The sequence below is a fragment of the Thermomonas brevis genome (assembly GCF_014395425.1).
GTDB classification, from domain to species: domain Bacteria; phylum Pseudomonadota; class Gammaproteobacteria; order Xanthomonadales; family Xanthomonadaceae; genus Thermomonas; species Thermomonas brevis.
This window is the reverse complement of record NZ_CP060711.1, coordinates 3,283,458-3,341,128: the sequence shown is the minus strand read 5'-3', so window position 1 is coordinate 3,341,128 and position 57,671 is coordinate 3,283,458. Positions and strand designations below refer to the sequence as shown.

At 68.7% G+C, this 57,671-nt stretch carries 44 protein-coding genes, 1 other RNA gene, 1 pseudogene and 1 riboswitch (1 of these 47 only partly in view); of the genes and pseudogenes, 23 read left to right on the top strand and 23 right to left on the bottom strand.

From position 1 onward, the window contains the following. On the top strand, positions 1-600 hold the 3' portion of the coding sequence (locus H9L17_RS15400) for an OprO/OprP family phosphate-selective porin (RefSeq protein WP_187570286.1). It extends 498 nt beyond the left edge of the window; 600 of the gene's 1,098 nt are visible here — the last part of the coding sequence; the start codon falls outside the window, past its left edge; the stop codon is at positions 598-600. A 14-nt stretch (positions 601-614) separates the two neighbouring features. Beyond that, positions 615-2,693 carry a methyl-accepting chemotaxis protein gene (locus H9L17_RS16180; RefSeq protein ID WP_187570285.1) on the top strand — a complete coding sequence of 693 codons (2,079 nt, stop codon included), beginning with the start codon at positions 615-617 and terminating at the stop codon, positions 2,691-2,693. Between the two features lie 216 nt (positions 2,694-2,909). Here the strand turns inward: H9L17_RS16180 and H9L17_RS15390 are convergent, their stop codons facing one another. Continuing rightward, positions 2,910-3,224 carry an energy transducer TonB gene (locus H9L17_RS15390; RefSeq protein WP_187570284.1) on the bottom strand — a complete coding sequence of 105 codons (315 nt, stop codon included), beginning with the start codon at positions 3,222-3,224 and terminating at the stop codon, positions 2,910-2,912. 230 nt (positions 3,225-3,454) lie between these two features. Between H9L17_RS15390 and H9L17_RS15385 the strand changes: the two genes are divergently transcribed. The 6 genes from H9L17_RS15385 to H9L17_RS15360 all read left to right on the top strand — a co-directional run bounded on the left by H9L17_RS15385 (position 3,455) and on the right by H9L17_RS15360 (position 12,098). Continuing rightward, positions 3,455-6,154 (top strand): methyl-accepting chemotaxis protein, encoded by a 2,700-nt coding sequence (locus H9L17_RS15385; protein ID WP_246455111.1) that lies wholly within the window; start codon positions 3,455-3,457, stop codon positions 6,152-6,154. A gap of 74 nt (positions 6,155-6,228) precedes the next feature. Beyond that, on the top strand, positions 6,229-8,334 hold the full coding sequence (locus tag H9L17_RS15380; RefSeq protein ID WP_187570283.1) for a putative bifunctional diguanylate cyclase/phosphodiesterase: 2,106 nt from the start codon (positions 6,229-6,231) through the stop codon (positions 8,332-8,334). Then, positions 8,327-9,178 carry a CheR family methyltransferase gene (locus H9L17_RS15375; RefSeq protein ID WP_187570282.1) on the top strand — a complete coding sequence of 284 codons (852 nt, stop codon included), beginning with the start codon at positions 8,327-8,329 and terminating at the stop codon, positions 9,176-9,178. The genes H9L17_RS15380 and H9L17_RS15375 overlap by 8 nt, the downstream gene beginning before the upstream one ends. Then, on the top strand, positions 9,175-9,777 hold the full coding sequence (gene cheD / locus H9L17_RS15370) for a chemoreceptor glutamine deamidase CheD (RefSeq protein ID WP_187570281.1): 603 nt from the start codon (positions 9,175-9,177) through the stop codon (positions 9,775-9,777). Before H9L17_RS15375 ends, cheD begins: the two co-directional genes overlap by 4 nt. Then, positions 9,777-10,847, top strand: a complete 1,071-nt coding sequence (locus tag H9L17_RS15365) for a protein-glutamate methylesterase/protein-glutamine glutaminase (RefSeq protein WP_187570280.1) — start codon at positions 9,777-9,779, stop codon at positions 10,845-10,847. Before cheD ends, H9L17_RS15365 begins: the two co-directional genes overlap by 1 nt. Before the next feature lie 78 nt (positions 10,848-10,925). Continuing rightward, entirely contained in the window at positions 10,926-12,098 is a 1,173-nt protein-coding gene (locus tag H9L17_RS15360) for a methyl-accepting chemotaxis protein (protein ID WP_187570279.1), read from the top strand. Between the two features lie 166 nt (positions 12,099-12,264). Here H9L17_RS15360 and crcB read toward each other — a convergent pair whose 3' ends face one another. The 5 genes from crcB to ald form a co-directional block, all read right to left on the bottom strand. Continuing rightward, a complete protein-coding gene (gene crcB / locus H9L17_RS15355; protein WP_187570278.1) occupies positions 12,265-12,675 on the bottom strand; it encodes a fluoride efflux transporter CrcB in 411 nt (136 codons plus the stop codon). A 48-nt stretch (positions 12,676-12,723) separates the two neighbouring features. After that, positions 12,724-12,785, bottom strand: a riboswitch (Fluoride riboswitch). Positions 12,786-12,792: 7 nt separating this feature from the next. Further along, positions 12,793-14,070 carry a replication-associated recombination protein A gene (locus tag H9L17_RS15350; protein WP_246455240.1) on the bottom strand — a complete coding sequence of 426 codons (1,278 nt, stop codon included), beginning with the start codon at positions 14,068-14,070 and terminating at the stop codon, positions 12,793-12,795. A gap of 169 nt (positions 14,071-14,239) precedes the next feature. After that, a complete protein-coding gene (gene lolA / locus H9L17_RS15345; RefSeq protein WP_187570276.1) occupies positions 14,240-14,857 on the bottom strand; it encodes an outer membrane lipoprotein periplasmic chaperone LolA in 618 nt (205 codons plus the stop codon). 165 nt (positions 14,858-15,022) lie between these two features. Continuing rightward, the gene (locus H9L17_RS15340; protein WP_187570275.1) at positions 15,023-17,398 is read right to left on the bottom strand and encodes a DNA translocase FtsK; all 2,376 of its coding nucleotides are present in this window, start codon (positions 17,396-17,398) and stop codon (positions 15,023-15,025) included. Positions 17,399-17,443: 45 nt separating this feature from the next. Further along, the gene (ald, locus tag H9L17_RS15335) at positions 17,444-18,514 is read right to left on the bottom strand and encodes an alanine dehydrogenase (RefSeq protein WP_187570274.1); all 1,071 of its coding nucleotides are present in this window, start codon (positions 18,512-18,514) and stop codon (positions 17,444-17,446) included. 142 nt (positions 18,515-18,656) lie between these two features. Between ald and trxB the strand changes: the two genes are divergently transcribed. The 6 genes from trxB to H9L17_RS15305 all read left to right on the top strand — a co-directional run bounded on the left by trxB (position 18,657) and on the right by H9L17_RS15305 (position 25,747). Beyond that, on the top strand, positions 18,657-19,610 hold the full coding sequence (trxB, locus tag H9L17_RS15330; RefSeq protein WP_187570273.1) for a thioredoxin-disulfide reductase: 954 nt from the start codon (positions 18,657-18,659) through the stop codon (positions 19,608-19,610). Between the two features lie 21 nt (positions 19,611-19,631). Next, on the top strand, positions 19,632-20,228 hold the full coding sequence (locus H9L17_RS15325) for a PIN domain-containing protein (protein WP_187570272.1): 597 nt from the start codon (positions 19,632-19,634) through the stop codon (positions 20,226-20,228). Between the two features lie 4 nt (positions 20,229-20,232). Next, positions 20,233-21,399, top strand: a complete 1,167-nt coding sequence (locus tag H9L17_RS15320) for a GNAT family N-acetyltransferase (RefSeq protein WP_187570271.1) — start codon at positions 20,233-20,235, stop codon at positions 21,397-21,399. Further along, a complete protein-coding gene (gene aat / locus H9L17_RS15315) occupies positions 21,396-22,145 on the top strand; it encodes a leucyl/phenylalanyl-tRNA--protein transferase (RefSeq protein WP_187570270.1) in 750 nt (249 codons plus the stop codon). Before H9L17_RS15320 ends, aat begins: the two co-directional genes overlap by 4 nt. Positions 22,146-22,244: 99 nt before the next feature. Then, positions 22,245-22,463 (top strand): translation initiation factor IF-1, encoded by a 219-nt coding sequence (infA, locus tag H9L17_RS15310; protein WP_028839405.1) that lies wholly within the window; start codon positions 22,245-22,247, stop codon positions 22,461-22,463. 242 nt (positions 22,464-22,705) lie between these two features. Then, positions 22,706-25,747, top strand: coding sequence for a bifunctional diguanylate cyclase/phosphodiesterase (locus tag H9L17_RS15305; protein ID WP_187570269.1), 3,042 nt, complete (start codon positions 22,706-22,708; stop codon positions 25,745-25,747). A 51-nt stretch (positions 25,748-25,798) separates the two neighbouring features. On the opposite strand, the gene H9L17_RS15300 is transcribed toward H9L17_RS15305, so the two are convergent. Beyond that, entirely contained in the window at positions 25,799-26,770 is a 972-nt protein-coding gene (locus H9L17_RS15300; RefSeq protein ID WP_187570268.1) for a helix-turn-helix domain-containing protein, read from the bottom strand. Between the two features lie 80 nt (positions 26,771-26,850). Here H9L17_RS15300 and H9L17_RS15295 point away from each other — a divergent pair. Together H9L17_RS15295 and H9L17_RS16335 are read left to right on the top strand one after the other, a co-directional pair. Next, positions 26,851-28,506, top strand: a pseudogene (locus H9L17_RS15295) (hypothetical protein); the annotation flags it as partial. Positions 28,507-28,797: 291 nt separating this feature from the next. Continuing rightward, positions 28,798-29,349, top strand: coding sequence for a YadA C-terminal domain-containing protein (locus tag H9L17_RS16335; RefSeq protein WP_425507431.1), 552 nt, complete (start codon positions 28,798-28,800; stop codon positions 29,347-29,349). Between the two features lie 261 nt (positions 29,350-29,610). Here H9L17_RS16335 and H9L17_RS15290 read toward each other — a convergent pair whose 3' ends face one another. Continuing rightward, positions 29,611-31,509 (bottom strand): sensor histidine kinase, encoded by a 1,899-nt coding sequence (locus H9L17_RS15290; protein ID WP_187570266.1) that lies wholly within the window; start codon positions 31,507-31,509, stop codon positions 29,611-29,613. 131 nt (positions 31,510-31,640) lie between these two features. Next, positions 31,641-32,393, bottom strand: coding sequence for a response regulator transcription factor (locus H9L17_RS15285; RefSeq protein ID WP_187570265.1), 753 nt, complete (start codon positions 32,391-32,393; stop codon positions 31,641-31,643). 188 nt (positions 32,394-32,581) lie between these two features. Between H9L17_RS15285 and H9L17_RS15280 the strand changes: the two genes are divergently transcribed. From H9L17_RS15280 to H9L17_RS15270, 3 genes are read left to right on the top strand one after another with little or no spacing between them, the layout of a single operon-like run. Next, positions 32,582-37,735 (top strand): GLUG motif-containing protein, encoded by a 5,154-nt coding sequence (locus H9L17_RS15280; RefSeq protein WP_187570264.1) that lies wholly within the window; start codon positions 32,582-32,584, stop codon positions 37,733-37,735. Beyond that, positions 37,732-41,943, top strand: a complete 4,212-nt coding sequence (locus H9L17_RS15275; protein ID WP_187570263.1) for a beta strand repeat-containing protein — start codon at positions 37,732-37,734, stop codon at positions 41,941-41,943. The genes H9L17_RS15280 and H9L17_RS15275 overlap by 4 nt, the downstream gene beginning before the upstream one ends. A 6-nt stretch (positions 41,944-41,949) precedes the next feature. After that, complete coding sequence (locus H9L17_RS15270; RefSeq protein WP_187570262.1) at positions 41,950-43,596, top strand: ShlB/FhaC/HecB family hemolysin secretion/activation protein; 1,647 nt, start codon at positions 41,950-41,952, stop codon at positions 43,594-43,596. 167 nt (positions 43,597-43,763) lie between these two features. Here H9L17_RS15270 and H9L17_RS15265 read toward each other — a convergent pair whose 3' ends face one another. The 11 genes from H9L17_RS15265 to H9L17_RS15215 form a co-directional block, all read right to left on the bottom strand. Continuing rightward, entirely contained in the window at positions 43,764-44,120 is a 357-nt protein-coding gene (locus tag H9L17_RS15265; RefSeq protein ID WP_187570261.1) for a hypothetical protein, read from the bottom strand. An 11-nt stretch (positions 44,121-44,131) separates the two neighbouring features. Then, on the bottom strand, positions 44,132-44,428 hold the full coding sequence (locus H9L17_RS15260; protein WP_187570260.1) for a BrnT family toxin: 297 nt from the start codon (positions 44,426-44,428) through the stop codon (positions 44,132-44,134). Between the two features lie 326 nt (positions 44,429-44,754). Beyond that, positions 44,755-45,108: a transfer-messenger RNA gene (ssrA, locus tag H9L17_RS15255) on the bottom strand. 147 nt (positions 45,109-45,255) lie between these two features. Next, the gene (locus H9L17_RS15250; protein WP_187570259.1) at positions 45,256-45,930 is read right to left on the bottom strand and encodes a YiaD family glycine zipper/OmpA-like lipoprotein; all 675 of its coding nucleotides are present in this window, start codon (positions 45,928-45,930) and stop codon (positions 45,256-45,258) included. A 93-nt stretch (positions 45,931-46,023) separates the two neighbouring features. Continuing rightward, positions 46,024-47,529: a WS/DGAT/MGAT family O-acyltransferase gene (locus H9L17_RS15245; protein ID WP_187570258.1), complete on the bottom strand. Its 1,506-nt coding sequence runs from the start codon at positions 47,527-47,529 to the stop codon at positions 46,024-46,026. A 67-nt stretch (positions 47,530-47,596) separates the two neighbouring features. After that, on the bottom strand, positions 47,597-48,724 hold the full coding sequence (alr, locus tag H9L17_RS15240; protein ID WP_187570257.1) for an alanine racemase: 1,128 nt from the start codon (positions 48,722-48,724) through the stop codon (positions 47,597-47,599). 55 nt (positions 48,725-48,779) lie between these two features. Further along, the gene (locus H9L17_RS15235) at positions 48,780-50,192 is read right to left on the bottom strand and encodes a replicative DNA helicase (protein WP_187570256.1); all 1,413 of its coding nucleotides are present in this window, start codon (positions 50,190-50,192) and stop codon (positions 48,780-48,782) included. A gap of 361 nt (positions 50,193-50,553) precedes the next feature. Further along, the gene (gene rplI, locus H9L17_RS15230; protein ID WP_187570255.1) at positions 50,554-51,009 is read right to left on the bottom strand and encodes a 50S ribosomal protein L9; all 456 of its coding nucleotides are present in this window, start codon (positions 51,007-51,009) and stop codon (positions 50,554-50,556) included. 70 nt (positions 51,010-51,079) lie between these two features. Further along, the gene (gene rpsR, locus H9L17_RS15225) at positions 51,080-51,310 is read right to left on the bottom strand and encodes a 30S ribosomal protein S18 (protein WP_114961112.1); all 231 of its coding nucleotides are present in this window, start codon (positions 51,308-51,310) and stop codon (positions 51,080-51,082) included. Positions 51,311-51,321: 11 nt separating this feature from the next. Next, on the bottom strand, positions 51,322-51,735 hold the full coding sequence (rpsF, locus tag H9L17_RS15220; RefSeq protein WP_187570254.1) for a 30S ribosomal protein S6: 414 nt from the start codon (positions 51,733-51,735) through the stop codon (positions 51,322-51,324). Positions 51,736-51,897: 162 nt separating this feature from the next. Then, positions 51,898-52,233 (bottom strand): HesB/IscA family protein, encoded by a 336-nt coding sequence (locus H9L17_RS15215; RefSeq protein ID WP_187570253.1) that lies wholly within the window; start codon positions 52,231-52,233, stop codon positions 51,898-51,900. Between the two features lie 63 nt (positions 52,234-52,296). Between H9L17_RS15215 and asnS the strand changes: the two genes are divergently transcribed. Genes asnS through H9L17_RS15200 form a run of 3 tightly spaced genes read left to right on the top strand, consistent with a single transcriptional unit; the run spans position 52,297 to position 54,319 of the window. Then, positions 52,297-53,697, top strand: a complete 1,401-nt coding sequence (gene asnS, locus H9L17_RS15210) for an asparagine--tRNA ligase (protein WP_187570252.1) — start codon at positions 52,297-52,299, stop codon at positions 53,695-53,697. Continuing rightward, entirely contained in the window at positions 53,697-54,014 is a 318-nt protein-coding gene (locus tag H9L17_RS15205) for a hypothetical protein (protein WP_187570251.1), read from the top strand. The genes asnS and H9L17_RS15205 overlap by 1 nt, the downstream gene beginning before the upstream one ends. Beyond that, the gene (locus H9L17_RS15200) at positions 54,011-54,319 is read left to right on the top strand and encodes a hypothetical protein (RefSeq protein WP_187570250.1); all 309 of its coding nucleotides are present in this window, start codon (positions 54,011-54,013) and stop codon (positions 54,317-54,319) included. Before H9L17_RS15205 ends, H9L17_RS15200 begins: the two co-directional genes overlap by 4 nt. A 162-nt stretch (positions 54,320-54,481) precedes the next feature. On the opposite strand, the gene H9L17_RS15195 is transcribed toward H9L17_RS15200, so the two are convergent. The 3 genes from H9L17_RS15195 to H9L17_RS15185 form a co-directional block, all read right to left on the bottom strand. Beyond that, positions 54,482-54,805: a YnfA family protein gene (locus H9L17_RS15195; RefSeq protein ID WP_223158120.1), complete on the bottom strand. Its 324-nt coding sequence runs from the start codon at positions 54,803-54,805 to the stop codon at positions 54,482-54,484. Positions 54,806-54,886: 81 nt separating this feature from the next. Then, positions 54,887-56,629, bottom strand: a complete 1,743-nt coding sequence (locus H9L17_RS15190; protein WP_187570248.1) for a hypothetical protein — start codon at positions 56,627-56,629, stop codon at positions 54,887-54,889. A gap of 15 nt (positions 56,630-56,644) precedes the next feature. Next, positions 56,645-57,241 (bottom strand): NfuA family Fe-S biogenesis protein, encoded by a 597-nt coding sequence (locus H9L17_RS15185; RefSeq protein WP_187570247.1) that lies wholly within the window; start codon positions 57,239-57,241, stop codon positions 56,645-56,647. A gap of 77 nt (positions 57,242-57,318) precedes the next feature. Here H9L17_RS15185 and H9L17_RS15180 point away from each other — a divergent pair, with 77 nt between their 5' ends. Further along, positions 57,319-57,660 (top strand): 4a-hydroxytetrahydrobiopterin dehydratase, encoded by a 342-nt coding sequence (locus tag H9L17_RS15180; RefSeq protein ID WP_187570246.1) that lies wholly within the window; start codon positions 57,319-57,321, stop codon positions 57,658-57,660. Positions 57,661-57,671 lie beyond the last annotated feature (11 nt).

The following is a 57,671-nucleotide window of genomic DNA, read 5'->3' as shown; positions in this document are numbered from 1 at the left end:
TCGCCGGGCGCCAGCCTGCGCGGCACCTGGCTGCTGCGCTCCGGCAAGGAGGACAGCGCGCACGTCGGCCTGAGCCTGGCCAGCGAATCGCCGCGCAGCGACAGCGCCAGCTACAGCCTCAACGCCGGCACCACGCTCAGCGACCTGCGGCTGGCCTCCACCGGCGCCATCGCCGGCGTGGACCGGATCGACCGCGCCGCCGTCGAGGGGCTGTGGGTGCGCGGCGCGTGGTCGCTGCAGGCCGAAACCGCCAAGGTCTTCCTGCGCCGCGATGCCGGCGACCTCGGCGGCGACGCCAGCACCGTGCAGCTGACCTGGTCGCCCACCGGCGACGGCCGCAGCTACAAGCGCGGCGTGGCGACCGCACCCGCGCCGAAGGGCCACGTCGGCTGGGAGCTGGCGCTGCGCTGGGGCGTGATCGACCTCGACGACGGCCCGGCGATGCGCGGCGGCCGCGCCGAAAGCTGGGGCCTGGCCGCCACCTGCTACCCGCATCCGAACGTGCGGGTGATCGCCAACCTCCTGCAGTACGACAGCGACCGCCGCGGCGTCGCCAACGATCCGCTGACCGCCGGCCTGCGCGTGCAGCTCACCTACTGAGCGGGGAAATCGCCATGTTCCAGAATCTGACCATCGGCAAGCGCCTGACCATCGGCTTCTCCGCGCTGGCGCTGCTGATCCTGATCACCGGCGCGTTCTCCGCGCTGCGGATGGGCGTCATGCAGCAGGGCGTGCGCCAGCTGACCCTCGAATCCGTCCCGCAGATCCGCCGGCTCGGCCAGCTCGCGACGGCGCTGGCCGAATACCGGGTCAGCGAGCGCGGCTACGTCGCCAGCCAGGACACGCCCGAGAAGGCCGCCGAATACCTGGCCGAGATGGAAACCGGCAGCAAGGACATCGACGCGCTGATCAAGGGCTACACGCTCTTTCCCGGCGACAAGCGCGACGCCGAGCTGAAGGCCGCCGTGCAGAACCACGCCGACGCCTACTTCGCCAACAGCCGCAAGCTGCCGGCCGCGCTGGCCGCGGGCGACGCGGCGCCGGCCAAGCAGGCCGGCGACCTGCGCCAGGCCACCGCCGACGCCGTGGCCGCGCTGCTGGACTACAAGGTGCAGTGGCTGAACCGCAACGTCGCGGATCAGGAAAAAAGCTACCGCTTCAACCTGGAAGCCATCGCCATCCTCGTCCTGATCGCGCTCGCGCTGTCGGTGGCCGGCGCCATCGGCATCAGCCGCTCCATCGTGCGTCCGCTGCACGAGGTGGTGAGCTTGGCGAACGCGGTCGCGCGCGGCAACCTCGACGGCCGCATCGCCTGCGACGACCGCAGCGAGGTCGGCGACCTCGCCCGCGCCATGCGCGGCATGGTGGCGACCCTGAACGACTTCGCCGCCGGCCAGGCCGAGATCGAGCGCGAGCACGACGCCGGCAACATCGACTTCCGCCTCGACGCGGCGCGCTTCAGCGGCGCCTATGCACGCATGGCCGAGGGCATCAATACGCTGGTGGCCTCGCACATCGGGGTGAAGATGAACGCGATCCGCATCATCGCCCAGTACGCGCGCGGCGACCTGTCCGAGGACATCGAGCGCTACCCCGGCCAGAAGGCGCGCATCTCCGAGGCCGTGGACGCGGTGAAGGCCGGCCTGCTGGCGGTCACCGCCGAGATCAAGACGCTGGTCGACGCGGCGGTGGCCGGCGACTTCGGCAAGCGCGGCGACGCCAGGCGCTTCGAGTTCGTCTACGCCGAGCTGATCGGCGGCCTCAACGCGCTGATGGACACCGCCGACCACGGCTTGTCCGAAGTCGGCGAAGTGCTGTCCTCGGTGGCCGACGGCGACCTGACCCGGCGCATCGACACCCGCCTGCCCGGCCGCTTCGGCGACCTCGCCAACGACACCAACAGCACGGTCGAGCACCTCACCGGCATCGTCGGGCAGATCCGCACCGGCAGCGAATCGATCAATTCGGCGGCGGCGGAGATCGCGCGCGGCAACGAGGACCTGTCGCGCCGCACCGAGCAGCAGGCGGCGGCGCTGGAGGAAACCGCCTCGTCGATGGAGGAGCTCACCTCCACCGTCAAGCAGAACGCCGACAACGCCCGCCAGGCCAGCCAGCTGGCGCACGGCGCGGCCGGCGTCGCCGAACAGGGCGGCCACGTGGTCGGCCAGGTGGTGGACACCATGACCGGCATCACCGAGTCGTCGCGCCGGATCGCCGACATCATCGGGGTGATCGACGGCATCGCCTTCCAGACCAACATCCTGGCGCTGAACGCAGCGGTGGAAGCGGCGCGTGCCGGCGAACAGGGCCGCGGCTTCGCGGTGGTCGCCGCCGAGGTGCGCACGCTGGCCCAGCGCAGCGCCGGCGCCGCCAAGGAGATCAAGCAGCTGATCACCGACTCGGTGATCCAGGTCGAGGAAGGCAGCGCGCTGGTGACCCGCGCCGGCCAGACCATGGGCGAGATCGTGGACAGCGTGAAGCGCGTGACCGACATTATGGCCGACATCTCCGCCGCCTCGCAGGAACAGAGCGCCGGCATCGAACAGGTCAACCAGGCCATCACCCAGATGGACGAAGGCACCCAGCAGAACGCCGCGCTGGTCGAGGAAGCCTTCGCCGCGGCGCAGAGCATGGAGCACCAAGCCAGCGAGCTGGTGGGGCTGGTGGCGGCCTTCAAGACCACCCGGCGCTGAGGGGAAAGACGCCGCTCCTTTCCCCGGCATGCGGGAGAAGGGTCCCGCAGAGCCTGCACCCGCGAAGGCGGGAGCGGATGGGGCGGCCAAGCTCGCGTGAAGCCTCCCCGCCTGCGGCAACTCCCCCACCCAGGGAACCCCAAAAGAAAACGCGCCGACATGCGGCGCGTTTTCTTGTTCCCGGTAATGCCAAGCAGCCCGCAGGCCGCCCCGGAATCAGAGCTTGAATTCGAGCTTCACCTTGCCGCGGCTTTCACCCGGGGCGAATTCCCACTGCTTGACCGCCTTCACCGCGGACGCCACGAACACGCGGCCCGGCTTGGCGTCGACCACCGACACGTCGGTCACCTTGCCGTCCGCGCCAACGCTGTATTCCAGCTCGACGTAGCCGGTCGTGCCCGCACGGGCTGCATCCGGCGGATACACGGGATCGACCCGCTTGATCGGATTGCCGGCCACCGCCGGCAGGGACAGGGCCATCGCCGCGGCGAGGGCCGCCATTTTCAGGAAACGATGGAAGGGACGATGCATATCAGGGGCTCCAGTTTGTCCACGCACGCTTGCGGTCGTATTCGTCATCGGCCGGGGCCGGCCTGACTTGAGCCCCGCAGGCGTTCGATGCCGAAGAATGGGAAATCCGTCACATTCACGTCGTCCCGTAGCCTTCATTGCTGACTCTCCGTTAAAGATTCCGGCCGGTGAGCCGATGCCGGCTAGGCAACCGTCTTCCGAAATTGCGCCATTACAGGGGCCCGACCGCAATGCAACAAAGCCATTCACTCGCCGACCGCCTCCTCGCTCCCGCGACCCGCCTGATGGCGCGATTGCGCTTCAACCAGAAGGCCCTGCTGATCGGCGCTGCGTTCACCCTGACCTGCGGCGTGCTGGCGGCGCTGGTGGTGACCCGCTCGCTGGGCGAAATCTCGGATGCGCGCACCGCCCGCTCGGCCACCGTCGGCCTGGATGCCCTGCACGACACCCAGCTGGCGATGCAGGACCACCGCCAGCTGCGCGCGCGCCAGCTGGCCAAGGACACGACCGCCAGCGAGCAGGACTTGGCCGCCGCCGCCGCCAACGTGGACAAGTCGCTGGCCGCGTTCGACGCCTGGCTGGCGAAGGCGGGCCTCCACGACGAGGACCTGACCAACTCGATGAAGGCCACCCGCGCCGCCTGGAAGAAGGCGTTGGCCACCGAGGGCGATGGCGGCCCCGACGCCGACACCGCCGCGCTGGACGCGCTGCGCACGGAAATCGGCCGGCTGGCGTTCACCTCGATCACCGCCATCGCCTCCGACACCACCATGCTGCGCGGCGGCGAGATCGGCGGCATCCTGCTGCCGGAACTGTCGGCGGCCAGCGCCAAGCAGGCCATCGTCGGCATCCGCGTGCTGGGCGAAGGCGCGATCTGGGTCAGCGACCGCACCGAAATGGCGGTGCGCAAGAACATGCAGGGCTACCTGACCGGCCAGATCGACGGCGGCCGCAAGTACATCGAGAAGGAACTGCCCGGCGGCGCCGCGACCTTCGGCAAACCGATGACGGCCGCGCTGCAGGCGATGGAAGCGCAGAACAAGATGATCCAGGAAAAGATCCTGGACGCCGAAACCCCCGAATCGCCGGTGGCCGAACTGGCCAAGCAGGACCAGGCCACCCGCGTCGCGATGAACAAGGCGATGAAGGGCGTGAACGCCGCCATCAACATCGCCGGCGACCAGGCCATCGCCAGCCTGCAGCGCAAGGCGTTCGCCACCATCGGCTTCGTGATCCTGGCCCTGCTGGCCGCCGCCTATCTGTTCATCGGCTTCACCCGCGGCACCCGCGAGGCGCTGGGCAACATCGCCGCCGGCGCCAAGGCGCTGGCCTCCGGCCAGTTCTCCGACCGCATCCACGTCGACACCCGCGACGAGCTGAACGACATCGGCCGCGGCATGGAGGAAGCAGCGGGCGCGCTGCGCAAGTTCGCGAACGCCCAGCAGACCCTGTTCGAACAGCACGAGGCCGGCGACATCGACGGCCGCATCGACGCCGAGGCGTTCCCCGGCTCGTTCGGCGTGATGGCCGAGCAGGTCAACACCCTGGTCGCCTCGCACATCGGCGGCACCCTGCACATCGTCGACGTGATCGCCGACTACGGCCGCGGCGACCTGTCGCGCGACGTGGACCGCATGCCCGGCAAGAAGGCCGACGCGGTCGCGGCGGTGGACGCCGTCAAGGCCGGCCTGCTGGCGGTCAACGGCGAGATCAAGCGGCTGGTCGATGCGGCGGTCGACGGCGACTTCAGCAAGCGCGGCGACGCCGCCCGCTTCGAGTTCGTCTACCGCGAACTGGTCGAGGGCCTGAACCAGCTGATGGCGACCGCCGACGGCGGCCTCAGCGAAGTCGGCAACCTGCTGTCGGCGGTGGCCGACGGCGACCTGACCAAGCGCGTCGAAACCCACCTGCCCGGCCAGTTCGGCCAGCTCGCCGCCGACGCCAACCGCACCGTCGAGGGCCTGGCGAAGATCGTCGGCGACATCCGCCAGACCTCGGACGGCATCAACGCCGCCGCCGGCGAGATCGCCGCCGGCAACAGCGACCTGTCGATGCGCACCGAGCAGCAGGCCGCCTCGCTGGAGGAAACCGCCTCGTCGATGGAGGAACTCACCTCCACCGTGCGCCAGAACGCCGACAATGCCCGCCAGGCCAACCAGCTGGCGCAGGGTGCGGCCGGCGTGGCCGCGCAGGGCGGCGACGTGGTGCAGCAGGTGGTCGCCACGATGAGCGCCATCGAGGCCTCGTCGAAGAAGATCGCCGACATCATCACGGTGATCGATGGCATCGCCTTCCAGACCAACATCCTGGCGCTGAACGCGGCGGTGGAAGCGGCGCGGGCCGGCGAGCAGGGCCGGGGCTTCGCGGTGGTCGCGGGCGAAGTCCGCGCGCTGGCGCAGCGTTCGGCCGGCGCGGCGAAGGAGATCAAGCAGTTGATCGAGGAGTCGGTGGGCAAGGTGACCGACGGTTCGCAGCTGGTCCGCCAGGCCGGCAGCACGATGAGCGAGATCGTCGCCTCGGTGCAGCGCGTGACCGACATCATGGCCGACATCTCCGCCGCCTCGCAGGAACAGAGCAGCGGCATCGAGCAGGTCAACCAGGCCATCACCCAGATGGACGAAGGCACCCAGCAGAACGCCGCGCTGGTCGAGGAGGCGTCGGCCTCCGCCGAGAGCATGCGCCAGCAGGCGGCGCAGCTGGTCGAAGCCGTGGCCGCGTTCCACACCGGCAGCAGCAGCGCCGGCGCCGCACAGGCCGCGAAGAAGGCCGCCGCCGCGCCTGCACCGGAACGCGCCGCCGCGTCCGCTCCGGCCGCCCGCAAGGCGTCGCCGCCGCGCAAGCCGGCGGCCCCGGCCGCCGCGCCCGCCACGCGCACGCGCGGCACCACCAACGGCAACGCTGGCGGCGACCAGCACTGGCAGGAGTTCTGAGCGCCATGCGCGGCCGGGACACGCACGCGTCCCGGCCGCGCCCTTCCCCACCTCCTGCCGCCGCAGCCGCGCAGATGACCTTCGAGCCTCCGCACGCACGCAGCCCGCACGACGCACCGCCTGTCGACTCCGGCACGGCCGGCAACGGCAGAGACGGGCGGCTTGCGGACGTGGCGGCGCTGGCGGCGGCGGCGTTCGACGCGGACGCCGCCGCCTTCGCCACCTGCGACGACGGCCGCGTCTTCCTGCTGGCCGGCGCCGGGCTGGACAACTCCACCCCGGGCCCGCTCGCCCACGATCATCCGATCGCCCGCGGCTGGGAGCGGCACGCGCCGCTGCTGGTCGAGCCCGACCTGCCCGCCGATCCGCGCTGGCGCATCCGCTTCCTCGCGGCCATCGCGCTGCATTCGCAGTCCGGCCGGCGCCTGGGCACGCTGGCGGTGTGCGGCGCCGACCCGCGCCCCGCACCGACGCCCGCGCAGCTGGACACGCTGGCCCGGCTCGGACGCATCGCCTCCAACCTGCTGGAACGGCACTACGCCGAACGCCAGGCGGTGATCGTGGCGCAGGTCGGCGAACAGGCCCGCGAGGCGGTGCTGATCGGCGACCGCGGCGGCAACGTCATCTGGCACAACCGCGCGGCCGAACGCCTGTTCGGCACGCCGCTCGAACGCCGGCCGCTGTCGTCGCTGTTTCCCTCCGGCCTCCAGTCCGACCGCGCGCAGGCAGAAGCCTGGCTGGACGCGCAGACCGAAGACTCGCGGCAGCTGCGCATCGTCGCCCTGGACGGCAGCCTGCGCCTGCTCGACGCCACCCGCTCGATCTGGCGGCACGGGCCGGACCAGGGCGCCACCCTGATCCTGCACGACGTCACCGAGGCGGCGAACCAGCGCGCCCAGCTCGACCGGCTGGCCCACTACGATCCGCTGACCGGGCTGCCCAACCGCAACGGCCTGCTGGCGGCGCTGGAGGCGCATCCGGACTGGGGCGTGGCGCTGATCGCCATCGACCGCTTCAAGTGGATCAACGACGGCCTCGGCCACAGCGTCGGCGACCGCGTGCTGCAGGCGTTCGCCAGCCGATTGCAGACGAAGACCGACGCCGAAGTGAGCCTGGCGCGGGTCGGCGGCGACGTGTTCGCGGTCGCCTGCCGCGACGACCGGCTGGCGCCCTCGGACGATCCCGAGGCGCTGGTGCCGGCGATGATCCGGCTGCTGGAAAAAACCCTGCACGTGAGCGGCCACGCGGTCAACGCGGACGTCAGCGCCGGCGTCGCGCTGCGCGCCGACGTGCACGGCGAGGGCGACCCGCTGGCCTGCGCCGACCTCGCCCTGTACCGCGCCAAGTCCGCCGGCGGCCACCAGCTGTGCCGCTACAGCCCGTCGATGCGCGCCGACGCGCTGGCCCGGCGCGACCTGGACCTCGACCTGCGCCGCGCGTTCGCGCAGGGCGAATTCGAACTGCACTACCAGCCACAGGTGGACCTGCGCACCGGCCGCATCTGCGGCGCGGAAGCGCTGCTGCGCTGGCGCCACCCGCTGCGCGGCATGGTGCCGGCCGGCGAGTTCATCGAACTGCTCACCCGCAGCCCGCTCGGCGCCGAGGTCGGCGCCTGGGTGATGCAGCGCGCCTGCCTCGACGCCGCGCAGTGGCCGGATGCCGAGACCTCGGTGAGCATCAACCTGTTCCCCGCCCAGCTCGGCGAACAGCTGGCAGCGCAGGTGGAGAACGCGCTGGCCGCGGCCGGCCTGCCCGCCGAGCGGCTGGAGCTGGAGATCACCGAGAACATCGCCCTGACCCAGGACAGCGCCGGCGCCGAAGCGCTGGCGCAGCTGCGCTCGCGCGGCGTCAACCTCGCCTTCGACGATTTCGGCACCGGCTACGCCTCGCTGTCGATGCTGCAGCGCTTCCGCATCGACCGGGTCAAGATCGACCGCAGCTTCGTCAGCGGCATGCTGGACAGCAGCGAGGACGCCGCGATCGTGCGCTGGATCCTGATGCTGGCGCGCGCGCTCGGTCTGCGGGTGGTGGCCGAGGGCGTGGAGCAGGCCGCGCAGGCCGAATGGCTGCACAACCACGGCTGCGAGGAGGCGCAGGGCTACCTGTACGCGCGGGCACTCGATGCGGGCACGCTGCTGGCGCGCCTGCGGGACCAACAGGCGGAGACGCAACATGGCTGAACTGACCGCCGGGGACCGCGAAGGCACCGGCTTCGACTTCAACGACCGCGACTTCCGCCGCGCCTGCCGGATGATCTACGCGCGCGCCGGCATCCACCTGGCCGAACACAAGCGCGACATGGTCTACAGCCGGCTGTCGCGGCGCATCCGCGCGCGCGGCCTGTCCTCCTGCGCCGACTACCTGGACCTGGTCGAAGCCGACCCGGACAGCGAGGAACAGGCGTTCATCAACGCGCTCACCACCAACCTGACCTCGTTCTTCCGCGAGGCGCACCACTTCGACGCCCTGCGCGACCAGCTGCGCGCGGTGCCGCGCGGCGAGCCGGTCGACATCTGGTGCTGCGCCGCCTCCACCGGCGAGGAGCCGTGGTCGCTGGCGATCACCGCCTGCGAGGCCTACGGCTCGGACGCGCCGCCGGTGCGCATCCTCGCCACCGACATCGACACCAACGCGCTGACCGCCGCCGCGTCCGGCAGCTACGGCGTGGACCGCATCGCCGACCTGTCCGCCGAGCGCAAGCGCCGCTTCTTCCTGCGCGGCACCGGCCCCAACGAAGGGCTGGTGCGGGTCAAGCCGCACCTGCGCCAGCTGGTGGAGTTCCGCCAGCTCAACTTGCTGGCGCCCGACTACGGCCTGCGCCAGCGCTTCCACGCGGTGTTCTGCCGCAACGTGATGATCTATTTCGACAAGCCCACCCAGTACGAGGTGCTGCGCAAGATCGCGCCGCTGCTGACGCCGGGCGGACGCTTCTACGCCGGCCACTCGGAAAGCTTCGCCCACGCGCAGGACGTGATGCTGCCCTGCGGCCGCACCATCTACCGCGCCGCCCAGGACGCTCGATGAGCGTGCTTCCCTCCCGCGCAGCGCCGGCGCGCAGCCCGCCGCCGGGCAGCTACTACGACCCGGCGCTGGACGCCGATGTCATCAAGCTGCTGCCGGCCGAATGGCGGGTGACCTCGGACGAGGTCGCGCTCGCCACCGTGCTGGGCTCCTGCGTGGCCGCCTGCATCTACGACGCCAGCGCCAACGTCGGCGGCATGAACCACTTCATGCTGCCCGACGCCGCGCCCGGCGACGGCAGCGCACGCTACGGCGCGCACGCGATGGAACTGCTGATCAACGGCCTGCTCAAGCACGGCGCGATGCGCCAGCGCCTGCAGGCCAAGGTGTTCGGCGGCGGCAACGTGCTGCCGGGCATGACCCTCGATCCCATCGGCACGCGCAACGGCAATTTCGTCCTCGACTACCTGTCGGCCGAGCGCATTCCGATCCTGGCGCAGGACCTGTTCGGCAACCAGCCGCGCAAGGTCTGCTTCTTCGCCCGCAGCGGGCGCACCCTGGTCAAGCGCCTGCCCGCCGCGGGCGAGATCGCGCGGGTCGAACGCGCCTATCGCAGCCAGCTGGCGCAGAAGCCGGTGGCCGGTTCCGTGGAGTTGTTCTGATGAGCATGCAGATTCCCCAGCGTCCGGGCGGCAAGATCCGCGTCCTGATCGTCGACGACTCGGCGCTGGTGCGCCAGGTGCTGACCGAGCTGCTGTCGGCCGATCCGGGCATCGAGGTGGTCGGCACCGCGGCCGACCCGCTGATCGCCCGCGAGAAGATCAAGCAGCTCGAACCCGACGTACTCACCCTCGACGTCGAAATGCCGCGCATGGACGGCCTCACCTTCCTGCAGAACCTGATGCGGCTGCGGCCGATGCCGGTGGTGATGGTGTCCTCGCTGACCGAAGCCGGCGCGCAGGTCACGCTGGACGCGCTGGCGCTGGGCGCGGTGGATTTCGTCACCAAGCCCAAGCTCGACGTCGAGCGCGGCCTCAACAACTACGCCGGCGAACTGTGCGAACGCGTGCGCCACGCCGCGCGTGCGCGCGTCGCCCGGTTGCAGCCGGCTGTCGCGGCCGCGCAGGCGGCGCCGGTCATCAAGTACCGCACCACCGACCGGCTGATCGCCATCGGCGCCTCCACCGGCGGCACCGAGGCGATCCGCGTCATCCTCGAAACGATGCCGGCCGACGCGCCCGCCACCGTCATCACCCAGCACATCCCCGCCGCCTTCAGCAAGCCGTTCGCCGAGCGCCTGAACCGCCACAGTAAGATGACCGTGGTGCAGGCCGAGGACGACATGCCGCTGCTGGCCGGCCATGCCTACGTCGCCCCCGGCGGCCTGCACCTGCGCGTGCAGCGCAGCGGCGCGCGCTGGCGCTGCCGGCTGGGCGAGGACGACCCGATCCGCCGCCACCGCCCCAGCGTCGACGCGCTGTTCGAGTCGGTGGCCGTCGCCGCCGGCGCCAACGCCAGCGCCGCCCTGCTCACCGGCATGGGCGACGACGGCGCGCGCGGGCTGCTGGCGCTGCGCAAGGTCGGCGCCGCCACCATGGTCCAGGACGAGGCCACCAGCGTGGTCTGGGGCATGCCCGGCGCCGCCTACACGCTGGGCGCGGCGCAGCAGGTGCTGCCGCTGCAGGAGATCGGCGGCGCGCTGCTGGCGAGCACCGCGGTCGGCGGCGGCTGAGCGCCGCCGCGGGCGATTCCTCTAAAGCCGGCGCCCTGCCCGGCCGTTATCCCCCTTGAGTCCCTGCAGAGATCGACGATGGAATCCCGTGCCCTGCTCCGCATCGCCGCACCGATCGCGCTGATGTTGCTGCTGTTCGTTGCCGAAGCCCTGGCCTGGCCGCTGGCCGTGCGCCTGGCGCTGGTGGTCACCTCCGCGCTCGCGTGGGGCGTGGTGGCCTGGCGTGCGCTGCCCAGCAAGTCCGAGGTGAAGGTGCTGCACGACCACGCCAGGCTGCTCGGCGAGCTGCGCGGCTTCGTCGGCAACGAGATCAATGGTTCGCACGCGGAGATCGAACGCACCCGCACCCTGATCCGCGAATCGGTGGCCAAGCTCGGCGGCAGCTTCGACGCGGTCAACCGCAAGTCGCGCGAGCAGAGCACGGTGGTGGCGCGGCTGGTCGAGCGCACCGGCGACGACAGCGGCTCCATCGACATCTCCCGCTTCGCCCAGCAGGCCACCCAGCAGATGGAACAGCTGGTCGAGGCGCTGGAGCAGGCCAGCAGCCAGAGCGGCGTCACCGTCAGCCACATCGACGCGATGGCCGGCCACCTCGACGGCATCTTCGCGCTGCTGGAAGACGTGAAGTCGATCGCCGACCAGACCAACCTGCTGGCGCTGAACGCCGCCATCGAGGCCGCCCGCGCCGGCGAGGCCGGCCGCGGCTTCGCGGTGGTGGCCGACGAAGTGCGCAACCTGTCCGAGCGCAGCACCGCCTTCAACGAGCAGATCCGCAAGCTGGCGCACAACGCCAAGGAATCCATCGCCAAGGTTCGCGAGACCGTGTCGCAGACCGCCTCGCGCGACCTCGACCGCGCCCGCGTCGCGCGCAACGAATCGGCCTCGATGATGGACCGGGTGGAAGGCATCCACCGCAGCCTCGGCAACGGCATGCGCGACATCGCCGACTGCGGCCGCGCGATCGACGGCTCGGTGGCGGAAGCGGTGCGCTCGCTGCAGTTCGAGGACATCGCCACGCAGGCGCTGACCGCGGCCGGCGTGCACCTGCAGCGCCTGGAGCAGATCAACAACGAAGCGACCACCCTGCACGACCTGCTGCGCGGCAGCCACGGCTTCCAGGACCCGGAAATGCGCAAGGCGCTGGCCCACATCGGCAGCCGCATCGCCCAGATGCGCGGCGAATGGGAGCGCCCGCCGCACAAGCCGGTGCTGCAGCAGAGCATGGACGCCGGCAGCGTCGAACTGTTCTGACGCCCTCCCCGCGTCGCTCGGAAATCCCGGCTCCGGCCGGGATTTTCGTTTTCGCGATGGCAATGTTTGACGCGGATCGACGCGGAAAGAGCCGGATCAAGCGACGCTTGCGCAGTAAATCCGCTCTATCCGTGACATCCGCATAGATCCGCGTCAAAAACCCCGCTCATACACCTGGAAACGGCTCTCGGACCGCCAGCGCCATCCGCGAGCCCAGCCACACCAACAGCAGCCCCGCGGCCAGCGTCGTGCCTAGATAGACCAGCGCCATCCCGCTGCGCGGCGAGCGCGCCAGCAGCAGGCATTCCAGCATCAGCGAGGAATAGGTGGTGAATCCGCCAATCAGGCCGACGATCAGGAACGCACGCCAATACAACGCATGCGGGCCGCGCCCTTCCAGCCAGACCGCGAGAAAGCCGATCGCGAACGAACCGATCAGGTTGGCCGCCAGCGTGCCCCACGGGATGCCTTCGCCCAACCGCCGCAGCAGCGCACCGCTCAGCCAGAACCGCGCCGCGGAGCCCAGCGCGCCGCCGCACATCACCAGGACCAGCTGCTGCCACCAGATCGTCGCCATCGTTCGCTCCTCGTTGCAACCGGAGCGCGCGCCTGCCGCCCGGTGGTGGGGTTGGCAGGCATCATCAGCCGGAACGGCGGTTCGGGGAGGATGCCATCTCCCGTGCGCGCAGTATGCCTAGCCGCCGCGCTCGCCGCGAGCGCGGGCGCGCGCCTCGCGCAGGGCGTCGAGCTTTTCCTTCAGCTTGATCTCCAGCCCGCGGGAAACCGGCTGGTAATAGACGCGCTCGCCCATCCCGTCCGGGAACGCGGTCTGGTCGAGGGCGATGCCGCCTTCGACGTCGTGGTCGTACTGGTAGCCCTTGCTGTAGCCCAGCGACTTCATCAACTTGGTCGGGGCGTTGCGCAGGTGCAGCGGCACCGGCTGTGTGCCCAGCGCGGCGATGTCGGCGCGCGCCGCGTTCAAGGCCATGTAGCTGGCGTTGGACTTGGCCGTGCCGGCGAGATAGATAGCGAGGTTGGACAGCGCGATATGGCCTTCCGGCGCGCCGATGCGGTCGAAGGCGTTCCAGACGTTGATCGCCATTTCCAGCGCGCGCGGATCGGCCAGGCCGACGTCCTCCACCGCCATGATGGTCATCCGGCGCAGCAGGTAGGACGGGTCGCAGCCGCCGTCGAGCATCCGCGCCAGCCAGTAGATGGCACCGTCCGGGTTGGAGCTGCGCACCGACTTGTGCAGCGCCGAGATCTGGTCGTAGAACTGGTCGCCGCCCTTGTCGAAGCGGCGGGTGCGGTCGGCCAGCACCTGATGCAGGGTGGCCTCGGTGATCGTGCCGCCCTCGCCCTCCGCGATGTCGGCGGCGATCTCCAGCAAAGTGAGCGCGCGGCGCACGTCGCCGTCGGCGGCGGCGGCGATCTCGTCCAGCGCCGTATCGTCGATCCGCAGGCCGCGCCCGCCCAGACCGCGCTCCTCGTCGTCCAGCGCCTGCCGCAGCGCCTGCGCGATGTCCGGCGCCGACACCGGCTCCAGCACGTGCACGCGGCAGCGCGACAGCAGCGCGGAGTTGAGTTCGAACGAGGGATTCTCGGTGGTCGCGCCGACGAACAGGATGGTGCCGCGCTCGATGTGCGGCAGGAAGGCGTCCTGCTGCACCTTGTTGAAGCGGTGCACCTCGTCCACGAACAGGAGGGTGCGGCGGCCGGTGTCGAAGCGCGCCTGCGCCTGCGCCAGCACCTCGCGCACCTGCGGCAAGCCCGACAGCACCGCCGAGATCGCCACGAACTCGGCGTCGGCATGGCGCGCCAGCAGCAGCGCCAGCGTGGTCTTGCCGCAGCCCGGCGGCCCCCACAGGATCATGGAATGCATGCGCCCGGCCTCGATCGCGCGGCGCAGCGCGGAACCGGGCGCCAGCAGGCGGTGCTGGCCGACCATGTCGTCCAGCGTGCGCGGGCGCATGCGCTCGGCGAGCGGGCGCAGCGCCTCGCCGGCGACGCTGCCGAGCAGGTCGGTGGAATCGGAGGGCTTTGGCGTGCGCGCGGGCATGTCGCGATTCTACGCGGGCGACGTGCAGGCGATTTTCAGATCGCCGTCCACGCCACTCCAAGGCGCGCATGAACCGGCGGCGTTACCCGCCGATCACGTCCACGCCCTTGCCCGGCACGTAGCTGAAGGTGCCCTTGGCGAAGGCCGGGTTGCGCTTCCAGCCGGAAAACGCGATGGCGGTGCGCTGGCCCAACGCGTCCACGTAGTCCAGCTGCGACAGCTGGCCGTCGGCGAAGCCCAGCCGCGCCGTCTTGAAGCCGGCGTCGGCGCCGCGCGGCGCGATCTCCAGCCACTCCACGCCGTCGCGCGTGCCGGCTTCCTTGACGATGAAATCGCGATCCAGCTTGGCCGGCTCCAGCAGGATGGCGAGCGGGCTGTTGGCCTCCTCCACGCCCTGCGCGCGCTTGCTGACCTGGTTCAGGTCGGGATCGAACACCCACACGGTCTTGCCGTCGGCCACGATCAGCTGCGGATACGGCTTCACGTATTCCCAGCGGAACAGGCGCGGCGCGGACACCGCCACGCGGCCGGTGCTGCTTTCCTTGCGCTTGCCGCGCACATCGAAGACCTGCTGGCTGAACTGGCCGTCCAGACCCTTCAATCCCTTGGCGAAGGCGTCCAGCTCGTCGCGCGCGCCGGCGTTGGCGAGATTGGCGGCCAGCAGCAACGCGGCGGCCAGGGAAGTGGTGGCGATCTTCATGCGGGGTCTCCTGCAACGTTGCGATGCAGTGTGGCGAAACGATGCTGAATGGGATGTGGGAAAGCGTTCCGACGCGGATCGCCGTAGATGACACGGATAAAGCGATCCATTCCTCGGGCTTGGCTCGATCCGCTTTTTCCGCGTCGATCCGCGTCAAGGAAGCCTTCAGGCGCGCGGCGGCGGCGGCGCCAGCACCGTGCGGTCGCCGTTGTGCTCCGGCGTGCTGACGATGCCGGCCGCTTCCATCGCCTCGATCAGCCGCGCGGCGCGGTTGTAGCCGATCTTCAGGCGCCGCTGCACGCCGGAAATCGAGGCGCGGCGGGTTTCGGTCACGATCTGCACCGCCTGGTCGTACAGCGGATCGGCCTCGGGATCGTCGCTGGATGCGGCTTCCGGCAGGCCGTTGGCGCCGACGCTGGTGCCGTCGTACAGGGTCTGCGCCTCTTCCAGCACGCCCTCGATGTAGTCCGGGCCGCCGGCCTGCTTGAGGTGCTCGACCACGCGATGCACTTCCTCGTCGGACACGAACGCGCCGTGCACGCGCTCCGGCATCGCGGTGCCGGGCGGAAGGTAAAGCATATCGCCGTGGCCCAGCAGGGTTTCCGCGCCGCTCTGGTCGAGAATGGTGCGGGAGTCGATCTTGCTGCTGACCTGGAAGGCGATGCGGGTCGGGATGTTGGCCTTGATCAGGCCGGTGATCACGTCCACCGAGGGCCGCTGCGTCGCCAGGATCAGGTGGATGCCGGCGGCGCGCGCCTTCTGCGCCAGGCGCGCGATGAGTTCTTCGACCTTCTTGCCGACGATCATCATCATGTCGGCGAATTCGTCGATGAAGACCACGATGAACGGCAGCGGCTCCAGCGTCGGCGGCGCTTCGTCCAGGCCGGGGTTCGGCTTGAACAGCGGGTCGAGCAGCGGCTGGCCGGCGTCGGCGGCGTCCTTCACCTTCTTGTTGAAGCCGGCCAGGTTGCGCACGCCCACCGCGCTCATCAGCTTGTAGCGGCGCTCCATCTCCGCCACGCACCAGCGCAGGCCATTGGCGGCCTCCTTCATGTCGGTGACCACCGGCGCGAGCAGGTGCGGGATGCCCTGGTAGACCGACAGCTCCAGCATCTTCGGGTCGATCATCAGCATCCGCACGTCGCGCGCGGACGCCTTGTACAGCAGCGACAGCACCATCGCGTTGACCGCCACCGATTTGCCCGAGCCGGTGGTGCCCGCCACCAGCAGGTGCGGCATGCGCGCGAGGTCGGCGACGATGGGCTTGCCGGCGATGTCCTTGCCCAGCGCCAGGGTCAGCGCGCTGGCCGACTTGTCGTATTCCCGGGAGCGCAGCAGCTCGCTGAGATAGATCATCTCGCGGTGGGTGTTCGGCGTTTCCAGGCCGATGACCGACTTGCCGGGGATCACGTCCACCACGCGCACCGACTTCACCGACAGGCCGCGCGCGATGTCCTTGTCCAGCGAGGAAATCTGGCTGACCTTCACGCCGGGCGCGGGCTGCACCTCGAAGCGGGTGATCACCGGGCCCGGATAGGCGCCGACCACCTCCGCGTCGATGCGGAAGTCCTTGAGCTTGAACTCGATCTGCCGCGACAGCGTTTCCAGCGTCTGCGCGTCGTAGCCCTTGGGCTGCGGCTTGGGATCGTCCAGCAGCGCCAGCGGCGGGATGCCGGAGCCGTCGTCGACGTGGAACAGCGGGATCTGCTGCTCGCGCTTGGCGCGCTCGCTCTTCTCCACCGTCGGCGCGGCCGGCGGCTCGATCTTCACCTTCTCGCGCTTGGCGCGCAGCTCGGTGTCGACCTTGCGCGCTTCCACGCGCTCCTCGCGCAAGGCACGCGCCTCGTTCCATTCCTCGGCCTGCTTCACGCCCTGCCGCGCGCCGCGCTGCAGCAGCGACGGCAATGCCAGCACCCAGCCGCCGATCCGGTCCATCACCGCCAGCCACGACAGCCCGGTCGCCAGCGTCACCGACACCAGCAGCAGGCTGAGCAGGAACAGGTTGGACCCCAGCGGTCCGAACCCGCGCTCCAGCGAGCGCCCGGTCAGTTCGCCGAGGATGCCGCCGCTGCCGGCGGAGAAATCGTTGCCGCCGCCGACGCGCAGGTACAGCAGCCCGCAGGCCGCGACCAGGAAGCCGACGATGCCGACCAGCCGCAGCGCCGGGCCGAGGTCGGCCTCGCCGTCGCCGTCCGTGTCCATGCCGAACAGCGCGATCCACGCGATCGCGCCGAGCACGATCGGCAGCAGGAAGGCGACGTAGCCGCACAGGAACAGCAGGAAGCTGGCGATCCACGCGCCGGCCGGGCCGCCCACGTTGTGCAGCGGCGCGAGCAGGCTGGAATCGCGGTCGAAGCCGGGATCGGCCGGCGAATAGGTGAACAGGCAGGCCAGCAGGTACAGCAGCGCCGGCGCGATCACGATCAGGGCGAGATCGCGCCACAGCCGCGAGCGGCGCGGGTTTGCGCCCGCGCGGACGTTGCCCGCCTTCGATGCCGCTTTCCGGCCGGCCTTGCCGACCTCGGACGCCGCTTTCGCCACCTGCGATCAGACCTCAGGAATCTCCCATAGGCCTTTGATAATACGTCAAAGACCCATGTCCCGCAGCGCCGGATGCACGATCCTGCCGGCATCGACATTGATGCCCTTCGCCAGCGCCGGATCGCTGCGCCAGGCCGGATCGGAGGCCAGCCGGTTCACCCACGGCAGGATCGCCGCGCAGATCGCCTGCGAGCTGGTCTGCGGCACCGCGCCCGGCATGTTGGTGACGCAGAAGTGGGTCACGCCCTCCTCCACGTAGGTCGGCTCCTTCCAGGTGGTCGGGCGCGAGGTCTCGAAGCAGCCGCCCTGGTCGATGGCGATATCGACCACCACGCTGCCCGGCTCCATGCCCGCCACCATCTCCCGCGTCATCACGTGCGGCGCGCGCGCGCCGGTGACCAGCACCGCGCCGACCACCAGGTCGGCCGAGGCCACTTCCCGCGCCACCACGTCGTGGTAGGGATACAGCGCGGTGACGTTGTTGCCGAGCCGCATCATCTCGTCCATGCGATCGGCGCGCATTTCGAACACGGTGACGTTCGCGCCCGCCGCCGCGGCCAGCGCCGCCGAAGTGCCGCCGGCCTTGCCCGCGCCGAACACCACCACCTTGCCGCGCTCGGTCGCCGGCAGCCCGCCCAGCAGCTTGCCCTTGCCGCCCATCGGCTGGTGCAGCAGGTGCGTGCCGACCTGCACGCCGATCTTGCCGGCGATCACCGACATCGGCGCCAACAGCGGCAGGTCGCCGTTCGCCAGCTCCACCGTCTCGAAGGCAACGCCGGTCAGGCCGATGTCCAGCAGCCGCCTGGTCAGCGCCGGCTCGGCGGCCAGATGCAGGTAGCAGAACAGCAGGTGGTCCTTGCGCAGCAGGGCCAGATCGCCGGCGATCGGCTCCTTGACCTTCACGATCAACTCGCCCTTGTCGTACAGCGCCGCGGCATCCGGCGCGATCTTCACGCCGAGGCGCGTGTACTGCTCATCGGCGAAACCGCTCTTGACGCCCGCGTCCTTCTCCAGCCACACCTCGTGGCCGCGCTTGACCAGATCGCCGGCGGCGGCGGGGACGAGCGCGACGCGCCCTTCGAGGGTCTTGGTTTCCTTGGGTACACCGATGCGCATGATCGCTCCTGGGCGATGTGGTCGTGGATGGACGACAGCGTTGCGGCCATCGCGGCTTGTATCGCGGCGCTGCGGCCGCCAAGCTAATGGCGAACGACGCCCAGCGCGAATCCGGCCGATTATAGGGAAATTGCTCTAAACCATGACCACGACCAAGCACACCCGCCTGCTGATCCTCGGTTCCGGCCCCGCCGGCTGGACCGCCGCCGTCTATGCCGCCCGCGCCAACCTCAAGCCCGTCGTCGTCACCGGGTTGCAGATGGGCGGCCAGCTGATGACCACCACCGAAGTGGACAACTGGCCGGGCGACGCCCACGGCCTGATGGGCCCGGATCTGATGGCGCGGCTGCAGGCGCACGCCGAACGCTTCGACACCGAAGTCGTGTTCGACCACATCCACACCGCCGACCTGTCGCAGCGTCCGTTCCGCCTCAAGGGCGACTCCGGCGACTACACCTGCGACGCGCTGATCATCGCCACCGGCGCCACCGCCAAGTACCTCGGCATCCCGTCCGAGGAGGCCTACAAGGGCCGCGGCGTCTCCGCCTGCGCCACCTGCGATGGCTTCTTCTACAAGGACCAGGACGTGGCGGTGATCGGCGGCGGCAACACCGCGGTCGAGGAAGCGTTGTACCTGTCCAACATCGCCCGCAAGGTCTACCTGGTGCACCGCCGCGACACTCTGCGCGCGGAGAAAATCATGCAGGACAAGCTGTTCGCCAAGGTGGCCGCCGGCAAGATCGAAACCGTCTGGCACCACACCGTGGACGAGGTGCTGGGCAACGACGCCGGCGTCACCGGCATGCGTCTGAAGTCGGTGCAGGACGGCAGCACCCGCGAGATCCCCGTGCACGGCTTCTTCGTCGCCATCGGCCACAGCCCGAACACCTCGCTGTTCGAGGGCCAGTTGGAGATGAAGAACGGCTACCTGAAGATCCAGACCGGCCTGGACGGCAACGCCACCCAGACCACCGTTCCCGGCGTATTCGCCGCTGGCGACGTGGCCGACCAGGTGTATCGCCAGGCGATCACCAGCGCCGGCTTCGGCTGCATGGCGGCGCTGGATGCGGAGAAGTTCCTCGACGAAAGCCACTAGGCCCGATCCGGCTGGAGCGCGATGAAGACCAATTACGTCCTGATCGACTACGAAAACGTCCAGCCGAAAAACCTGGCGTTGCTCGCGGAGGAACATTTCCGGGTCAAGGTCTTCGTCGGCGCCAACCAGGCCAAGATCCCCATCGAATTGGCCGCGGCAATGCAGTCCCTCGGCGCGCGGGCAGATTACGTGCGCATCTCCGGCTCCGGCTCGAATGCGCTCGATTTCCACATCGCCTACTACATCGGCCGGCTCGCGGCCGCGGAACCGAAGGCGTTCTTCCACATCATTTCGCGGGATACGGGATTCGATCCCCTCATCGCTCACCTTAAGGAAAAAGGCATCTTCGCGAGTCGCTCCGCGACGCTGGACGGCATCCCGATCCTCAAGGGCTTGGCCGAGGCCACGCGCGACGAGCAGGTCGATGCAGTGGTCGAAAAGCTCAAGGGCATGCCGAAGAACCGGCCGCTCCGCGACAGCACCCTACGCAAGATGATCGCATCCTGGTTCGGCAACAAGCTGGATGCTCCCGGCCTGGATCGCATCGTCAACGAACTGGTCAAGCGCGGCTTCATCGCGATGAACGGCGCGAAAGTCTCGTACTCTCTGCCCGCCTGAAACAATGGCGCAGATTGCCCGCGTCGTTCGCCATTTGTCCGACATCCCCGCCGCCGACTGGGACGCCCTGCACGACGGCCGCAACCCCTTCGTCGCGCACGCCTTTCTGTCCGGCCTCGAAGCCACCGGCTGCCTGCGCGAGGACTGGGGCTGGATGCCCTGCCACATCTGCCTGTGGGACGGCGATGCGCTGATCGCCGCCGCACTGGGCTACCTGAAAACCAACTCGCACGGCGAATTCGTGTTCGACCACGCCTGGGCGCAGGCCTATGCGCAGCATGGACTGGATTACTTCCCGAAGTGGCTGTGCGCGGCGCCCTACTCACCCGTCACCGGCCCGCGTCTGCTGGCGCGCGACGACGCGACGAAGCGGCGGTTGCTCGATGCGATCGCCGGCTTCATCGAGCAATCCGGCCTGTCCTCGGCGCACGTCAATTTCCACAACCAAGCCGACGAGGCCGCATTCGGCGACGACGCTCCGGACGAACGCTGGCTGCTGCGCGAGGACATCCAGTACCACTGGCACAACGACGCGGGCTGGACCACGTTCGAGGACTACCTCGGCGCGATGGACCGCAAGCACCGCAAGAACATCCTCCAGGAACGCCGCAAGGTGCGCGACGCTGGCATGTCCTTCCGCATCGTGCATGGCGACGACGCATCGGACGGCGACCTCGCCGCGATGCACGGCTTCTACCTGCAGACCTTCGCCGACTACGGCAATGCGCCGGCGCTGACGCCGGACTTCCTGCACCACCTCGCGCGAACGATGCCGCGCCAGCTTGTCATCGTGCTGGCCGAACGCGAGGGCGCGGCGATCGCCGGCGCGCTCTGCCTGCGCGGCGGCGACACCCTGTACGGCCGCTACTGGGGCGCCACCTCCATGCCTGACGAGAGCCGCCACCCCGGCCTGCATTTCGAGACCTGCTACTACCAGGGCATCGACTACTGCCTGCGCGAAGGACTGACCCGCTTCGAGCCCGGCGCGCAGGGCCGGCACAAGATCGCCCGCGGCTTCCTGCCCACGCTGGTGCGCAGTCGCCACCGCATCGCCGACCCGCGCTTCGCCCGCGCCCTGCGCGACTGGTGCGCGGAGGAGCGCATGGAGATCAGGCAGCACCTGCGCCAGTTGCGGACGCATTCGCCGTTCCGCGACGATGCGGCGACATGAACCTGCGCCTCTTCGAACTGGCTGAGGACCCGGCGTCGCCGTTCCCGCCGGTCGAACTGGCGCTGGCCGAACCCGAAGGCCTGCTCGCCATGGGCGGCGACCTGTCGCCGACGCGTTTCATCAACGCCTACCGCAGCGGCATCTTCCCGTGGTTCTCGGAAGGCGAACCGATCCTGTGGTGGAGCCCGTCGCGGCGCGCGGTGTTCCGCACCGACGGCGTGCACCTGTCCAGCCGCCTGCGACGACGCCTGCGCAACAGCGGCTGGACGGTGCGCGCCGACAGCGCCTTCGCCGAGGTCGTCACCGGCTGCGCCGCGCCTCGCGATGGGCAGTCCGGCGGAACGTGGATCACCGCCGACATGCAAGCGGCGTATCTCGAACTGCACCGGCTCGGCCACGCCCACAGCATCGAGGTGTTCGACGGCGGCGGGCGGCTGGTCGGCGGGCTGTTCGGGCTGTCGTTCGGCCACCTGTTCTGCGGCGACAGCATGTATTCCGCCGAATCCGGGGCGTCCTCGCTGGCGCTGGCGATGCTGGCACGACGGCTGCGCGGCTGGGGCTGGCCGCTGATCGACGCGCAGGTGCCCAACCCGCACACCCGCCGGCTGGGCGTGGAGACCTGGCCGCGCGCCGCCTACATGGAAGCGCTGGCGAACCTGCGCGACCTGCCCACCGAGGCGGGGAGCTGGCGCGAGCGCTTCGGCGAATGGCCCGCCTCGGCGCTGGACGACGGCGTGCGCGATTAACGGGATTTTTGCAAGACCCGGCCCGACGTGGCAGAATGACGGACTTTCGAGCCCCGTTTCCCGGCGCTCCCCAGCTACAGGACACGCTCCGGCAGACACATGGCGAAAGACGACGTCATCGAATTCGAAGGCACGATCTCCGAAACCCTCCCGAACACCATGTTCCGGGTGAAGCTGGAGAACGGCCACGAGATCATCGCCCACATCTCCGGCCGCATGCGCAAGAACTACATCCGCATCCTGACCGGCGACCGCGTCAAGGTGGAAATGACGCCCTACGACCTGACCAAGGGCCGCATCACGTATCGCCATCGTTGAAGCCGGCCACCGCTGACGCCGCCACAGCGGCCCGGCCCGTGGAACCACCGAACGCCCCGCAAGGGGCGTTCGTCGTTTTCGCATCCGGCCGTCGCGCCACGCGCGGTCCCCCGCGCCCGCAGCCCGCATCCGCGCGATGGCTGCTTGCGAACGCGCTGCGCGTTTAGTATGAAGTCCTGTCTTCACGGTCGTCCGACGAACCCCAGGCTGTCCAGCGCTCCACTCCTCCGCAGGGACACTACGTGCTGCACACCCGGTCGCGCGCATCGCTGATCCACCGGCTGTCCCTGAGCATCTGGGGGCTGTTCCTCGCCCTCCTCCTGCTGCTCTCCGCGCTCGGCTACCTGACCATGCGGCTGGCGACCGACAGAGTCGTGCCGCTGGTGGCGAAGCACACGGTCGAGCTGCGCGCCGGCGCCAGCGAGGGGCTGTTCCTGCAGGCCGAACAGAGCGTGGCCCGGCTGCAGCAGGAACTGCTGTGGCGGCTGACGAAGACCGACCGCGAGGCCGCCCTGGCCCGCTTCGACGCGCTGTTCGCGCGCAGCCCCGACGGCCTGTGGCGGCTGCGTCCCGAACTGGTCGACGCCGAGCGCGCGCCCACCCTCTACCTGCACCAGTCGCCGCAGGGGCTGGGCGAATCCGCCCGCCTGCGCGCGGTGGTCGCCTACGACCTGCTTCGCGAACAGGGGCCGGCGCTGGCGCCGCCGTTCTTCTCGGCCTACATGGATTTCGTGGAAGACGGGCTGATGGTCTACGCCCGCGGCGTGGACTGGGGCAGCGGCGCCGACGCCAACGCGACCAACACCGGCTACCCGACCATGCAGGGCTCGGAGCCGCACCGCAATCCGCAGCGCAAGGTGTTCTGGACGCCGGTCTATTTCGACGAGCAGGCCGACACCTGGATGGTCTCGGTCATCAAGCCGCTGGACTGGCAGGGCCAGTGGGTCGGCACGCTGGGGCACGACGTCTCGATCCAGACCCTGATCGACCGCACCGCCGCCAGCCACCAGGACGACGGCATCCAGATGGTGATGAGCGCGGACGGCGGCCTGATCGCGCATCCGCAGCTGCGCGAGCGCATCGCCGCCGCCGACGGCCAGCTCAACGTCGCCACCCTGCGCGACCCGCTGCTGGAACAGGTGCACCGGATGATCGTCCGCGCCGGCACCGACAGCGGCGCCGGCCGCACGCCGGACGGCAGCCAGTGGGTGGCGTGGTCGAAGATCCACGGCCCCGGCTGGTACCAGGTCTACCTGCTGCCGCAGTCGCGCGTGAACCACCTGCTGGCATGGGGCTTGGCCGCGCTGTTCTGCATCGGCCTGATCGGCCTGCTGCCGGCGATGTGGCTGCTGCGCCGGCGCGTGCGGCGACTGGTCGCGGTGCCGCTGAAGCGCCTCACCGTGGCCGTGGACGAACTCGGCCAGGGCCTGGAACCCAAGCCCATCGCGATGCAGAGCAACGACGAACTGGGCCGGCTGGCCGACGCCTTCGACGACATGGTCGAGGAACTCGTCCAGCAGCGCGCCCTGCAGTTCGCCCACGCCCAGGCCCTGCAGACCGAGGTCGACGAGCGCCGCCAGTTCATGACCCGGCTGGAGGAGGAGCGCGCGCGCCTGCTCGCCCTGCTGGGCGCGATGAACCAGGGCATCCTGTTCGTCAGCAGCGAGAACCGGGTCACCTACTGCAACGCCGCCTTCATCGCCCTGTGGGAGATCGCCGAAGGCACGCCGCTGGCCGGCCGCGGCACCTGCGAGATATTCGAACTCACCAAGGGCCTGATGGCGAACCCGCAGGAGTTCGGCCACCACCTGGAGAGCGCGCAGGAAGGCCGCGACACGTCGGAGCAGTTCGAGGTGCGCTTGCAGGACGGCCGCACCGTCACCCACCGCACCCATTCGGTGAGCGACGCGCAGGGCCGCCACCTCGGCCGGCTGTGGGTGCACGAGGACGTGACCCGCGAACGCCAGGCCGCCGACCAGCTGATCCGCCTGGCCGAACACGACGCGCTGACCGGCCTGTACAACCGCCGCCGCTTCGAGGACGACCTGGCGCGCTTCTTCCACGACGCCGAGCGCACGCCGGGCCAGGCTGCACTGCTGTTCTTCGACCTCGACGAGTTCAAGTACATCAACGACACCTACGGCCACCGCGCCGGCGATTCGGTGCTCAACCGGATGTCGGTGGAAGTCCGCACCCTGATCCGCAGCGACGACACCCTGTTCCGCCTCGGCGGCGACGAGTTCGCGGTGCTGATGCCGCACGCCAGCCTGGACGACGCCCAGCACCTGGCCGAACGCATCGTGCGCCGCATCTCGCAGACGCCGCTGCACATGCACGAGCAGACCGTGCGGCTGACCACCAGCCTCGGCATCGCCCACTTCCCCACCCACGCGGACAACGCGGAAGACCTCGTCGCCCACGCCGACGCCGCGATGTACCAGGCCAAGCACACCGGCAAGAACCGCTGGAACGTGTACCGCCCGGACCGCGACACCTCCCGCGAGATGGCCACCCGCCTCGCCTGGAACGACCGCATCGCGCAGGCGCTGGAGAGCAACCTGCTGCGGCTGCACTTCCAGGGCGTGTACCGCGCCGGCAACGGCCACCTCGCCCACCTGGAAGCGCTGATCCGGATGGAGGACGAGGCCAACCCCGGCCAGCTGATCATGCCCGCGCAGTTCATCGACCACGCGGAGAAGAGCGGCAAGATCCTGGAGATCGACCGCTGGGTGATCCAGGAAAGCATCCGCCTGCTCGCCATCCACCCGCACCTGCCGGCGATCGCCATCAACATTTCCGGGCGCTCCTTCGACGACCCGGAACTGCCCGCCTACATCACCGCGCAGCTGCAGCGGCAGCACGTCTCGCCGCGCCGGCTGCTGGTGGAGCTGACGGAAACCTCGGCGGTGTCGGACATGGGCGATGCCGCGCGCTTCATCGCCGCGCTGCGCCGCACCGGCTGCACCATCTGCCTGGACGACTTCGGCACCGGCTTTTCGTCGTTCGCCTACCTCAAGCACCTGCAGGCCGACGTGCTCAAGATCGACGGCATGTTCATCCGCGACCTGCCGCAGGAGCGCGACAACCAGGTGTTCGTGCGCGCGATCATCGAAGTGGCGCGCGGCATGGGCAAGCAGACCGTGGCCGAGTTCGTGGAGGACGGCCGCACCCTGCTGATGCTGCGCGAGATGGGCGTAGACATGGTGCAGGGCTACCACCTCGACCGGCCCAAGGCCGACCATCCGGCGCTGCGGGAAAAAAGCGACGGGCCAGCCTCGCCCTGACCGCGCAGCGCGGATTGCCGGCGCGCGCAACGCGCCTTCGCCGTGGCCGCGTCAGCGCGTCGTCGCGCCGTGCAGCTGGCGCCATTCGCCCGGCGCCATGCCGAAGCGGCGCTTGAACGCCTTGCTGAACGCCGGCAGGTCGCCGTAGCCGCAGTGCAGCGCGATCTCGCCGATGCTCCACCGCGCATCCAGCAGCAGCGTGCGGCTGCGCGCCAGCCGCAGGTCGCGGGCGTAGCCGGCGACGGACAGGTCGCGCTCGGCGAACACGCGGTACAGCCGGGTGCGCGAACACCGCAACGCGCGCGCGACGCTCTCGGCGGTGAGCCGCGGGTCGTCCAGCTGCGCCTCGATGTAGCGGCAGGCGGCGTCGAACAGCAGCGCGTCGAGGTCGGGCGTCTCCTCCGCCGCGCCGAACTGGGCCAGGTACGCCAGCGCCAGGGTGATCGTCGCCTCCATCGCCTGCGCGGACGCCCGTGCGTCGAGCGCGGTGCCATAGCGGGTGAGCGCGGACAGGTTGGCCTTCAGGATCTGCCCCATCGGGGTGTCGGGCAGGTGGCGCAGCGCACCGCGCGCGCCGGTCGGGTCCGGGCCCAGCAGCTGCATCACCCGCGCCCGCGGCAGGAACAGGTGGACGCTGTCCTGGCCCGAGCGCGACAGCGTGCGCATCTGCCGCGAGCAGTCCATGAGGTTGAAGCCGGTGGCGGCATCGGCGGTCTCCTCGCCGCCGCGCCCCTGCCGCACCTGCGAATGGCCGTCAGCGATTAGGCCGAGCATGAAGTGGTCGCTGCTGCCCTCGGCGAAATGCGTCAGCGTGGGCGCGGTGCGGATCCGCGCCATCCCGGTGCCATCCTCGGCGAGATAGACGATCGCGTTGGCCCGGTACGGGCGCGACCGTTCGACCGGCGAAATGTCGACGACCTGGGGAAACAGCGAACGCCACTGCTCGAAGCGCTCGTGCGCGGGCGCGCCGTCAGTGTCGAACGCCATGAAGCGCGGCGCCGCGTCGTTCGCCTCGATGTCCATCGCCTCCCCCTGTCGCAAGGGCAGTTTACTTGCGGCACGGGACGTTCGGACAACCCCACGGAACGCATGGATTACCGGTGATGCGCGTCACGCTTCAAGAATGCGCGCTTTCCAACAGGGGACTTCCCATGCGCGCCAAACCCGTCCGCCCGCTCCGCCGCCAGCTGCTCGCCCTCGCCCTGCTGGGCGCGCTGTCCGCGCCCGCCTTCGCCGACGAAGGCTGCCTCGCCTGGAACGGCAGCGCCTGGGTCTTCGCCGGCGGAAACTCCGACGCCGGCATCGAAACCAGGACCACCACCCTGGGAGGCGGCACCGACGACCAGAACACCACCTGCACGGCCACCGCCAGCGCCTACGGCTGGCGCAACAATGCCGGCGGCAACTACAGCAGCGCGTTCGGCTACCTCAACCGCGCCCTGCGCGACAGCAGCAGTGCATTCGGCTACGCGAACGAGGCCTACGGGCTCGAAAGCAGCGCATTCGGCTATTCGAACACGGCCAGCGGCCCCGGCAGCAACGCCTTCGGCTACAACAACAGCGCCGCGGGCAACTACGGAAGCGCCTTCGGCTACCAGAACACGATCGATGCCCCCGCCCTCCAGGGCAGCGCGTTCGGCTACGGCAACACCGTCAAGCAGGCGCGCAGCTCGGCCTACGGGTTCAGCAATCTCGTGCAGGGCGAATACGCCGGCGCGTTCGGCACGCTCAACCATGCCAATGCGGACTTCAGCAACGCCTTCGGCTACGACAACACCGCCGATGGCGACTACAGCAACGCCGTGGGCAACAGCAACAACGCCGCTGGCACGAACAGCAGCGCCATCGGTTACGACAACGAAGCCAACGGCGTGGACAGCACCGCCGTCGGTTCGACCAACACGGCCAATGCGGTTCACGGCAGCGCGTTCGGCTTCTCCAACACCGTCGATACCGGTGCCACCAACAGCAGCGCCATCGGTTACGTCAATTACGTCCAGGGCGCCCAGAGCACGGCCGTCGGCATTCTCAATTACATCCAGAATGCTCAAAGCACCGCCGTCGGCTATCTCAACGTCATCGAAGGCGCATCCGCCAGCGGCCTGGGCTTCCAGAACATCGCCAAGGGCGACGGCAGCAGCGCCGTGGGCCACGCCAACAGCGCCACCGGCGTGAACAGCAGCGCGCTGGGCTACATGGGCCAGGCCGTGGGCGAAAACAGTCTGGCGGTCAGCACCTGGTACGACCGCGACAATGACGGCAGCGTCAACATCGACGTGGACACCGACGGCGACGACGGCGACGACGCCAGCAGCGAAACCGCGCTGGCCCTCGGCAAGAGCAGCGTGGCGGTGGGCGGAGGCGTGCGCGCGCTGGGCGACCGGAGCGTGGCGATCGGTCTGGACAACGTCGCGCAGAATCAATTCAGCACCGCGCTGGGCTTTGGAAACAGCGCGAACAAGAACGCCAGCACTGCCGTGGGCACCAACAACATCGCGGACGGCGACGGCAGCAACGCCTTCGGCCGGTTGAACGCGGCACGGGCCTCGGGCAGCAGCGCATTCGGCTACGGCAACCAGGTACTCGCCGGCGCACAGAACGCCAGCGTCTTCGGCAACAGCTCGGAAGCGCGCAACGTCGGTAGCACCGCGATCGGCTACATGGCGATCGCCGACCGCGACTTCGCCGTGTCCGTGGGCCAGGCCGGTGGCGAACACCAGATCATCCATCTGGCCGACGGCACGCAGGACACCGACGCGGTGAATCTGCGCCAGTTGAACGCGGCCATCGCCGCCGGCGCGGTGGATCTCTCGCCGTTCGCGGCGGCGTTCGGCGGCGGCGCGGCGTGGACGGGCGGCATCTTCACCGCGCCCAGCTACACCATCCAGGGCGTGAACTACGGCGACGTGGGTTCGGCGCTGGCGGCGATCGACAGCTGGATGACCGGCAACGCCAACGGCGTGCAGTACGACGATCCCAGCCACGCCACCGCCACCCTCGACGGCGCCGGCGGCACGCAGGTCAAGAACGTCGCCGACGGCACCGACGCGATGGACGCGGTGAACAAGGGCCAGATGGATGCCGGCGATGCCGCGGCCCTCGCCGCCGCCAACACCTACACCGACACCCGCGAAACCGCCATCCGCACCGACATGGCCGCGGGCGACGCCGCCACGCTGGCGTCCGCCAACGCCCATGCCGATGCCGGCGACGCCGCCACCCTGACCACATCCAAGACCTACACCGACACCAAGTCGGCGCAGACGCTGCAATCGGCGAACGCCTACACCGACAGCAAGTTCGCCGCGTGGAACGACAGCTTCGTGCAGTTCCAGCAGCAGACCGAACGCCGCTTCGACCAGATGGACCGCCGCCTCGACCAGGTGGCCGCCATGAGCGGTGCGATGAGCGCGGCAGCGCTGAACACCGCCGGCCTGCCGGGCCGCAACCGCATCGGCATCGGCGCGGGCGCGCAGAACGGCCGCACCGCGATGGCGATCAGCTACCAGCGGCTGGTCGCACCGAACGCCAGTGTGTCGCTGGGCGGCGCGGTGTCCGGCAGCGACAGCAGCGTGTCGGCGGGTATGGGTTTCAGCTGGTAATCCCGGCGAAGGATTCCCGATGCGAAGCGCATCGGCGACACGGAACGGCGCGGGTCACACCGCGCCGTTTCCGCATTCGGAAAGCAACGAATCGCTTCGAGTCGCCGTTCCCGCGCAGGTTTCCGCTGCCTTGCCCCCCTCGTCATTCCCGCGCAGGCGGGCATGCTTTCGCAGACGAATGTCTGTGTATCCAGCTCTTGATCTTCAGGGCGGAAAAGCTGGATTCCCGCCTGCGCGGGAATGACGGAAACAATCCATCCCCTACTCCGGCAAAACAATCTCCACCTCCAGCCCGGAGCCGCGCGGCGATCGCGCGGTCAGCGTGCCTCCGTGCGCCTGCACGATCCGTCGGGTGAAGTGGTAGCCCAGCCCGCTCCCCTTCTTGCCCAGCGAGGACGCCGCGCGGAAATACGGCGTGCCGAGTTTCTCCAGCTCCTCCGCCGACAGCCCCGGCCCGTGGTCGGTCACCCGGATGCGCAGCCCGCGCGCGTCGCGGCTGGCGCGCAGCTCCACCGCGCTGTCCGCCGGCGAATAGCGCAGCGCGTTCGCCAGCAGGTTGCCCAGCGCCGCGCCCAGCAACGTCGGATCAAGGTCGAACCCGCCGTCCACGCACGCCAGCAGCCGCAAGCGCGGCTGCGCCGCCTCGCCTTGCGCGCGCATCGCGCCCTCCAGCACCTCGCGCACCGCGCAAGGGCGACGCGACAGCGCCAGCGCGCCGTGGTCCAGCGCCTCGGTCATCAGGAAGTGATCGACGAAGCCGGCCAGCGTGGTCGCGTTGCCGCGGATCTGCGCCAGCCGCTGTGCCTCGGCCGGCGGCAGCTCCGGCAGCTTGAGCTGGAGCAGCTGCGCGGCGCGGTCGATGGCGGCCAGCGGATTGCCGAACTCGTGCGACAGCATCGCCACGAAGCGGCGCTGCTCCTGCGCGCGCCGGGTCGCCAGCGCCGCGTCCTGCTCCGCGTCCGCCTTGTCGCGCTGCAACTGCCGCAGGCGCAGCGCCAGGCCGTAGCTCATCACCAGCACGTGCACCAGCGTCGCCGCCTGGTGGAAATTCGCGGTCGCCGCGTTCCACGACAGCAGGCCCAGGTTCATGGCGGAATTGATCGCCGTTCCCAGCATCGGGATGAAGAAGGCGACGAAATACACCATCAACTCGCCGCGCCGGCTCTGCCGCCACTTCAGCAACAGCAGGCCCATGCCGGTGAAGAACACCAGCGCGTTGAGTGCGTTCGCCAGCTTCACCGCGTACAGCAGCCACGCGCCCACCAGCCACGGCATCAGCGCGAACGGCAGGAACGCCAGGTTGAAGAACACCACGAACAGGAACAGCCGGTGGATGCGCGGATGCCGCTGCTTCAGCCGCAGCAGCCCGTCCCACATCAGCGCGATGCACATCGACCCGCCCAGCCAGCCGATCCGCGGCAAGGCGTCGGTGTACCACTGCGATTCCTCGCCCAGCAGCACCGGCAGGTAGCCGTTGGTGCCGAGGTGGAACAGCAGCTGCGAGGCGACGTAGCCGGCGTAGGCCAGCATCACCCCGTCGCGCAGCCGGCCACCGAGGATCAGGTAGAAAGTGACTGCGATCAGCAGGATGCCGAAGTAGCCGCCGCGGTAGAAATTGCTGCGCGTCTCGTACGCGGTGTAGGCATCCACCTGCCACAGCGTGGTGTGCACGTTCAGCGCATTGGTGGTGCGCACGCGAATGTAGAGCTGCATGCCCGGGAACACGTCGGTGGGCAGCGCGAACAGGCGCGTGCGCAGCGGGCGGTTCCCGTAGGGCCGGTGGTAGCCCATCGCGTACTCGCGGAAGCCGCCGTCGGGCTGCTGCACCCACACGTCCACCGCCTCCAGCTCCGGTGTGCCGACGGTCAGCACCACGCGCTCCGGCGCACCCGCCGCCGGGTCGAGCACCACGCGGAACCAGTGCGCGCGGGTGTCGTAGCCCAAGCTGCGCGCCTCCGGCAGCGGCCGGAAGTGCGCCCGCACGAAGGCCGGCTGCGACACGGTTTCAAACGACAGCGCGCCCGTCGCATCGGCGTAGTGGGCCTGCCGGCCGTCCAGCGACACCCGCGGCGTGTCCGCGCCGAACCGCAGCGGCTGCGCCAAGGCAGGCAACGCCAACGCGAGCAACATCGCCAGCATGAACATGACGCCGCTCGTCATTCCCGCGAAAGCGGGCCGCTTCCGACAGACGAATGTCTGTCCAATCCAAGGACGTTGCTTCTGCATTGCCTGAAAATCAAAGTCCCTGGATTCCCGCTTTCGCGGGAATGACGACGGATTTCGGGACGTCCTCATCGCGCCCCGACCCGCGCCGCGCGCCATTCGCCCGGCGCCATGCCGAACCGCCGCTTGAACGCCTTGCTGAACGCTGGCAGGTCGCCGTAGCCGCAGTGCAGCGCGATCTCGCCGATCCCCAGCCGCGCATCGCCCAGCAGCACCCGGCTGCGCGCCAGCCGCTGGTCGCGCGCGTAGCCGGCCACCGACAGCTTGCGCTCGGCGAACACCTGGTACAGCCGCGTGCGCGAGCAGTGCAGCGCCTGCGCCACCGCCTCCACGGTGAGCTGCGGATCGCCGAGCTGCGCGTCGATGTGCGCGCAGGCAGCGGCGAACAGCCGCGCGTCGGCATCCGGTCCCGCCTCCATCGGCGCGGCGACCGGCAGGCTGCCCGCCCGCCCCAGCCGGCGCAACATGCTGCGGCAGCTCGCCTCGATCACCTCCAGCGAACTGCGCTTGGACAGATACACGTCGGCCCCCGCGTCCAGTCCCTGCACCTGCTCGTCGCTGGCATCCAGCGCGGTCAGCATCACCACGCCGGTCTGGCTTTCCGCCGCGCGCACCCGCCGCGCCACCTCCAGCCCGCTGACGCCGGGCAGCGCCACGTCCAGCAGCAGCAGGTCAAAGCGCGTGTCCGGCCATGCCTTGAAGAACGCCTCCGCACTGTCGAAACCGCTCGCGGCGAACCCGCGCAACTGCAGGAACTCCAGCAGGTCGGCCAGCAGTTCGGGGCCGTCCTCCACGACGGCGATCAGGGGCGGCGATGGCATCGGCGGCTCGGGCATGACGGCGGCAAATGCGCACCAGTGTATGCGCCGATTTCCGCGGGGACGTTTGGACAAATCGCGCGGACGTATGGACTACCGGCGGAATCGGCGCAGCCGGCAATGTTGCAGCTTGCCGTCGTGCAGCCGTTCCGCCGGCATTTGCGCCGCATCACATTTCAGGGGCAACACACATGAATCGCGCGTTCCGCATCGTCTTCAACCGGGCGCTGGGCGTCTGGCAGGTCGTGTCCGAAATCACCCGCAGCCAGGGCAAGGGCCTGGGCGCGCGCGGCGGCCTGCGGCTGTTCGTGCTGCTGCCGCTGGCCGCATGGGCCTCGCTGGGCTGGGCCGCCAATGCGCCACCGGTCGAGGCGATGCGCGCGGACGGCGGCGGCGCGGGCAACGCGGGCGGCGGCAGCCCGGCGGCCTCGGTGTTCGCCAACCAGCTGCCCACCGGCGGCACGGTCAGCGCCGGCAGCGGCAGCATCGCCCAGAGCGGCGCGGCGATGACCATCACCCAGACCACCCAGAACCTCGCCATCAACTGGCAGAGCTTCGACATCGGCCAGAGCGCCAGCGTCACCTTCCTGCAACCCAACGCCACCGCCATCGCGCTGAACCGCGTGCTGAGCGGCGACACCACGCACATCCTCGGCCAGCTCAAGGGCAACGGCCAGGTGTGGGTGCTCAACCCCAACGGCGTGCTGTTCGGCGGCAGCGCGCAGGTCAACGTGGGCGGGCTGGTGGCCTCCACGCTGGGCCTGTCCGATGCCGATTTCATGGCCGGCAAACGCAGCTTCGCCGGCAGCGGCGGCAGCGTGGTCAACCAGGGCAGCCTCACCGGCGGCTATGTCGCCCTGCTGGGCGAAAACGTGCGCAACGAAGGCACCATCACCGCCCGCCTCGGCACCGCCGCACTGGCCGCCGGCAACAGGGTGACGCTGGATTTCAACGGCGACCAGTTGCTCAACGTGCAGGTGGACGAAGGCGCGCTGCACGCGCTGGCCGACAACCGCGGCCTGATCCAGGCCGACGGCGGCAGCGTGCTGATGACCGCGCGCGCCAGGGACGCCCTGCTGGACACCGCCGTCAACAACACCGGCATCATCCGCGCCCGCACCGTGGAACACCGCAACGGCCGCATCCTGCTGCTGGGCGACATGGCCGGCGGCACCGTCAACGTGGCCGGCACGCTGGACGCCAGCGCGCCGGACGGCGGCAATGGCGGCTTCATCGAGACCAGCGCGGCGCACGTCAAGGTAGCCGACAGCGCCGTCATCACCACCAAGGCGGCCAGCGGCCAGAACGGCAAATGGCTGATCGACCCCACCGATTTCACCGTCGCCAAGAGCGGCGGCGACATGACCGGCGCGGCCCTGACCAACGCGCTTGCCAATGGCGACGTGGAAATCCAGAGCACCGCCGGCGGCAGCGGTGTGAGCGGCGACGTCAACATCAAGGACACGGTGAGCTGGAGCCAGAACACCCTCACCCTCAATGCGCAGCGCGACATCAACGTCTTCAGCACGATGAACGCCAGCGGCACGGCGGGGTTGTTCTTCCGATACGGCCAGGCCGATGCCGGTGGCAGCTACAACATCTACGCGCCGGTGAACCTCGCCAGCACCGGCAGCTTCCGCACCCAGTCCGGCAGCGCGGGCGGCATCACCAACTGGACCATCATCACCAGCCTCGGCAGCGAAACCGATGTGACCGGCAACACCGGCACCACGCTGCAAGGCATCTGGGGCAACCTGGGCGGCAACTTCGTGTTGGGTGCGGATATCAACGCCAGCGCCACCGCCGGCTGGAATGGGGGTTTGGGCTTCACGCCGATTGGCGGCAATGACCCGGGGGCAAGCAGCAATCCCGGCTTCACGGGCAACTTCGATGGTCTCGGCCACGTCATCGACGGCCTGACCATCAACACCCCGAACAACAACATCGGCCTGTTCGGCAGCGCGTTCTACGCCTCCATTGCCAATATCGGCCTGACCCATGCCAGCATCACCGGCCAGTTCAGCGTGGGCGGGCTGGCCGGACGATCAGGCAATCTCCACATCCACAACAGCTATGTCAGCGGCGCGATCACCGGTGCTACCGCCGTGGGTGGGCTGGTAGGGAACGACATCTACCCGCGTGGCACGAACGTTCTGGAGCATGTCTGGACAGCCGGCAGCGTCACCGCCACGGCGGCGTCCACGGGCACGGGCAGTTTGGTGGGCATTGCCGGCGGCCTGGTCGGCGACAATGCCGCCGCCATCCGCAACAGTTATTCCACCGCCGACGTGCGTGGTGGCAACCAAGTGGGCGGGCTGGCGGGGCGCATCTTCAGCGACATCGACAAGAGCTATTTCGCCGGCACCGTCGGCAGCAATGGCGTGGCCGGTGGCGATGGCACGGTCAAGGCACCCTATGCCTTGGGCGCGCTGGTCGGCCAGATGACTGGCAGTGGCACGGTCAGCAACTCCTTCTGGAATACCGATACGGCAGGCGCCGTTGGCGTGGGCCGCATTGAATACACCGGCGTCTTCAATGGCGTGGGCCTGACCACCGCGCAAATGCGCAACGCCGCCAACTGGGCTGGCTTCGATTTCGTCACCACACCCGGCCAGGGCGGCTGGGTGTTGCTGGATGGCGTGCTGCCGATGCTGTCCTCGGAATGGTCGCCGGTCATCCGCAACGCGCACCAATTGCAATTGATGGCGCTGGACCTGTCCGCCAACTACACGCTGGCGAACGACATCGACGCCAGCGCCACCAACGGCGCGGCGGGCGACGTGTGGTACGGCGGCAGCTTCTCGCCCATCGGCACCGCCGCCGCCAAGTTCACCGGCAGTTTCGACGGGCAGGACCATGTGATTGACGGCCTGACCATCCACCGAAACGCGCAGGATTACGTCGGCCTGTTCGGCTATGCCAGCGGCGGCACGCTGCAAGACGTGACGCTCAGTGGCGTCAGCATTCAGGGGGGTAACGCCTATGTCGGCGCATTGGCGGGATTTGTGGCCAGTGGCGGTACGGTCAGCAATACCCATGCGTCCGGCTCGGTCAGCGGCAACCTGACCCGCGTGGGCGGCCTGATAGGCCGTAACGAAGGCAGCATTGGCGACAGTTCCGCGGATGTGACCGTGAGCGGGCAGGACCGTGTAGGCGGTCTGGTGGGCAGCAGCAGCGGTGCCATCAGCAACAGCACGGCTGCCGGCAGCGTGACGAATACGGGCAGCTATACCGGCGGACTGGTGGGCTACACCGAAGCGGGCGGCACCGTCAGCGACAGCACGGCCACGGGCGCGGTAAGCGGCACGCAGCGCGTGGGCGGCCTCGTGGGTGAGGCGCATGCCGCCATCACAGGCAGTACGGCCTCGGCCCAAGTAACTGGCAGCAGCGACTATATCGGCGGGCTGGTGGGCGCGACGGATTCGGCCATCACCGACAGCCACGCCAGCGGCGTGGTGCAGGGGCGGTCTTATGTGGGTGGCCTGGCGGGTTGGTCGAGCGCCGCCATTACCGGCAGCACCGCCGCCGGCACGGTGACGGCCAACGTCAGCTATGCGGGCGGTCTGGTGGGGTTGGCCAGCGGCAGCGCCAGCCGCGTGACGGACAGCGTGGCATCGGGCGCGGTGCAGGGCGCGTTTTATGTCGGTGGTCTGGCGGGGGGCAGCGAGGGTGCGGTCGGCAACAGCCAAGCCAGTGGCACGGTGACGGCCAGCGGGGCAAACAGCGGTGCCGGTGGCCTGGTCGGCTACAACAAGGGCGCGGTGACTGACAGCCACGCCAGCGGTGACGTGAACAGCGTTAGCGGCGACACCGGTGGATTGATTGGCTTGAGCACCTCCGGTGCCATCAGCAACAGCTACGCCACCGGCGCGGTCAACAGCAACGGTACAGGGGTGGGCGGACTGGTCGGCACCCTTGGCGGCGGCAGCACGCTCACGAACAGCTATGCCACGGGCAGCATTCATGGCGCTTCGCGCGTGGGCGGGCTGGTGGGCCAGTTGCAGGCGGCGATCAGCAACAGCTACGCCACCGGCACGGTCAGCAGCACCAGTGGACAAGCGGGCGGCTTGGTCGGCTACAACCTCTCTGCGGGCGGCTCCATCAGCAACAGTTACTCAAGCGGCACGGTCAGCGGCTCCACCAACTCCATCGGCGGTCTGGTGGGTTACAACCTGGGATCGGTGACTGGCAGCTACTGGAACACCACCACCAGCGGCCTCTTCACCAGTGCCGGCGGCACGGGGCTGACCACGGCGCAGATGATGGATGCCACCTCCTTCACAGGCTGGAGCCTCTCCGGCAACGGCGGCGAGAACACCGTCTGGCGCATCTACGAAGGGCAAACCACGCCGTTGCTGCGCAGCTTCCTGAAGCAGATCACCATCGGCGCCACCCCCGATTTCGATGGCACGGGCAGCTACCTCGCCAATATCGCCAGCGCCTCGTTCAACCTGCCCACCGGCGGCCATGTGTACGGCACCGCCACGGTGAACAACGGCGACACTCTCACCCTCAACAGCACGGCGGCGGGCGAATACACCGCCACCAGCAACGCCACCCTGACCGGCAGCCTGTATTCCGACCAGCAGGGCTACGACATCACGTACGGCAGCAGCGGCAGCCGCATCATCACCACGCCGGGCAGCGCGGCGGGCGACATCTGGCTGCCGGGTTCGATCACGTGGGGCAGCGGCACGCTGGCCATCGACACCAGCGGCGCGCTGACCACCGGCGGCAGCGGGGTGAACACCACCGCGATCAATGGCGACGCGTTCCGGCTGGTGAACGGCGCGTGGCGCCAGAACGCGGCCACGCTGGCCGGTTTCAGCGTGAACGATTTCCAGTTCGTCGGCGGCATCTTCCTGCGCGCGCTGGGCGGCGACGGCTCGGACGACGACAACGCCTACCAGATTGCCGACGTGTACGGCCTGCAAGGCATGGCCTCCACCACCTTGCTGGACAAACATTTCACGCTGGCGAATGACATGGATGCCAGCGGTACGGCGGGCTGGAACGGCGGCGCAGGGTTCGTGTCCGTCGGCACCGCCGCCAGCAAGTTCACCGGCAGTTTCGACGGCCAGGGCCACGTCATCGACGGACTCACCATCGACCGGGGCGCGCAGGACAACGTGGGCCTGTTCGGCTATGCGGGCGACGGCGCATTCTTCGCCAACGTCGGCTTGAGCAACGCCAACATCACGGGCCGCGCCTTCGTGGGCACCCTGCTGGGCAAGGCGGCAATACCGATGCTGTCGCCATCGACAACGCCTGGTCGTCCGGCACCGTCACTTCCACCAGCACCAGCCAGACCCAAGGCGCCATCGGCGGCTTGGTGGGCGGCATGAGCGGCACCATCGCCAACAGTCATTCCAGCGCCACGGTCACCGGCCATAACCGCGTGGGCGGGCTGGTCGGGCAAATGTCCGTTGACAGCAACGCCAACAAGATCCAGCAGATTTCCAATTCCTATGCCACCGGCGACGTGAGCGCCACCTTCGGCTACGGCGGCGGGCTGGTGGGGCGCAACTTTGCCCGCATCGCCAACAGCTACGCCACCGGCGACGTCAGCGGCGGCACCGTGCTGGGTGGGCTGGTGGGCTACGGCAGCATTGCCACTTATTGGAACAACCAGCAAGACCCCAACACCAAAGATTCCTATCTGAATGTCTATGCCAGCGGCAATGTGACTGGCACAGGCAACGATGTAGGCGGCCTGTTTGGCTTGACGCAGGGCTTGGTGGGAGTACACAACGCTTTTGCCACCGGCAACGTGGTGGGCGCTAAAAATGTCGGCGGGTTGATTGGCCGTGTCTCGGACGGCGGCAGCAGCTCCCAGCAAGCATCGCTATGGAGCGTCTTTACCCAAGGCGGCACGGTGACGGGTCAGGATAATGTCGGCGGCCTGATTGGCAGCAGCGGTTGGGTACACGTTACAAACTCCTACTCGGCCAGCGGCCTGCTGACCGCCACCGACAGCAACGCCAAGCTGGGCGGGTTGATCGGCGGCAACAATACCGCGCTCAGTGCCAACATATTCATCTTCGATAACGGCGTGTGGAACATCGAAACCACCGGCACCGATTTTGCGGTAGGCGACAACGCATGGGGGTCGTTCTTTATCACCGCACCGTCGGGCACGCAGTATCTGGCCAGTGGCCATACCGTTGGCGCGACCACGGCGCAGATGATGACCGTCGAGCCTTACGCCGTCAGTGGCTTCAATAATGGTCAGGGCGGTCTTGTTGGCTATTCCATCGTCACCGCCGCCAATGCTGCTGGCAACGACTATTCCCAACTTTTATATTCAAACAACATCTATTTCCTCTACGAAGGCCAGACCTACCCGCTGCTCCGCGCCTTCCTGCAACAAGTGACCGTCAACGCCGACCTGTCCGGCGCCAACAAGACCTACGACGGCCAGATCGCCAGCGGCACCGTGGGCAGCTACACCACCAGCATCCCGGTGGACGCCAGCCTGATTCTCGGCAGCCTCAGCTACGCCACCAACAGCGCCAACGCCGGCACCTACACCACCGGCAGCGGGCTGAACGTCAGCGGCGGCCTGTATTCCGGCCAGCTCGGCTACGAGATCACCTACAGCCCCACCACCAGCCTGACCATCGGCAAGGCCAGCGCCACGGTCACCGCCAACAGCGGCACGTTCACCTACAACGGGCAGACACAAAACGTCGCCGGCTTCACCGTCACCGGGCTGGTGAACGGCGAGGACAAGGACGTGCTGGACAGCGTGCTGGAAACCGGCGGCAGCGGCCGCAACGCCGGCAGCTACGCCCACACCGTCAGCGGCAGCGACAACAACTACGACCTCACCTTCGTGGACGGCACGCTGACCATCGACAAGGCCAGCCTCGTCATCGGCACCGACGATGTGACCAAGACCTATGACGGCACCTTGGATGCCGCCGGCAACGCCATCGTCCTCGGCGGGCAGCTGTTCGGCAGCGACAGCCTCAGCGGCGGCAGCTTCGCCTTCACCGACAAGAATGCCGGCACCGGCAAGACCGTGACCGTCGGCGGCGTGACCCTCGACGACGGCAACGGTGGCGGCAACTACGACGTCACCTACGTCGCCAACACGTCCAGCACCATCGACAAGGCGGCACTGACGGTCGGCACCAGCGACGTCACCAAGACCTACGACGGCACGCTGGACGCCGCCGGCAATGCCATCGTCCTCGGCGGGCAGTTGTTCGGCAGCGATAGCCTCAGCGGCGGCAGCTTCGCCTTCACCGACAAGAATGCCGGCACCGGCAAGACCGTGACCGTCGGCGGTGTAGCCCTTGACGACGGCAACGGCGGCGGCAACTACGACGTCACCTACGTCGCCAACACGTCCAGCACCATCGACAAGGCCAGCGCCACGGTCACCGCCAACAGCGGCACGTTCACCTACAACGGCCAGACCCAAAACATCGCCGGCTTCACCGCCACCGGCCTGGTCAACGGCGAGGACGAAAGCGCGCTGGCTGGCCTTACCGAAGCCGGTGGCAGCGGTCGCAACGCCGGCAGCTACGCCCATACCGTCAGCGGCAGCGACAACAACTACGACCTCACCTTCGTGGACGGCACGCTGACTATCGGCAAGGCGGCGCTGACCGTCACCGCCAACGATGCCAGCAAGACCTACGACGGCATCGCGTGGAGCGGCGGCAACGGCGTCCAGTACAGCGGGTTCGTCAACGGCGAGGACAGCTCGGTACTGTCCGGCGCGCTGGTCTATGGCGGCAGCAGCCAGGGCGCGGTGAATGCGGGCAACTACACGATCAGCGCCAGCGGCCTGGGCAGCGGCAATTACGACATCGTTTACGTCGATGGCAACCTGACCATTTCCCCGAAGCTGCTGACGCTGATCATCGGCAACCTGACCGGCGAAGTGCGGAAGACCTACGACGGCACGACCACGGCAACGCTGGATTCCGGCAACTTCCTGCTGACCGGCTGGGTGGGCGGCGACGGCGCCACCGTCACCCAGACCACCGGCCAATACGACAACGCCAATGCCGGCAGCGGCAAGACCGTCACCGTTTACCTGAGCCTGACCGATTTCCTTGCCAACGCCGGCACCGACCTCTCCAACTACATCCTGCCCACGCAGATCAGCGGCAACGTGGGCATCATCGACAAGGCCAGCGCCACGGTCACCGCCAACAGCGGCACCTTCACCTACAACGGGCAGACGCAAGGCATTTCCGGCTACACCGTCACCGGGCTGGTGAACGGCGAGGACGACAGCGTGCTGGACAGCGTGCAGGAAACCGGCGGCAGCGGCCGCAACGCCGGCACGTATGCGCACACGGTCAACGGCAGCGACAACAACTACGACCTCACCTTCGTGGACGGCGCACTCACCATCGACAAGGCCGCCATCACCATCGGCACCGACGATGTGACCAAGACCTATGACGGCACGCTGGATGCTGCCGGCAACGCCATCATCCTCGGCGGACAGTTGTACGGCGACGACGCGATCAGCGGCGGCGATTTCGCTTTCACCGACAAGAACGCCGGCTCCGGCAAGACCGTGACCGTGGGCGGCGTGACCCTTGACGATGGCAACGGCGGCGGCAACTACGACATCACCTACATCGCCAACACATCCAGCACCATCGACAAGGCCAGCGCCACGGTCATCGCCAACAGCGGCACCTTCACCTACAACGGCCAGACCCAGAACGTCGCCGGTTTCACCGCCACCGGCCTGGTCAACGGTGAGAACGAAAGCGTATTGACCGGCCTGACCGAAGCCGGCGGCAGCGGTCGCAACGCCGGCACGTATGCGCACACCGTCAGCGGCAGCGATGGCAATTACGATCTGACCTTCGTGGACGGCACGCTGACCATCGACAAGGCCAGCCTCGTCATCGGCACCGACGACGTGACCAAGACCTACGACGCCACGCTGGACGCCGCCGGCAACGCCATCGTCCTTGGCGGGCAGCTGTTCGGCAGCGATTCGATCAGCGGCGGCGATTTCGCTTTCACCGACAAGAACGCCGGCACCGGCAAGACCGTCACGGTGGGAGGCGTCACCCTCGACGACGGCAACGGTGGCGGCAATTACACCATCACCTATGCCGACAACACCACCAGCACCATCCTGCAAAAAGTGCTGACCGTCAGCGGCAGCTTCGACGCCGAGGACAAACCCTGGGACGGCAGCGACGGCGCCAGCATCGGCCGCAACGCGCTGGCGCTGGACGGCGTGGTGGCCGGCGATGCGCTGGCGGCGGACTGGCGCGCGGCCTTCTCCGATGCCGCCATCGGCCAGGACAAGACGGTGACGCTGCGAGGCAGCGCCCTGTCCGGCGGCGACAGCGGCAACTACCGGCTCGACCTTGCCGGCGCGCCCACCGCCGTCGCCAGCATCCTGGGAACGCCGGTCGGCATGGAGGGTGCGCGCTACGTCGGCGCCACGCGATCCGCGCAGGACGAGGCGCGCCGCACGCCGCACGCGTCGTCGGCCTTCCCAGAGATCGCCGTCCTGCAATGCGGCCAGAACCTTCCCGCCCAACTGACCAAAGACTGCCGATAAATGTCCGTGAAGAAGACCACCACCTGCCTGCTGGCGGGCCTGTGCCTGTCGCCGCTGGCGGCGATGGCGCAGACCGCGCCCACCGCCGGCCAGATCCTCCAGCAGGAAAACGCGCCGCCGCGCGCGCCGACCACGGAAGCGCCGCGCACCCGCATCGAGGAGACGGACACGGCAGCCACTGGCGGCAGCGACACCGTGGCGGTGGCCGGCATCCGCTTCAGCGGCAACACCGCCTTCGCGGACGCCGAGCTGCAGGCGCTGGTAGCCGACGGCATCGCGCCCACCATGACCCTGGACGCGCTGGACGCCCTCGCCGCCCGCGTCACCCGCCACTATCGCGACCACGGCTATCTGGTGGCGCGCGCATGGCTGCCGCCGCAGGACATCAGCGGCGGCACGGTCACGATCGCGGTGCTGGAAGGCCGCGTCGGCGAGGTGGTGCTGGACGACAGGACCGGCCTGGCCGGCAACGCCACCGCCCCGCTCCATCGCCTGCGCGCGGGCGATGCGGTGAACGAGCGGCGCTTCGAGGACACGCTGCTGCGCCTGTCCGATCTTCCGGGCGTGGAGGTTAAATCCACCTTGCGGCCCGGCGAAAGCGTGGGCACGTCGGACTTCATCGTCGACCTGCTGCCGGCCGCGCGCTTCAGCGGCAGCCTCGATCTGGACAACTTCGGCAACCGCTACGCCGGCGCGGAACGCCTCGGCGCCAGCCTGTACTGGAACAACCCCGCCGGCCTCGGCGACCAGCTCAGCCTGCGCATGCAGGCCGGCACCAGCGACTACGGCTACGCGCGCCTCGGCTATCAGCTGCCGTTCGGGCCGTTCGCCACCCGCGTGGGCGCGGCGTACTCGTCGATGCACTACGAACTGGGCAAGGCGTTCTCCGTGCTCGACGCCCACGGCCAGGCGTCCGTCGCCAGCGCCTACGTGCAACAGCCGCTGCTGCGCGGCCGCCGCGCCAGCTGGTACGCCGCGCTGCAATACGACGACAAGCACCTGCACGACGACATCGACGCCACCGGCCTGCGCAGCCGCAAGACGCTGCGCAACGCCACCTTCAGCCTCTACGGCAATTTCACCGACACGTTCGGCGGCGGCGCCAGCACCAACCTCGGCCTGGGCTATACGCGCGGCGAACTCGGCATGGATGCGTTGAGCGCGCTGATCGACCGCCTCACCGCGCGCAGCGCCGGCGGCTTCGGCAAGTGGACGTTCAACCTCCAGCGCCAGCAGCGCCTGCCCGGCAACTGGCTGCTGGCGTTCAGCGCCAACGCGCAGTGGGCCGAGAAGAACCTCGATTCGTCCGAAAAGATGCTGCTGGGCGGCTCCTCCGGCGTGCGCGCCTACCCGCAGGGCGAAGCCAGCGGCGACAGCGGCCACGTCGCCAGCCTGGAACTGCACCACGCCATCGCCGGCCCTCTGGAGGCGTTCGGCTTCTACGACGAAGGCTGCGTCCACCTCAACACCGACACCTGGAAAGGCGCGGGCGACAACCACCGCCGCCTGGCCGGCTACGGCCTAGGCCTGACGTGGATGCGCGGCCCCTACAGCGTGCAAGCCTTCGCCGCCTGGAAGGACGGCACCGGCGATGCGCTCAGCGACAAGGATCGAAGCCCAAGGCTGTGGGCGCAGGCGGTGATGCGGTTCTGACGGAAAGAAGACCCCAGATCCCGGAAGCAGCTCGTACCAACGTCATTCTGATCCTGAAAGCATCCCGCCCCAGTTTGCGCATGAGTAGCGGTGCTGCCATCCGAGCGATCAAACATGGAAAGGCCGCCCGGAGGCGGCCTTTGTGTTGCGTCAGAATCTTGCTCTTCTTAGCCGCAAGCGGCCACGCGCTCATTGTCGATGAACGACTGCACAGGCACGGTGGCATCTTCCTGCGCCATACGCGACAACCTGTCAGCTTGATCACGCATGATGGCCTTGAACTCTGACTCAGCAAAGCGCACAAGGAGATCACGCACCATCGGCTGATAGGCAATTCCGTGATGGCTCGCAATAGCCTTCAGCGCGTCAATCAACGGGATCGGCAGGCGCATGGTCACCAGCTTCATGCTGGCCGCCTGATCCAAAGCTTCACTTGCACCTTTTGCAACGCGCACACTCTCGGCACTCGTCCCCAGCTCACCGGCTTCCCACTGCTCGGTGATCTTTTCATCCAACTCATTCATGGGACTCTCCGTCAAAAATCGATTGGTTTGCCAAGCTCGCGATACGTTGCAATCGCCTTTGCACTTGGCTCGAAGCATGTTCGCAGGTAGATCGTTCCGTCACGCAGGATGAAGCAGACCTTCAAGAGCCGCCCGTGATTGTTGGGAGCAACGAAAAAAGTCGTCGGCGGATCTGATTTATGGTCCTCCGACGTGTCTTCCAGCACTTCGCCAGTGCGATTCATGAAGCACTCACGAACATCCTTCATTGAGACGTTGTGCTTCGCCTGAAGCTTCGCTTTGGTCTTTTCGGAACAAACGATATGCATAGTTCACGTCTGCACCCTGCGGACATCCATTGTATTTACAATAACGGCAAACATCAATAAAACGTTACGACTGTTTCGTATTTACGCAACCGCTCATACGATGGAATGTGCCATTCGTCACCTTCTTGCCGTGTGAACGACCGAGCTTGGCCGCACCGGGGGCATCTGGGGGACACGACTTGACCGAACCCGGCCAATGCCCCGACTCTGCCCCCGGATTGCAACGATCACTTGCGACGATGGCGGAAAGAAAAGGGCCTGACCCCATGGAAAATCCAGCGGAATCAGGCCCTTGTCTGTCGTCCGAACGTGAACGGACGGGTTATTGGTGGAGGTGGGCGGAATCGAACCGCCGTCCGAAGGCACTCCATGCCCGGCACTACATGCTTAGCCCGGTGTTTGGTCTCGGATGCCGGCAACACACCGTGCGAAGCACGCCGTCATCCACACCCGCTGAGTTTCGGAGCCGGTTGGCGGGTCGCCGCCGGAACCTATCCCGTGATGATGACCCTACATCCACGAGCACAGGCACAAGTGGGTTCGGGGCTAGGCCTTAAGCGGCCAGAGCGTAGTTGTCGTCGTTGGCAACTATGAGTTTTGCAGCTGGATTAGCGAGGAAAGCTACCCCCTCGGCATGCGCCGTGCGATTTCGCGACCCCCGTCGAAGCCAGTGCACCCCCGGGAAGTTGTCGATGTCGCCGACCCCGCCAGTATAGGGGCGGCGGCGGCGTTCACAAGCGCGGCGGTCGCCGCCGTTCAGATGCCGCAAACGGAAACGGGCCGCAGCGTGCGGCCCGTTCCGGCAGATCGGCGATCCGCGAAGCCGCTTACGACTCCAGCGGCACCAGGCGGATTTCCACGCGGCGGTTCAGCGCGCGGCCCGATTCGGTGTCGTTGCTGGCGATGGGGAAGCGCTTGCCCATGCCGACGATCTCGAAGCGCTCGCGCTGCACGCCCTGCCCGATCAGGTAGCCGGCGACCGAGTTGGCGCGCTGCTCGGAGATGCGCTGGTTGACCGCGTCGGTGCCGATGCTGTCGGTGTGGCCGCTGACCTCGACGATGGTCTGGTTGTACTGCTTCAGCGTGCTGGCGATGGTGCCCAGCGCCGGGTAGAACTGCGGCTTGACGTCGGTCTTGTTGAAGTCGAAGGTCACGCCGTCCGGCAGGTTGAGCTTAATGACGTCGCCGTCGCGGCTCACGTCCACGCCGGTGCCAGCGGTGGCGCGGCGGAGCTCGGCTTCCTGCCGGTCCTGGTAGACGCCGACAGCGCCGCCCGCAAGCGCGCCGATGCCCGCGCCCACCATCGCATGCTGGCGGCGCTCCACCGCGCTGTCGCCGCTGAGCAGGCCGGCGGCGGCACCGATGGCCGCGCCGATCAGGGCGCCGCGCTTGGTGCGGTTGGGATCGTTCGGGTCGTTGGTCTGCCCGGTGTAGGTGGCGCAGCCGGCGGTGAACGCGGCCAGGCACACGCCCAGGATCGCAAGCTTGAATTGGGGTTTCATGCGGGAACTCCTCGTCTGGAATGGCGCGGGTGGCGATGCCGGACAGAGGCTAGGCGGCGGTTCGTGGCCTGAATGTGAACGGGCGCCGTTCCGTTAAGCCGCGGTTGCGTCTTGCAGCAGCGCCTCCGCCGCTTCGGCGTCCAGCGGCGCGTCCCAGCCGCCCATCATCGTGAGGTACAAGAGCTTGTCGAACTCCTCGCCGAAGCGGCGCACCACCGCGTCCGGGTCGGGGATCAGGCGCGCGTCGGCGATCAGCCCGAAGTGCACCTTGCCGCGATAGCTGAGGATCGACAGGCCCAGCCCGATCGAGCCGGTCTGCGGCACCCAGAACATGATGTCGCGCAGCGTGCAGCCGGCCATGTACAGCGGCTGCTGCGGACCGGGCACGTTCGTCGCCACCGCGCTGGCCTTGCGACTGAACATCTCCAGCGCCAGTTCCTGCACCGGCTGCGGGGCGATGCCGAGCGCGGCCAGCAGGCCGTAGGCGACGATGGCCTGGCGCGACTGCTTGAGCTGGTTCATGCAGTCGGCCACGCGGCGCAGGCGGCGCAGCGGGTTGTCCTCGCCCACCGGAAGGTCGAGGAAGACCAGACCGAAGTGGTTGCCGAGCTTCTTCGCGTGTTCCAGCGGGCGCAGGTTGACCGGCACGGTGGCGCGCAGGCTCATGCCCTCCAGCGCTTCGCCGCGCTCGCGCATGTAGCCGCGCAGCGCACCGGCGGCGGCCGCCATCAGCACATCGTTGACGGTGCAATCGCAGGCGCGGCCCACCGCTTTGACTTCTTCCAGATCGAGCGGCTCGGCCCAGGCCACGCGCTTGCTCACGCCGAGGCGGCCACGCAGCAGCGAGGGCGGATCGTCCGGCAGCGACAGCGCATAGACCAGCTCGCGCGCGATGTCGCCGCCCTCCTTCGCCAGCAGCGTGGCCAGCGACGGGTCCTGCATCATCGCCATGCCCTGCTCCAGCGCCTTGCCGCCGAGCTTCATGTAGCGCTCCATCGCGCCGACGCGGCGCGCGACCGGCGCGGCCTCGTGCTTGAGCCAGCTCTTGTCGAGGCGCGAGCCCGAGGACGATTCGCGGCTGGTGTCGGTCAGCGACAGCAGCACCTGCACCAGCGCGATGCCGTCGGCGTAGCAGTGGTGGATGCGCGCCACCACCGCCGAACCACCCTGGTAGCGCTCGACCAGGTGGAACTGCCACAGCGGCTTGGTGGGATCGAGCGGGCTGGACGCCAATTGGCTGACGAAGCGTTCCAGCGCGCGCTTTTCCGCCACCTTGCCGGGCCGGCCCGGCAGCCCGGACAGGCGCACGTGCCAGTCGAGGTCGAAATGCTCGTCCTCCACCCACTGCGCGCCGGCCGCGCCGTCCACCGGCTTCTGCCGGAACCGCGCATAGGACAAGAAGCGCTGCTGTATCACCTTCTTCAGCTGCGCAAGCTGCATCGGCTCGGCGAACATCAGCACGCCGGTGATCATCATCGGGTTGGTCGGTCGCTCCATCCGCAGCCAGGCGGTGTCGACGCGCGACATCGGCTCGCGCCTGGCGCGCCGTTTGCCGGGCGGTTCCGCTGGACGCTTCAGACGCGGCTTCGACGTGCTCATTCGACTCTCCCCGGGCGTCCGGCGAGTGAATCACGCCGCCTTGCGGACGGTCAACGCGGACGGCGCGTCAGCGGCTGCGGTATTCGCGCGGCACGCGCTCGTTGAGCCGGGTCAGGATTTCGTAGCCGATGGTCCCGGCGCGCCGGGCCACGTCCTCGACGCTGATCGTCTCGCCGTCCTGGGTGCCGATCAGCACCACGTCGTCCTCGACGTAGGCGCTGCCGTCCGGGCCGAGATCGACCATGAACTGGTCCATGCACAGCCGCCCCACGATCGGCCGGCGCCGGCCGCGGATCAGCACTTCGCCGCAGTTGGACAGCGCGCGCGGATAGCCGTCGCCGTAGCCGATCGGCACGGTGACGATGTGGGTGTCGCGCTCCGGCGCCCAGGTCGCGCCGTAGCCGACCGGATGCCCGGCCGGCACGGTCTTGAAATAGACCACCTGCGAGATCAGCGACAGCGCCGGCTTCACGTCCACCGTGCGGTGCGCCGCCGGATCGGGCAGCACGCCGTAGAGCATGATCCCGGGCCGCACCATGTCCAGCCACGTCTCCGGGTAGTGCAGCACGCCGCCGGAATTGGCGAGGTGGCGGATCGGCATCGGCGCGCCGATGCGCTCGAAATGCGCGCAAGCATCGAGGAACCGCTCCAGCTGCTGCGCGGTCATCTTTGATGCGGGATCGTCGGCGCAGGCCAGGTGCGAGTACACGCCCTTGATCTCGCACCATTGCGAGGCCACCGCCGCCTCGATCATCGGCGCGCAGGAATAGCTGTGCACGCCGATGCGTTCCATGCCGGTGTCGATCTTCAGGTGGATCACCGCCTTGCGGCCCAGCCGCTCGGCGGCGGCCTCGACCTTGCGCAGCTTGTCCAGCGAGGACACGGTGATTTCCAGGTCGTGCTGGATCAGCTGCGCCACCTGCCGGCCGAGGATGCCGCCCAGCACCAGGATCGGCACGGTGATGCCGGCGCGGCGCAGCGCCATGCCCTCCTCGACGAAGGCCACGCCCAGTTGCTCCACGCCCTGCGCCTGCAGGTGGTGCGCCACCGGCACCAGCCCGTGGCCGTAGGCGTTGGCCTTGACGATGGCCATCACCGGCACGCCGACGTGCGCGCGGATCGCGCGCAGGTTGCCGCCCAGCACGTCCAGGTCGACCACGATGCGGGTCGGACGCTGACTCATCAGATCGCTCATGGGCGCTATTCGACCACGCGCGGACGCGGCTGCCTAGCCAACGTCCGGCATGGGTTTATTCGAAACTGCCGATGGTGTCGTGGGCGAGGTTGTCGAAGCGCGTGTACTCGCCGAAGAACTTCAGCTTGAAGCTGCCGGTGGGGCCGTTTCGGTGCTTGCCGATGATGATCTCGGCCAGGCCCTTGTCCGGCGAGTTTTCCTTGTTGTAGTACTCGTCTCGGTAGATGAACACGATCATGTCCGCATCCTGCTCGATCGCGCCGGATTCGCGCAGATCGGCCATCACCGGGCGCTTGTCGGTGCGCGATTCCAGCGAGCGGTTGAGCTGCGACAGCGCGATCACCGGCACGTTCAGCTCCTTCGCCAGCCCCTTCAGCGAGCGGCTGATCTCGGAAATCTCGGTGGCGCGGTTCTCGCTGTTGCCGGGCACCTGCATCAGCTGCAGGTAGTCGATCACGATCAGGCCGAGATCGTTCTCGCGCTTGAGCCGGCGCGACTTGGCGCGCAGCACCTCGGGCGACAGGCCGGGCGTGTCGTCGATGAAGATCTTGACCCCGTTCATCTGCGCGATGGCGCCGGTGACGCGGCTCCAGTCCTCGTCCTCCAAGTCGCCGGTCTTCAGCCGCGTGGCGTTCACCCGGCCCAGCGAGGAAATCAGGCGCAGCGCCAGCTGCGCGGCGGACATTTCCATCGAGAACACCGCCACCGCCTTCTTCGACTTCAGCGCGCCGTACTCGGCGATGTTGAGCGCGAAGGTGGTCTTGCCCATCGCCGGGCGCGCCGCGAGGATCACCAGGTCGGTGGGCTGCAGGCCTGCGGTCATCTGGTCGAACTCGACGTAGCCGGTCGGCAGGCCGGTGACGCCGCTGCCGTTCTCGGCGCGCTTCTGCAGCACCTCGAACGCCTCGGCCAGCGCGCGCCGCACCGGCACGAAGTCCTGCTTACCGCGCGAATGGCCCTCGGCGATGGCGAACACTTCCTGCTCGGCCTTGGCCAGCAGTTCGCCGGAGTCGCGGCCTTCCGGCTGGAAGCCGTCGTTGACGATCGCGGTGCCGACGTCGATCAGCTTGCGTTGCACCGCCTTGTCGCGGACGATCTCGGCGTAGGCCTTGATGTTGGCCGCGCTGGGCGTGCTGGCTGCCAGTTCGACCAGATACGCGCCGCCGGCCACCTGTTCGGCGAGACCCTGCGAGTCGAACCACTCGCCCACCGTCACCGCGTCGCAGGGCCGGTTCTTTTCCACCAGTTCGCGGATGGCGCGGTAGATCAGCTGGTGGTCGCGACGATAGAAATCCTCGTGCACCAGCTGGTCGGCGACGCGATCGAACGCGCTCGGGTCCAGCATCAGCCCGCCCAGCACCGCCTGCTCGGCTTCCACCGACTGCGGCGGCACCCGCAGCTGTTCGATGCGCTGTTCGTTGCGGGTCTGGAAACTGGAATCGGGGCGGAATCCCGGCTTGACGCTCATCGGCTGCGTGACTCCCCTTGCATGTTCAATCGCGGCCGGTTGTGACAAGCCGTTTGTCGTTGTCGGATGGAAGCGGTCATCGTAGTCGGGGATGGCCGCGGGCGGTTGCAGATAAGTGTGTGGATAACCGGTGGGAATCTCACCAGCCGCGATGACGACCGCCACGGCATTGGAGGCGGCGAGCCCGGCCCGGGCGCGGGACAATCGGCGACATGGATGTCGCCGATTAGCCTACATGGACGTACTTGCGGCGTGTCCCGCACCCGGGCCGGGCTCGCCGCCTCCAATGACCGGCCGGCATCCCGCAAAAACGAAACGGGCGCCTTGCGGCGCCCGTCGCGATGTTGCTGCCTGGAATGGATCAGGCGGCTTCCGGCACCACCACCACCTTGACGGTGGTGTCGACGTCGGCGTGCAGGTGCACGTGCACCTCGAACTCGCCGGTGTGGCGCAGCGGGCCTTCGCCCATCACCACTTCCGACTTGTTCACTTCGACGCCCAGCTGCTTGGTCAGGGCTTCCGCGATTTCGCGCGGGCCGACCGAGCCGTACAGCTTGCCTTCGGTGGACGAGTTGGCGGCGATGGTCACGCTGGCGTCGGTCAGCTTGGCCTGGCGGGCGCTGGCAGCGTCAAGCGTGGCGGCGGCCTTGGCTTCGTAATCGGCGCGCTTGGCCTCGAACTCGGCCAGGTTGGCGGCGGTGGCCGGCACGGCCTTGCCCTGCGGGACCAGGAAGTTGCGGCCGTAGCCCGGCTTCACGTCGACCTTGTCGCCGAGGTTGCCGAGGTTGGTGACCTTCTGCAGGAGGATCAGTTGCATGGTGTTGCTCCGTATTCGTTAGCGGCGCGCGCTGCGCCGCAACGGTTGCTGTCCGAATGGACGGAAGGAATCAGACGTTGTGGTTGTCCGTGTACGGGATCAGCGCCAGGAAACGCGCGCGCTTGACGGCGTTCTGGAGCTGGCGCTGGTACTTGGACTTGGTGCCGGTGATGCGGCTCGGCACGATCTTGCCGGTCTCGGTCAGGTACTGGCGCAGGGTGTTGAGATCCTTGTAGTCGATCTCGGTCACGCCTTCGGCGGTGAACTTGCAGAACTTGCGGCGGCGGAAGAACTTGGACATGGACGTGCTCCTCAGGCGGCTTCGGCGTTTTCGTTGTCGCCAGTGCCCACGGCACTGTCGCTGTCGTCGTCGCGGCGGCGACGCTCGGGCTTGTCGCCCTTCTCGTCCTTGTTCTTCATGATCAGGGACTGCTCGGTCACGGCGTCGTCGCGACGCATGACCAGATGGCGCAGGATCGCGTCGTTGAAGCGGAACGTGTCGACCAGCTCGTCCAGCACGGACTGCTCGGCCTCGATGTTCATCAGCACGTAGTGCGCCTTCACCAGGTTCTGGATCGGGTAGGCCAGCTGGCGGCGGCCCCAGTCTTCCAGGCGGTGGATCTTGCCGTTGCCGGCTTCGATCGCGCTCTTGTAGCGCTCGATCATCGCCGGGACCTGCTCGCTCTGGTCCGGATGGACCAGGAACACGATTTCGTAGTGACGCATGGTGGTTTCCTTGTGGATGGCGGCAGGCGCGATGCCCGCCGGACAGCCCTCGGCCACCTGCCGAGGTTCGGACAGGCGCGTTCGGGCAAGAGCCTCCCGCAAGCGGGAGCCGCCCATTATGGCGAATCAAGGGGTTATGCGCAAACCGCGGGCTTGCGGGCCCTATTTGCCGGCGTCGGTGGTGAAGCTCGAACCGCAGCCGCAGCCGCCGGTGACGTTGGGGTTGTCGAAGGTGAACTGCGCGTTCAGGCCCTGCTGGGCGAAGTCGATGCGGGTGCCGTCCACCTGCGGCAGGCTGACGGCGTCCACGTAGATGCGCACGCCGTCGGCGTCGAACACCACGTCGTCGGCGGCCTGCTCGCGCGCCATGTCCACCTTGTAGCCCCAGCCGGAGCAGCCGTTGCGGGTCACGCCGAAGCGCAGGCCCAACGCCTTCGGGTCGGCATCGAGGTAGCCGCGGATGCGGTCGCGGGCGGAATCGGAGAGGGTGACGGCCATGCGGGGATTGTAGCTCCGGTAAACTTCCCCTTCTATTTCATGCTTGCAACGCAGGATTTCAAGATGACGACGATCTCCGTGGCCCAGGCGCTGGCCGGGCACGTGCCGGAAGGCGGCCAGGTTTCCGTGCGCGGCTGGGTGCGCACGCGCCGCGACTCCAAGGCCGGACTGAGCTTCGTCAACGTCAGCGACGGTTCCTGCTTCGCGCCGATCCAGGTGGTCGCGACCGATGCGCTGCCCAACTACGAATCGGAGGTGAAGCACCTGACCACCGGCTGCGCGGTGATCGCCACCGGCACGCTGGTGAAGTCGCAGGGCCAGGGACAGAGCTTCGAGGTGCAGGCCTCCGGTATCGAAGTCGTCGGCTGGGTGGAAGACCCGCTGACCTATCCGATGCAGCCCAAGCAGCACTCGCTGGAATACCTGCGCGAATTCGCCCACCTGCGCCCGCGCACCAATCTGTTCGGCGCGGTGACGCGCATTCGCCATTGCCTCGCGCAGGCGGTGCACCGCTTCTTCCACGAGCGCGGCTTCTACTGGATCAGCACGCCGATCATCACCACCAGCGACGCCGAAGGCGCGGGCCAGATGTTCCGCGTCTCCACGCTGGACATGGCGAACCTGCCGCGCGACGGCAAGGGCAACGTGGACTTCAGCCGCGACTTCTTCGGCAAGGAAACCTTCCTCACCGTGTCCGGCCAGCTCAACGTCGAGGCGTACTGCCTCAGCTTGAGCAAGGTCTATACCTTCGGCCCGACCTTCCGCGCCGAGAACAGCAACACCACGCGCCATCTGGCCGAGTTCTGGATGATCGAGCCGGAGATCGCCTTCGCCGACCTCAACGACGACGCCAACCTCGCCGAGGATTTCCTCAAGTACCTGTTCAAGGCGGTGCTGGACGAGCGCGCCGACGACATGGCCTTCATCGCCGAGCGCGTGCAGAAGGACGCGGTCACCCGTCTGGAAGGTTTCCTCAACGCGCCGTTCGAGCGCATCGACTACACCGACGCGATTTCGCTGCTGCAGAAGTCCGGCAAGAAGTTCGACTTCCCGGTCGAATGGGGCCTCGACCTGCAGACCGAGCACGAGCGCTGGCTGACCGAGGAACACGTCGGCCGCCCGGTGGTGGTCATGAACTATCCCGAGCAGATCAAGGCGTTCTACATGCGCATCAACGACGACGGCAGGACCGTCGCCGCGATGGACGTGCTGGCGCCCGGCATCGGCGAAATCATCGGCGGCAGCCAGCGCGAGGAGCGCCTGGACGTGCTGGACGCGCGCATGGCGCAGTTCGGCCTCGACCCGGCGCATTACGGCTGGTACCGCGACTTCCGCCGCTACGGCACGGTGCCGCACGCCGGCTTCGGGCTGGGCTTCGAGCGGCTGGTGGTCTACGTCTGCGGCCTCGCCAACATCCGCGACGCCATCGCCTACCCGCGCGCGCCGGGTTCGGCGGAGTTCTGATGGACGCCGACCTCGTCCTGTTCCTGGCGCTGAGCGCGTTCGCCACCGCGATCGCCGGCGCCACCGCGTTCGTGATCTTCTGGCCGCTGACGCTGGTGCACGTGCGCGACCGCCATCCGCAGCTCGACGCGCAGCTCGGCGAAGGCGCATTCCTCAAGCCGTCGGCGCTGTGGTGGCTGCTGCGCGCCGGCTATCGCACCACCCCGGACCGCAACCTGTCGGGGCTGGCCACGCCGTCGCGGATCTCGCTGCTGGTCATCCTCGGCGGCATCGCGATGGGCGGCGTACTCTGGATCATCGGAAAGGCCTTGTCATGAACCAATCGACGCAGGACAGCTGGTGGCTGGCGACGCTGGGCCGCACCGTGGTCTGGGCGCGCCTGCGCGAACTGGACGCCGGCACCGCCGAGGTGTTCGACAGCGACGGCGCCACCCTGCCCTATGACAGCGTGGACACCGCGCGCGCCGCGCTGATGGACGCCGAGTTCGTGGAATACGACGGGCTGGACGAGGACGACGCGCTGGCGCGCGGCTTCTCGCTCGCCGAAGTCGCGCCGCCGCGCGGGGGTGACGACGCGGCACTGCGCGCGCTGATGGTGCAGTCGCTGGGCGGGCGCGCATAGGTTCACGCACGTCGTCCTTGTCGCGCCAGCGAGATTCCGCCTGCCGGAACAGCGTGGAATGAGCGCAGGTGCGGCAACGGCAATCCCGATCCGCGTCAGTCCTGATCGCGCATCCGGCGCATGCATCAAGCCGTGCCGCGAAGCGGCGGCTTGAACGAACCGTCAGGCCTGCCTTGGGCCGAACATGATGACCAGCATGCCCAGGAAGCAAAGCCCGACGCCGAGCCAATCCGTGGGCGTGGGCTTGATTCCGTCGACCCGCCAGAGCCAGACCAGGGCAACCCCGATATAGACGCCGCCGTAGGCCGCGTAAACGCGACCGGCGGGTTGCGGGTGCAACGTCAGCAGCCATGCGAAGACGGCGAGGCTCGCCGCGGCGGGAACGAGAAGCCAGGCAGAGCGGCCTTGCTTGAGCCAGAGCCAGGGCAGATAGCAGCCGACGATCTCCGCGAGGGCCGTGGCGACGAACAGGCCAACGGTACGCAATGCATCAGGATTCATCGAGCCTGTTCCCGGCGGGCCTGGTTTCTTCGTTCAAGCCGATGCGTGCAAGACCCGCGCGACGCGTCAGCCACCCGGCTTCGCCGCCGGTTCCGGCGCGCGCACGCTGCCGTTGTCTTCCTGCAGTTCCGGCTTGAACGGTACGTCCGGCGCGGCGCGCCCGGTCGAGGACTGTTCGTTGACGTCCGGATCGACCGGCAGGCAACCGCCGCCAAGCGCCAGCAACGAGACCACGCATTTCAGCTTGATGCCGGTGCCGGGAATCGGGATCGACAGTTCCTTGATCCCGCGCCGCACCCATTCCTGCAACAGCGTGCCCTGGGGAATCCAATACTTGTCGAAGCGGGTGGCCTTGTATTCCAGTCCCGGCCGCTTCAGCCAGGTGCCGGCGCGGTCGAGGTCGACGCCGTTCTGATCCGACCATTCGTCCGGCAGGCGCGCACTGCCGTCGCCGTTGAACAGGCCGGACTTGCCGTCGCCGTCGCGACCGTTGCCGTTGCCGGTTCCCGCGACGTTGCGCTTCGACGCGCCCCAGTCATCGCTTTTCGCCGCGCCCGGCCAGCCGCCCGGCGCGGGCTTCAGGCCCGGCCCGGCACCGCTGCCCGCCGCGGTCACGCCGCGTCCGCCGGCCTGCGCGGCGCGCGCACCCTGGCCGGTGCCGGCCTGCGCCTGTCCCGCGCCGGTGGCGCCGGCCTTGTCCGCGCCATTCCTCGCGGTCGGCGCCTTGCCACTGGCGGCGACGCCATTGCCCGGCTGCGCCGCCGGCGTACCGCCGCCGTCGGCTTTCAGCGGAATCTCGCGCACCTGGCCTCGCAGCTGCGGCACCTGCACCTGCGCCTGGCGGTCGCTGGCCGCCGGCACGGCGCGTTCGCGGGCCAGCGCGCTGGCGTCGGGCGTGAACACCTCGATCTCGCGCACCTGCTCCTTCAGCTCCGGCGCGCGCAGCTGTACCTGCCGCTGGGTCGGCTGCAGCGTGCGGATCGGCTGCGTTTCGAGAGTGGAGATCGTCTCGACCTGCTGCCGCGGCTGCACCTCGCGCAATTGCGCCTGCGGCAGGACGACGCTGCGTTCGCGCGGCGGCGGTAGCTTGAAGCCGTCCGGTTGCGGCTGCGGCACTTCGCTGACCTGCAACACCTGCCGGGCTTGCGGCGGCGCCGGCGGCGTGCGCTCCAGCGGCGGGATTTCGCGGCTGGCGTCGATGGCCTGCGGCGCCGGCGTCGCCACCTGCTCGATGGCCGGCGGCGCATCGGCGGGCGCGGGGGTTTCCGTAGCCTGCGGGGCGGGCGTCGGCGCGGGATTGCGCGCGGGCGATGCCGAGGCCTGCGCGGACTGCGCGCCCGCGTTCGCCAGCGCGCCGCCGCCGGTCGCGGCATTGCCGCGGCCGATGAACTCGACCTGCACCACGGATCCGTCTTCTTCGTCGCCCTGCTTCGACAGCTCCATGAAGCGCAGATACATCAGCCACAGCAGCAGCGCCGCCAGCAGCACGTGCAGCACGATGTCGACCGCGCCCACGCCGATCCGCAGCGCGCGCTCGTCGCGCGGGTCCGCCGGCCGGCCCAGCCGCTGCAAATGGAAGAACGGCAGCCCCAGGCGGGTGGCCTTCGACTGCGCCGAATACGTAAGGCCGCGCGCGAGCGGCTGCACCCACGCCTCGATGCGCGCCCGCGCCGCGCCCGCGTCGGCCTGCGGCATCGCGTCGAACCAGCGCTGCCAGCCGGCGGGCATTTCCCCCGCCGCTTCCGGCTTTCCGAGCTTGAGCAGACGCCGCTGGTTGAGCGCGGCGATGACGTCAGCGGCCGTCGTCACGCGCGCCCCGGTCGGTCAGGCCGCGCCGCGCGACGGCATGTAGGGGGCGCTGCCGCTGGCGTGGTCGGTGACGTCGCGCACACCTTTGAGGCCCGGCACCTTCTCCAGCAGGGTCTTCTCGACGCCCTGCTTCAGGGTGATGTCCACCATGCTGCAGCCGTGGCAGCCGCCGCCGAAGTTCAGCACCACGATGCCGTCCGCCGTCACCTCGGTCAGGGTGACGTGGCCCTTGTGCATCGCCAGCTGCGGATTTATCTCGTTGTCGATCACCCACTGCACGCGCTCGGGCAGCGACGCGGCCGCGTCCGGCGCGAAGCCCTTGATCCTGGGCGCGCGGATCTGCAGCTGGCCGCCGGTGGCCATCGTCGCGTAATCGATGTCCGCGCCCTCGAGGAAGGGGACGCTGGCGGCGTCCAGCCACAGGGTGAAGCCGTCGCAATCGACCGCCCACTCGTCGCCGCTCAACTCGTCGCCTTCGGCGAACTCCAGGCGCACGTCGGCGCGCGGCGTGCCCGGATGCTGCGCCGACAGGCGAACGCCGAGCCCCGGAATCGCCTCGCGTTCGATCAGCTTGCGGAAATGCGCCTGCGCGGCTTCGGAAATCTGGATCATGCGACTATTCTAGCCACGCGGCGTCGCCAGCGCGCAGCGCCCGCGACCCGGTTCAGCCCCCGCACGGAGAGCCCGCCATGGCCGATCTCATTCCCCTCGCGCAAGCGCACTGCAGCGTCCGCCACGGCCACGAGCACCGCCTCGGCGACGCCCGCATCCGCGAACTGCTGCCGCAGGTGCCGGGCTGGGACCTGGTCGAGGACGGTCACGCACTGGGCAAGACCTTCACCTTTCCCGACTACTACCGGACGATGTCGTTCGTGAACGCGCTGGCGCACGTCGCCAATGCCGAGAACCACCACCCCGACCTGTCGGTGCACTACGACCGCTGCGTGGTGCGCTTCTCCACCCACGACGTGGGGGGGCTCAGCGAGAACGACTTCATCTGTGCGGCGAAGGCCGACCTGCTGGCGAGTTAGGAATATCGAGC

Excerpts from the sequence above, each read along its gene's own strand:
- H9L17_RS15180 (WP_187570246.1), top strand. The coding sequence starts at position 57,319 with ATGGCCGATCTCATTCCCCTCGCGCAAGCGCACTGCAGCGTCCGCCAC.
- H9L17_RS15280 (WP_187570264.1), top strand. The coding sequence starts at position 32,582 with ATGAATCGCGCGTTCCGCATCGTCTTCAACCGGGCGCTGGGCGTCTGG.
- H9L17_RS15200 (WP_187570250.1), top strand. The coding sequence starts at position 54,011 with ATGAACCAATCGACGCAGGACAGCTGGTGGCTGGCGACGCTGGGCCGC.
- H9L17_RS15235 (WP_187570256.1), bottom strand. The coding sequence starts at position 50,192 with ATGAGCGTCAAGCCGGGATTCCGCCCCGATTCCAGTTTCCAGACCCGC.
- rpsR (WP_114961112.1), bottom strand. The coding sequence starts at position 51,310 with ATGTCCAAGTTCTTCCGCCGCCGCAAGTTCTGCAAGTTCACCGCCGAA.
- H9L17_RS15285 (WP_187570265.1), bottom strand. The coding sequence starts at position 32,393 with ATGCCATCGCCGCCCCTGATCGCCGTCGTGGAGGACGGCCCCGAACTG.
- asnS (WP_187570252.1), top strand. The coding sequence starts at position 52,297 with ATGACGACGATCTCCGTGGCCCAGGCGCTGGCCGGGCACGTGCCGGAA.
- H9L17_RS15205 (WP_187570251.1), top strand. The coding sequence starts at position 53,697 with ATGGACGCCGACCTCGTCCTGTTCCTGGCGCTGAGCGCGTTCGCCACC.
- H9L17_RS16335 (WP_425507431.1), top strand. The coding sequence starts at position 28,798 with ATGGACGCGGTGAACAAGGGCCAGATGGATGCCGGCGATGCCGCGGCC.
- H9L17_RS15215 (WP_187570253.1), bottom strand. The coding sequence starts at position 52,233 with ATGGCCGTCACCCTCTCCGATTCCGCCCGCGACCGCATCCGCGGCTAC.
- H9L17_RS15300 (WP_187570268.1), bottom strand. The coding sequence starts at position 26,770 with ATGGACATCGAGGCGAACGACGCGGCGCCGCGCTTCATGGCGTTCGAC.
- aat (WP_187570270.1), top strand. The coding sequence starts at position 21,396 with ATGAACCTGCGCCTCTTCGAACTGGCTGAGGACCCGGCGTCGCCGTTC.
- H9L17_RS15360 (WP_187570279.1), top strand. The coding sequence starts at position 10,926 with ATGGAATCCCGTGCCCTGCTCCGCATCGCCGCACCGATCGCGCTGATG.
- infA (WP_028839405.1), top strand. The coding sequence starts at position 22,245 with ATGGCGAAAGACGACGTCATCGAATTCGAAGGCACGATCTCCGAAACC.
- ald (WP_187570274.1), bottom strand. The coding sequence starts at position 18,514 with ATGCGCATCGGTGTACCCAAGGAAACCAAGACCCTCGAAGGGCGCGTC.
- H9L17_RS15365 (WP_187570280.1), top strand. The coding sequence starts at position 9,777 with ATGAGCATGCAGATTCCCCAGCGTCCGGGCGGCAAGATCCGCGTCCTG.
- H9L17_RS15390 (WP_187570284.1), bottom strand. The coding sequence starts at position 3,224 with ATGCATCGTCCCTTCCATCGTTTCCTGAAAATGGCGGCCCTCGCCGCG.
- H9L17_RS15385 (WP_246455111.1), top strand. The coding sequence starts at position 3,455 with ATGCAACAAAGCCATTCACTCGCCGACCGCCTCCTCGCTCCCGCGACC.
- lolA (WP_187570276.1), bottom strand. The coding sequence starts at position 14,857 with ATGAAGATCGCCACCACTTCCCTGGCCGCCGCGTTGCTGCTGGCCGCC.
- H9L17_RS15250 (WP_187570259.1), bottom strand. The coding sequence starts at position 45,930 with ATGAAACCCCAATTCAAGCTTGCGATCCTGGGCGTGTGCCTGGCCGCG.
- H9L17_RS15325 (WP_187570272.1), top strand. The coding sequence starts at position 19,632 with ATGAAGACCAATTACGTCCTGATCGACTACGAAAACGTCCAGCCGAAA.
- H9L17_RS15275 (WP_187570263.1), top strand. The coding sequence starts at position 37,732 with ATGAGCGGCACCATCGCCAACAGTCATTCCAGCGCCACGGTCACCGGC.
- trxB (WP_187570273.1), top strand. The coding sequence starts at position 18,657 with ATGACCACGACCAAGCACACCCGCCTGCTGATCCTCGGTTCCGGCCCC.
- cheD (WP_187570281.1), top strand. The coding sequence starts at position 9,175 with ATGAGCGTGCTTCCCTCCCGCGCAGCGCCGGCGCGCAGCCCGCCGCCG.
- H9L17_RS15375 (WP_187570282.1), top strand. The coding sequence starts at position 8,327 with ATGGCTGAACTGACCGCCGGGGACCGCGAAGGCACCGGCTTCGACTTC.
- H9L17_RS16180 (WP_187570285.1), top strand. The coding sequence starts at position 615 with ATGTTCCAGAATCTGACCATCGGCAAGCGCCTGACCATCGGCTTCTCC.
- H9L17_RS15350 (WP_246455240.1), bottom strand. The coding sequence starts at position 14,070 with ATGCGCCCGCGCACGCTGGACGACATGGTCGGCCAGCACCGCCTGCTG.
- alr (WP_187570257.1), bottom strand. The coding sequence starts at position 48,724 with ATGAGCGATCTGATGAGTCAGCGTCCGACCCGCATCGTGGTCGACCTG.
- crcB (WP_187570278.1), bottom strand. The coding sequence starts at position 12,675 with ATGGCGACGATCTGGTGGCAGCAGCTGGTCCTGGTGATGTGCGGCGGC.
- H9L17_RS15260 (WP_187570260.1), bottom strand. The coding sequence starts at position 44,428 with ATGCATATCGTTTGTTCCGAAAAGACCAAAGCGAAGCTTCAGGCGAAG.
- H9L17_RS15185 (WP_187570247.1), bottom strand. The coding sequence starts at position 57,241 with ATGATCCAGATTTCCGAAGCCGCGCAGGCGCATTTCCGCAAGCTGATC.
- H9L17_RS15245 (WP_187570258.1), bottom strand. The coding sequence starts at position 47,529 with ATGAGCACGTCGAAGCCGCGTCTGAAGCGTCCAGCGGAACCGCCCGGC.
- rpsF (WP_187570254.1), bottom strand. The coding sequence starts at position 51,735 with ATGCGTCACTACGAAATCGTGTTCCTGGTCCATCCGGACCAGAGCGAG.
- H9L17_RS15320 (WP_187570271.1), top strand. The coding sequence starts at position 20,233 with ATGGCGCAGATTGCCCGCGTCGTTCGCCATTTGTCCGACATCCCCGCC.
- H9L17_RS15380 (WP_187570283.1), top strand. The coding sequence starts at position 6,229 with ATGACCTTCGAGCCTCCGCACGCACGCAGCCCGCACGACGCACCGCCT.
- H9L17_RS15290 (WP_187570266.1), bottom strand. The coding sequence starts at position 31,509 with ATGACGAGCGGCGTCATGTTCATGCTGGCGATGTTGCTCGCGTTGGCG.
- rplI (WP_187570255.1), bottom strand. The coding sequence starts at position 51,009 with ATGCAACTGATCCTCCTGCAGAAGGTCACCAACCTCGGCAACCTCGGC.
- H9L17_RS15265 (WP_187570261.1), bottom strand. The coding sequence starts at position 44,120 with ATGAATGAGTTGGATGAAAAGATCACCGAGCAGTGGGAAGCCGGTGAG.